Consider the following 54,689-nt stretch of genomic DNA (forward strand, 5'->3'; position numbering starts at 1 on the left):
CCCGTGATCGTCTTCGACGTGCTCTACCGGCTGCTCCGGCATGTTTACGGTGCGGACAAGGTCACCTATGTCCGCAACATCACCGACGTGGACGACAAGATCAACGCCCGCGCGCTGCGCGATTTCGGCGGGCAGATCGCCGATGGTTCGATGAGCCTCAACGAGGCCATCCGCGCCGTGACCGGGCCGACCGAGAGCCAGTTCCATGCGGATGCGGCATCGCTCGGCTGCCTCAAGCCGACCCACGAGCCGCGCGCGACCGACAATATTGCGCAGATGATCACGATCATCCAGCGGCTGCTCGATATGGGCCATGCCTATGTCGCAACCGGCTCTGAAGGGCACGAGGTGCTGTTTTCGACCGCCTCCATGGCCGATTACGGCATGCTGTCGAAGCGCAAGCTGGAAGACCAGCAGGCGGGCGCCCGCGTCGCTGTCGAAAGCCACAAGATGAACCCGGCCGATTTCGTGCTGTGGAAGCAGTCGGCCGATACCGAACCCGGCTGGCCGGCGCATTTCAGCTTCGAAGGCAAGGCACACCCAATCTATGGCCGTCCCGGCTGGCATATCGAATGCTCGGCCATGTCCGACCGCTATCTCTGGGAAGAAATCAAGGACCGGCTGTCGCCCAAGGCGAAAGCCAAGCCGCACCAGTTCGACATCCATGGCGGTGGCCTCGACCTGATCTTCCCGCACCACGAAAACGAGATCGCCCAGTCCTGCTGCGCCTTCGACAACGACCTGATGGCATCAGTCTGGATGCATAACGGCTTCCTGCAGGTCGAAGGCCGCAAGATGTCGAAGTCGGAGGGCAATTTCGTCACGATCAACGAGTTGTTGGCGACAGAGACATTCGGCGGGCGGAAATGGCCGGGCGAAGTGCTGCGGCTTGCCATGCTGATGACGCATTACCGCGAGCCGATTGATTTTTCGGTGAAACGGCTGGAGGAAGCGGAACGTCTTTTGGCCAAGTGGCCTGCAGGTGATGCCGGCGAAACGGCACCGGATGCATCCATTCTTGAAGCCCTCTCCGACGACCTGAACACGGTTGCGGCCATCCAGGCGGTTCATGCACTCGCCCAGGCAGCGAATGCGGATCCGTCAAAGCTGTCGTTGTTCGTCGCCTCGGCTGCCCTTCTCGGTGTGGCTCCGAAGAAGGCAGAAGTCAGCGACGACCTCTCCGCCGCCGTCCAGGCGCTGGTCGATCTCAGGCTCGAAATGCTGAAGGCGAAAAACTTCGCCGAGGCCGACCGCATCCGCGACGAGCTTGGCGAAAAGGGCATCCAGCTCAAGGACGGCAAGGACAAGGAGAGTGGAGAACGGGTGACGACCTGGGAGGTCAAGCGGTAGGATGGTTTCGGCTGCGGTGCGGTTTACCCCCCTCTGTCACTTCGTGACATCTCCCTCACAAGGGGGGAGAGTGGGGACGCATGCGCCGCGGCACACGACCAGAGCCACACAGCTGCGCGAACACAGATCTTGCTCGATCCTCCTGCGGCTTACCGCTGGTTCCGAGGTCGGCGGGGTCCCGCTCTCCCCCCCAGTGGGGGAGATGTCCGGCAGGACAGAGGGGGGTAACCGCACCCACCATCCGAGGAGGCCATCCCCATGACCTCCGCCCTTACCCTGTCCGGCGGCTGCCAGTGTGGCGCAGTACGCTTTCGGATGCACGGCCAACCAAAAGACGTTTCCGTCTGTCATTGCCGCATGTGCCAGAAGGCCTTCGGGGCCTATTATGCGCCGCTTGTTGCCGTCGGCGATGCTGAGGTCAGCTGGACCAGGGGGCAGCCAAAGCATTTCGCCTCGTCGAACTTCGTGAAACGCGGCTTTTGCGGCGATTGCGGCACGCCGCTGACCTATGAGGCACCCGACGGGCTATCGCTGGCGGCAGGTGCCTTCGATGATCCGTCGCAGCTGCCGCCGACGGTGCAGTTCGGGGTCGAGTGCAAGCTCGCCTTCGTCGACGCCATCCCTGCCCTGCCGGAATGCGCGACGCTGGATGATCTCGAGGATGCGCCCTTCCTCACCGACGTCGTGTCCTACCAGCATCCGGACCGGGACACGGATCAATGGCCGGAGGCGAAGTCGTGACGCAGCCGAACCCGAATATGAAGATGCCGAAATGGCTGCTTTACGGGCTGATCGCCAAGGGCGTTCTGGTCGCAGCAGTGATCATCGGCGTCACGGTCTACATGACGATGCAATGAGGACGTCGAGATGAGTGAAATCGAAAGCGGTGGCTGCCAGTGCGGTGCTGTCAGGTTCCAGGCGTCGAAGCTGGGGCGGCCGTCGATCTGCCATTGCCGCATGTGCCAGAAGCAGTTCGGCTCCTTCTTCGGCGCCTTCGTCACCGCAGACCAGGCGCATCTGACCTGGACGCGCGGGCAGCCGATGCTCTATCGCTCCTCGGCCAAGGTGAAGCGCGGCTTCTGCGCCAAATGCGGGACGCCACTCTCCTATCACCATCCTGATGGTGTGGAACTTGCCATCGGCGCCTTCGACCATCCGGAACGCTTCGAGCCGCAGGTTCAGGTGAACCATCACCAACGGCTGCCCTGGATCGATCATCTCTTCGAGAAGCCCGCCTTTACCAGCCCCGCGATGGAGGAGTTCTTCGCCTCGGTCGAGAGCTTCCAACACCCGGACCACGACACGGCCCAGTGGCCGCCGGAGGATGAACAATGACCCGTCAGGTGCATTCCGGCGGCTGCCAGTGCGGCGCGATCCGCTACAAGATCGCGGGCGAACTCGGCTATCCGCATATCTGCCACTGCCGCATGTGCCAGAAGGCGAGCGGCAATTTCTTCATGGCGCTGGCCGGGTCCCGCCAGGAGGATTTTCTCCTGATGCGCGGCGAGCCGAGCTGGTTCCAGTCATCCGACCCCTGCGGGCGCGGCTTCTGCAAAGACTGCGGCACGCCGCTCTTCTTCCGCACCAAGGGCTCGCCCTATATCAGCGTGACGATCGGCAGCCTGGACAAGCCGGAGTTCGCTGAGCCCATTTCGCAGGATGGCGTCGAAAGTCGCGTCTCATATTTCGACAAACTCTTCGGCCTGCCGGAAAAGGCGACCGACCGTTCGGACCTGCCGGCGGGCAATGCCGGGATCGCCGCCACCTCGCGGCAGCATCCCGATCACGATACGGTGGCCTGGCCACCGAAGAGGACATGACATGACGACGGAATTGCGCGGCTTCTATCCCGAAATCGAACCCTTCGAGACCGGCATGCTCGATGTCGGCGACGGGCACCAGATCTATTGGGAGCGTTTCGGTACCAAGGGCGCGAAACCCGCCGTCTTCCTGCATGGCGGCCCGGGCGGTGCGACCAGCCCGGCGCATCGCCGTCTCTTCGATCCCTCGCTCTACGACGTGATCCTGTTCGACCAGCGCGGCTGCGGCAAGTCCACGCCGCATGCCTCGATCGAGGCCAACACCACCTGGCATCTGGTGGCCGACATCGAGCGGCTGCGTGATATGATCGGCGCCGAACAGTGGCTCGTCTTCGGCGGCTCCTGGGGCTCGACGCTGGCGCTTGCCTATGCCGAAACCCATCCGGAGCGCGTCTCCGAACTGGTCCTGCGCGGCATCTACACGCTGACCAGGGCCGAGCTCGACTGGTACTACCAGTTCGGCGTCTCCGAAATGTTCCCGGACAAATGGGAGCGCTTCATTGCGCCCATCCCGGAAGACGAGCGCCACGAGATGATGGCCGCCTATCGTCGGCGGCTGACCGGCACCGATCGCGAGGAACAGCTGCGCTGTGCAGTGGCCTGGAGCTCCTGGGAAGGCGAGACGATCACGCTTCTGCCGAACCCCGACTATTCCGGCCATTTCTACGACGCGGATTTCGCGCTCGCCTTCGCCCGCATCGAAAACCATTTCTTCGTCCATGCCGGCTGGCTGGAAGAAGGTCAGCTCTTGCGCGATGCATACAAACTGAAGGATATCCCGGGCGTGATCATCCACGGCCGCTACGACATGCCCTGCCCGGCGAAATATGCGTGGGCACTGCACAAGGCGTGGCCGAAGGCGGATTTCCACCTGATCGAGGGGGCGGGCCACGCCTATCTTGAGCCTGGCATTCTCGACCAGCTGATCCGGGCGACGGATCGGTTTGCGGGGAAGAACTAGATCATGGTCGCGCTCGCAGTTTCCCCCCTCTGGATCCTGAGCCTGTCGAAGGGCGGCCATCTCCCCCTCAAGGGGGGAGATCGGATTGTGGAAGCGGCGCGGCTTCACCCTCCCCTTGAGGGGGAGGGTCGGAGCGAAGCTCCGGGGTGGGGTGACCGTGGGGAGCTCATTCCTGGTCTGACGCGTCGAACTCGCGGGGCGGGTCACCCCCACCCGCCGCTCCGCGGCGACCTCCCCCCTCAAGGGGGAGGTGGAGACGGCCACCACTCTCCCCCCTTGTGGGGGAGATGTCACGCAGTGACAGAGGGGGGTAATTCCCCAGCAGCGAAAGTTTTCGTAAGGATTGCAGCATGACACGCGAAAAGATCACCCTGTTCGATACGACGCTCCGCGATGGCCAGCAGACGCCGGGGATTGATTTTTCCGTCGAGGACAAGATCGCGATCGCGACCATGCTGGACGAGTTCGGCTTGGACTTCATCGAGGGCGGCTATCCGGGTGCAAACCCGACGGACACGACGTTCTTTTCCAGGAAGCGCACGCAAAAGGCCGGCTTCGTCGCATTCGGCATGACCAAGCGTGCCGGCATCTCCGCCTCCAATGATCCGGGTCTCAGCCAGCTCATCCAGTCGAAGGCGGATGCCGTCTGTCTGGTGGCGAAGAGCTGGGACTATCATGTGAAGGTTGCGCTCGGCTGCACCAACGAGGAAAACCTCGAGAGCATCCGCGACAGCGTCAAGGCCGTGGTCGAAGCGGGCAAGCTTTCCATGGTCGACTGTGAACACTTCTTCGATGGCTACAAGGCCAATCCGGACTATGCCATCGCCTGCGCCAAAGAGGCCTATCAGGCTGGCGCCCGCTGGGTGGTGCTTTGCGACACCAATGGCGGCACGCAGCCGCCGGAAATCCGCGACATCGTCTCAGCCGTGATTGCCTCCGGCATCCCCGGTGCCTCGCTCGGCATCCACGCGCATAACGACACCGGCCAGGCGGTCGCCAATTCGCTGGCTGCGGTCGAAGCCGGCGTGCGGCAGATCCAGGGCACGCTGAACGGCATCGGCGAACGCTGCGGCAATGCCGATCTCGTCACCATCATCCCGACGCTCTGTCTGAAGGAGACGTATTCCTCGCGCTTCGAGACCGCGATCGACCGGGAGAAGCTGGTTGGCCTTACCCGCCTGTCGCGCGCCTTCGACGAGCTGCTCAACCGCTCACCCAATCACCAGAGCCCTTATGTTGGCGGCTCGGCCTTTGCCACCAAGGCCGGCATCCATGCCTCGGCGCTGCTCAAGGACCCGAAGACCTACGAGCATGTCGAGCCGGAAAGCGTTGGCAATTTCCGCAAGGTCATGGTGTCGGACCAGGGCGGCAAGGCAAACTTCCTCAACGAGTTGAAGCGTCGCGGCATCACGGTTGCCAAGGACGATCCGAAGCTCGACACGCTGATCTCGGTCGTCAAGGAGCGCGAGGCCTCGGGTTATGCCTATGAGGGCGCGGATGCCAGCTTCGAGCTTCTGGCGCTGAAGACGCTCGGCACAGTGCCGGATTTCTTCGCCGTCGAGAGTTTCCGCGTGATGGTCGAGCGCCGCTTCGACAGCCATGGCCGGCTGAAGACCGTGTCGGAGGCCGTGGTCCGGGTCATCGTCGATGGCGAGACGGTCATGTCGGTTGCGGAAGGCGATGGTCCCGTCAATGCGCTCGACATCGCGCTGCGCAAGGATCTCGGCAAGTATCAGTCCGAAATCCTCGACCTGGAACTGGCAGACTACAAGGTGCGTATCCTCAACGGCGGCACAGAAGCCGTGACCCGCGTCTTGATCGAATCCACCGATGCGACCGGTGCCCGCTGGTGGACGGTCGGCGTTTCGGAAAACATCATCGACGCCTCCTTCCAGGCCCTGATGGACAGTATCGTCTACAAGCTGATGAAAAACCGGGAACTGGCGGGGCAGATCGCCGCGGAGTAGATCGATCGCACACCATTGATCGGCCGGCGTGAACGATCCTTCACGCAAATGAATTGGCGCCGGCAACCCTGCAGGCGTACTTCCGTTTCCAAGCATAACAAAAGTCAGGAAACACCATGGCCGACGTCTCCGCACCCGCCGAGAACAGGGACAGCCTGAACGGCTTTCTCTTTGCGCTCTCCGCCTATCTCTTGTGGGGCTTCCTGCCGCTCTACATGAAGGCGCTCGCGCATATCTCGCCGGCGGAAGTGATCGCACATCGCATCCTCTGGTCGATCCCGGTCGCGGGATTGCTGCTGATCATCCTGAAGCGCACCGATGACCTGAAGAAAGCAATCCGAAACCCGAAGATGCTCGGCATGGCGGCGGTGACGGCGACGCTGATCAGCGTCAACTGGGGCATCTATGTCTGGGCGATCGGTGCCGGCCATGCGCTCGACACGGCGCTTGGCTATTTCATCAATCCGCTGTTTTCGATCCTGCTCGGCGCCGTGATCCTCAAGGAAAAGCTGAAGAAGACGCAAATTGCGGCGCTGTCGTTGGTCGTTCTCGCCGTCGTCATCCTGACCGTCGAAGCGGGCCGCCTGCCGATCGTCGCGCTGGCACTCACCTTCTCCTGGGGTTTTTACGCCTTTTTTCGCAAGACGCTGCCGATCGGGCCGAACCAGGGTTTTCTGCTGGAAGTTCTTCTGCTCTCGCCGATTGCACTCGCCTATCTCGTCTATCTGAATCTGCAGGGTGGCGGCCACTTCATGATGGGCAATGCAACCGATACGTTGATGCTCGCCTCGGCAGGCCTCGTCACGGCCATCCCGCTGATCCTCTATGCCAACGGCGCCAAGCTGCTCCGGTTGTCTACGATCGGGATCATGCAATACATCGCGCCGTCGATGATCTTCATCACCGCCGTCTTCGTCTTCCACGAGCCCTTCAGCACAGCCAAGGCCGTCGCCTTTCCGCTGATCTGGGCGGCGCTGGTGATCTATACGCTGCCGATGCTTCGGCAGCGCTGATCTCTTCGTCTCAAAGCTTTGAAATGGTTGCCGGGTCGCCTTCGGGCGCTCCGGTCTCGGCCCAGCGGCTTTTGATGGCCGGCACGATATCCTCGATCCGATCGATGACCAGCGGGCGTACGAGGTGGGCCGTGTGGATGAAGCCGGAGGCCGACATGTGGTCGATCAGCTCCAGCATCGGCTTCCAGAAGTCATTCACATTGGCAAAGACCATCGGCTTGGCATGACGACCAAGTTGGCCCCAGGTCATGATCTCGACGATCTCTTCCAGGGTCCCGATACCGCCGGGCAAGGTCACGAAGGCGTCCGAGCGCTCGAACATCGCGTGTTTGCGCTCGTGCATGTCCTTGGTGATCATCAGCTCGTTCAACTGGCCGAGCGAATGGCGCGTCGCTTCCATGTCGACGAGGAATTCGGGTATGATGCCGGTGACATGTCCGCCGGCGGAAAGCACGCCCGCGGCCACCGCCCCCATGACACCCTTGGTGCCGCCGCCATACACGAGGCGCAGGTTGTTTTCTGCCAGGGCGCGACCGAAATTTCGGCCAGCTTCCATGAAGGCGGGATCGCGTCCTGGCTGGGAGCCGCAATAGACGCAGACGGATCGAATCGGGGATTTTTCTTCGCTCATACTGGGCAAAAAACAGGCTGCGCCTACGAAGGTCAACAAAATTGGCTGAAAACCTCTGCCGAGCAAGGCGTAATGGCGTCACTGCGCTTGTCGAAACAAACGGTTAAGGCTAGCAATTCCAAGGGATATTGGCGGCTGTTCCGCCGGGAGACTTGAGACATGAAGAACCGTGCCCTCTGGGTGGTCCTGCTCGTACTTGCCATCGTCAGCCTGCTGATGGTGTTCGTCATCATGCCGCGCCTCAACGCACCGACCAGCGATGCGCCGACCGTCAACGCTGCCGCGGATGCGGTGACGTCCGCCGCCGAAACGGCGGCAGCCGACATCGCGGCCACCGCGAGCCAGAAGATGGATCGCCTCAAGAGCGAAGCCGTCAAGGCGGTCGACGGCATTTCAGCGCTGTTTGCCGACGGCAGGACGCCCGGCATCGAGGCCTATACCGCCGCCAGGACGCTGGCCCAGGGCGCCATCCAGGCGCTCGCCGCCATTGAGCTGCCTGAAGGACTGGACACGACGCTTGCAGACGGCATCAAGGCCGTGCAGGCCGATGCCGCACGCGCACTGGCATTGATCCAGCAGCTGCCGGCCGATCCGGCCAAGGCGGCAACCATGGTTGCGGCGATCAAGGATGCCCTGCTCGGACAGCCCGTCGCGGCTGCCCCGGTTGCCGACATTACCACCCCGACTGTACCGCGGTTCGATGTCCTGCGTGTCGAGCCGGATGGATCCACCGTCATTGCCGGCAATGCCGTTCCCGGCGCCAAGGTCGAAATCCTGAACGGACCGGTGGTCATCTCTTCACAGACCGTGGACCAGACCGGCGACTTCGCCGCCGTGCTCGACCAGCCACTCGCACCGGGAGACCACTCCCTGCAAATCCGCGCCACGGGTCCGGACGGTAATGTCGTGACGTCGGAAGAGGTCGCAACGATTTCCGTGCCGGATGGTGGCAAGGGCGAGTTGCTCGCCATGGTGTCAAAACCCGGCGAAGCGAGCCGCATGATCACGCTGCCGGGATCTGACACTGCAGGCACAACCCAAGTCGCGGCGACCCCGGCTGCCACAGCAGCCTCTGCCGGCGACACTCCGCCGACCCCAGGCGCACTGCCAGAACTCCCAGCGGCCGCGAGCGAACTCACGAGCTCAGCACCGACCATCCCGGGAAGCACCGACACGGCTGCCGTTCCCGCCAACCCGCCGTCCGCAGACACCCCGGCCGCCCTCCCCGGCGCCACCGAAGTCCAGGTCACGGCCGTCGAGATCGAAGGGGACCGGATCTTCGTCGCCGGCAAGGCCCCGGCGGGTGCCACCGTACGCGGCTTCGCCAACAAGGCTGCGATTGGCGAGACCGTCAGCGACAGCAGCGGCAACTTCGTCATCGAAGGCGAAATGAAGCTCGAGATCGGTAACCACATCATCGAGGTGGAACTGCTCGATTCGACCGGCAAGATCGTCGTGCGTGCCTCTGTGCCGTTCGAGCGTCCTGCGGGCGAACAGGTCTCCGTGGTCGCGCAGTCGACACTGCCGGCAACGGCCGATACGGCCAGCCCGGAACAGGTGGAGTTCGAACGGTTGCGCATCGCGCTGACCAAGGCGATGACCATCCTTGAGGGCTTGTTTGCCAATGGTCAGAAGCCGGCACTGGAACAGGCTGCGGCCGCCCGCTCGGCAACCGAGATCGGACTGCAGTCGATCGCCGAATTCCGTCCGGGACCGAATGCCAGTGCGGATTTTGCTGGCGCCGTCAGCGCCCATTCCGCCAAGGCCAAGGAAGCCCTGTCTCTGCTGCAGTCCGTGCCAAAGGGCGATGTGGAGGCACTGGGCGCGACCCTGCCGAAGATACTCGCGCTGATCCGCGCGCTGCTGGAAGAGCCAACGCCGTCGCTGGCCGCTCAGGCATCTACGACCGCATCAGGTGCAGATGCTGCGGCACCGGCTTCTGCGCCTGCGGGCACGACAGCGGAACCGAAGACAATCCAGCAGGCTCCGCTCGCACAGAGCGACAGCAGCGTGATCATCCGCCGGGGCGACACGCTCTGGCAGATCTCTCGCCGCGTCTATGGCCAGGGCGTGCGCTACACCACGATCTATCTGGCCAACGAAAACCAGATCAACAATCCGGACCGGATCGAGCCGGGTCAGATCTTCACGGTGCCGAGGGAAGCGCTCCCGAATGCCGAGGAAATCCACCGCAAACGCCTGCGTGGCGAGCCGGTGAACTAAGCTTTCACAGATCCGTTGTTGTATTCGCGCCAGCGGAATCCTAATTGAATGACGGCGGCGGTCCCCATGGGATCGCCGCTTTTTGATCTGCAGGCAATCGAGAGGGTCGGGGATGGCAGAGGCGAAGAAAAAGACAGTATCAGCCGACGACGGCAACCCGATGCAGACCCTGGTCAATCTGTGGCCCTATATGTGGCCCGCGGACCGCTTCGATCTCAAGATGCGTGTGGTGTGGGCCACAGTGTTCCTGATCATTTCGAAGTTCGTGCTGATCCTCGTCCCCTACTTCTTCAAATGGGCGACCGACGCGCTGAACGGTCGTCTCGACATGGCGGGCATTCTGCCGACCTTCCTGCTCGGCGCCGTGGCGCTCGTCATCTTCTACAACATCACCCGCATTGCCCAGGTCGGCCTCAACCAGCTGCGCGACGCGCTTTTCGCCAGCGTCGGCCAGCATGCCGTGCGCCAGCTCGCCTACCGAACCTTCGTGCACATGCACCAGCTATCGCTGCGCTTCCACCTTGAGCGCAAAACCGGAGGGCTTTCGCGCATCATCGAGCGCGGCACGAAGGGGATCGAGACGATCGTGCGTTTCACGATCCTCAATTCCGTTCCGACACTGATCGAATTCATCCTGACGGCCGCGATCTTCTGGTGGACCTACGGCTTCTCCTATCTCGGCGTCACGGCATTCACGGTCTGGGCCTATATCTGGTTCACCATCCGGGCGTCCGACTGGCGCATCGGCATCCGCCGGGCAATGAACGAGAGCGACACCGACGCCAATACCAAGGCCATAGACTCGCTCCTGAACTTCGAGACGGTCAAGTATTTCGGCAACGAGGAGATGGAAGCGAAACGTTTCGATGTCTCGATGGCGAGCTACGAGAAATCGGCCACCCAGGTCTGGACCTCTCTCGGCTGGCTCAATTTCGGTCAGGGCCTGATCTTCGGCATCGGCACGGCGATTATCATGGTCATGTCGGCGCTTGCCGTGCAGCGCGGCGAGCAGACGATCGGCGACTTTGTCTTCGTCAATGCCCTCCTGATGCAGCTTTCCGTGCCGCTCAACTTCATCGGCTTCGTCTATCGCGAAATCCGTCAGGGCCTCACCGATATCGAACAGATGTTCGACCTGCTGGAAGTCCAGGCAGAAGTGGTCGACAAGCCGGATGCGACGGCGCTTTCGATCGACAAGGGTGCCATCGCCTTCAAGGACGTGCATTTCCACTACGACCCCGACCGGCCGATCCTGAAAGGCGTTTCCTTCGAGGTGCCCGCCGGCAAGACCGTCGCGGTGGTTGGGCCGTCCGGCGCCGGCAAGTCGACCATCTCGCGCCTGCTCTACCGGTTCTACGACGTGCAGCAGGGCTCGATCACCATCGACGGCCAGGATGTGCGCGACGTGACGCAGAAGTCTCTCCGCGCGGTGATCGGGATGGTCCCTCAGGACACGGTGCTGTTCAACGACACCATCGCCTACAACATCCGCTACGGCCGCCCGGGCGCTTCCGAGGCCGAGATCGAGCAGGCGGCGGAGGTCGCCCAGATCTCGCGTTTCATCAAGGAGCTGCCGGAGGGCTATGGGACCAAGGTCGGCGAGCGGGGGCTTAAGCTCTCTGGGGGCGAGAAGCAGCGCGTCGCGATCGCACGCACCGTGCTCAAGGCCCCGCCGATCCTCATCCTCGACGAGGCGACTTCGGCACTCGACACCACGACCGAACACGAAATCCAGTCGGCGCTCGACATCGTGTCGAAGAACCGTACGACATTGGTTATTGCCCACAGGCTTTCGACCGTGGTCAATGCCGACGAGATCATCGTGCTGAAGGGCGGCGAGATCGCGGAACGCGGCAGCCATTCGGCGCTTCTCGAACAAAATGGCCTCTATGCCTCGATGTGGAACCGCCAGCGGGAAGCCACCCAGGCGGAAGAGAAGCTGCGGCAGGTGCGCGAGAGCGACGAACTTGGTGTCGTGGTTCGGCGTCCTCCGGCAAGCTGAAGCAAGGGGCCTTGCCGGTTCCGATCAATCGGCCTTGCAGAGCCGGTTGCGCCCGTCGCGCTTTGCCCGATAGAGCGCAAGGTCTGCACGCCGGAGCGCATGGTCAATGGTCTCGTCCGCAGGGCTGAAATCGGCAAGGCCGATGCTGACCGTGCCGGCAGCGCCAACAGCCGTGACGACCCGGCAATAGCGGGCGATATCGCTGCGCATCCGCTCGAGGATTTCGCCGGCCATGGAGACGTGCTCTCCCTCGAAGAACGCAAAGAACTCCTCGCCTCCGGCGCGCGCAATGAGAACACCCTCATCCTCGTGCGTGCGCAGCGTATCCACGATCGAGCAGAGTGTAAGGTCACCCTCGCCATGGCCGAGTTCGTCGTTGATCGACTTGAAATTGTCGATGTCGATCACCGCCACCGCGAAGCGGCTCCGGTCCCTATCGGCGTCTTGGATGGCCGACGTTGCGACCTGAAAGAACTTGCGCCGGTTATAGGCATTGGTGAGCGGATCACGCTCGGCGGCGGCGGTCAGCCGCGCCTCGAGCTCCTTGCGTTCGGTGATGTCGATGAGCACACCGGCGATCCCGCGAAGCCCGCCATTTCGGGAATCAACGCGCGCCTTGTGGAGCATGATGTGGCGCATTCCCGTGTCCGGAATGCAGACATCCGTCTCGAGCCGCAGGACACCACCGTCGCGCATCACCGCCATGTCTGATTCACGATGAGCATCCGCAGCATCCTTTGCGAGGAAGTCGGCGAGTGTCCGGCCGATCAACTCATCCCTGTGGCTTCCGACGAAATTGCTGAAGGCTGTATTGCAGCCCAGGTAGCGTCCGTCGACGTCCTTGAGATAGATGGGGGTCGGCAGGTGGTCGAGACCGTCCTGCCAGCCATCAAGCTTGTCCTGCAGAACCTCCCGGCATTGCTCATGCGCCTGAACCCGCGTGAGGTGCCGCCTGGCGCGCAGCAGGCAGTGCAGCACCTGATGCCCGCCCGCCTCCAGCAACAAATCGTCGGCGCCGGCGTCGAAAAGTTCGGCCTGCAACTCTGGCCCAGCTTGTCCGGTCACGGCGACGAGGTAGAGCGCATCCCCGCAGGCGGCACGCAGCCGAAGGACGCCGTTGACAGCCGACCTCTGGCTTGCATCGAGAAAGCAGACTGAAACACTCTGAAGTTCGCCGGGATCGCGAACCATGACCGGCGCAAGTGAACCGATGATTGGCGGCGGAGACATTCCGCCGGAGGAATACCAGGCGATCGCAATCAACGGCGCCGTATCCGTGGCCGATTCAGTTTTTCTGGCGAGCTGCAAAATCAGTCCTCGTCCGGAACGGTCCATTGCGGTACCTGGCCCGGATCCCCCTTTGATTGACACCCCATTTCTAGGGTGCATTCATTTACAAAATCTCGCCGACTTCAGGACAAGTTGATCTTTTTTTGGGCCACCTGTGGATTGTCACAAGTGCTTTAAGCCGGCTTGATTTGACGGTCGGCATTGCCCATCTGCGGCTTTCAGAGTAGTCACGGGCGAGACAATAAAGAGACTGAGGACCCCATGGACCTGTTGGAAACCATCCGCAAGACGATCGTGCCGGTGCACAAGGAAGGCTATCCCTTCGTCGCGGCATTCTTTGTCGCCTCGCTGGTGCTGGGCTGGATCTGGGACCCGCTCTTCTGGGTCGGCTTGGTGCTCACCCTCTGGTGCGCCTATTTCTTCCGTGACCCCGAACGGGTGACGCCGCAGGACGACGATCTCGTCATCAGCCCGGCCGATGGCCGGGTGTCCTCCGTGCAGATGGTCGTGCCGCCAGAAGAGCTCAATCTCGGCAACGAACCGATGCTGCGCATTACCGTCTTCATGAACGTCTTCAACTGCCATGTGAACCGCGCGCCGGTGCGTGGCCGGGTGACGACGATCGCCTACAAGGAAGGCCAGTTCCTCAATGCTGAGCTCGATAAGGCCAGCACCGACAACGAGCGCAACGGCCTCGTCATCGAGAGCAAGCACGGTGCGATTGGTGTCGTTCAGATTGCCGGCCTTGTGGCGCGCCGCATCATCTGCTGGACCAATCCCAATGAACCGCTCGAAACAGGCGAACGCTTCGGACTGATCCGTTTCGGCTCGCGGCTCGACGTGTTCCTGCCGGCCGGTGCCGAACCGCGGGTCTCGCTCGGACAGACCGCGATTGCGGGTGAGACCGTGATCGCCGAATTCGGCTCGGCCAAGGGGCCGGTCATCAGCCGCCGCAGCTGAGGAAACCATCGATGGAAGATCAGAACGCGTCGATCGACAGCCGCAAGGCGGCTCAGGGTGACGCAGGGGCGCGTGGTCCCCGGCTCCGGGAAATCCCTCTCAGGCTGATCATCCCCAACCTGATCACGGTGCTGGCGATCTGCGCCGGCCTCACCGGCATCCGGCTTGCCTTCGAGAACCGCTATGAACTGGCGGTCGCGATGGTGCTGGCCGCCGCCTTCCTTGATGGCATAGACGGGCGGGTTGCCCGGATGATGAAGGCCACGTCGAAATTCGGCGCGCAGATGGACTCGCTTGCCGACATCATCAATTTCGGCGTCGCCCCTGCCCTCGTCCTTTATGTCTTCGTGCTCGACCAGGCCAGGTCGCTGGGCTGGATCGCGGCGCTGATCTACGCGATTGCCGCCGGGCTTCGACTTGCGCGCTTCAACGTGATGGACGAGCGCGAGACCAAGGCGCCCTGGCAGTCGGAGTTCTTTGTCGGCGTGCCGGCGCCTGCGGGTGCTGCTCTCGTGCTGCTACCGGTTTATCTCGGGTTCCTCGGCGTGGCTCCGGTTGGCGTCTTCGCCTATGCGAGCACCGCCTACACCATCATCATCGCCTATCTGCTGGTCAGCCGTCTGCCGGTCTGGTCGGGCAAGTCGGAGACGAGCCATATCCGCCGGGACCTGGTACTCCCGATGATTCTCGGCGTCGTGCTTTATGTCGCGCTGCTGATGAGCTTTACCTGGGAAGTGCTTGTGGTGACCGTGCTTCTCTATCTCTGCTCGCTACCCTTCGGTGCCCGAAACTGGCATCGCCGCTATGGCACGCTGACGATTGGCGAAGAATCAGCGGAAAAGGGACTTTCGGAGATAGACCGGGGCGTTTGACCGTTTTTTTGTTCAAAAATGTACAAATTGAGCCCCGCCAAGCCTGAAAACTTGTGCGGGGCTCTCCTTATCTACTCTTTTTCTTCAAATTTGATTTGTGTCACAGCCTCGGCCACGCTTTTGTCATGTTCTCCACAGAGAGAGCCGCGAACAAAAAATACCGGTCAGGAAACACTCCCGAGGAACATGACGATGACGACGCAGAACGACGCCGAGCAGCAGAAGCCGGCAAACGAGAATCTAGCCTTGAACTACCGTCCGCTCGGCCTGAAGGCTGTGCTTGCCGCTGCCCTGATGCTGAAGCGCAAGCCGGCACCAAAGGTCGCCTGAGCGAGGTCTCGCTCTAGAACAAGTTCATCTGCCCGTCGTCGGACCTGTCCGTGGCGGGCTTTTGCTTTTTGGGTGGCGGAATCACAGGTGTCTGGAGCTCGGCACCGACATTGGCGACCTTGTTGACGAGGTCCGAGACGGGGATCGCTTCGAAGTAATCCTCATCTGCCGGGCGCATGAGATCGACGATATCGCGCGGCTCGCCATGGCGGCAGTCGAGCCAGCGGGCGAAATCCTGCGGTTCGATCACCACAGGCATGCGGTCATGGATTTCCGAGATCGTGCGATTGGCACCCACGGTCAGAATACAACCTGTGTCGAGTTCCGATCCGTCCTTCGACATATACGTTTCCATCAAGCCGCCGAAGCAGACGATGCCGCCCCTCTTCGGGCGGATCCAATAGGCCTGCAGCTTCTCGCCGCTCTCCTTCGGCGGCCTGTGCCACTCGTAGAAGCCGGACGCGGGAACCAGCACACGCCGGTGCCGCATCGCGGCCCGGAAGGAGGCCTTGTCGATGGCCGTTTCAGAACGGGCATTGATCAGCAGGGTGAATTCCCTGGGGTCCTTGACCCAGGACGGGATCAGCCCCCAGCGGACCAGAACCGCCATGCGGTCCGGACGATTTGAACCCGGATCAAGCGGCGGCGCAGCGACTGCCACGAGGATGGGCTGCGTCGGCGCTATGTTGTAACGCGGCGGAAAGCCTTCGAGCTCCATCAGTCCGAGGATCTCGCGCACTTCTTCCGGGCTGGCTGTCAGGGCAAAACGTCCACACATCCCCTGTAGATGGCAGTCGCACCGACATGGGTCAAGGCAGGAGGCCGTGCTTGCGGCCTCGGCAAAAGCCCGCGATAATCCCTGCACGCTGCTTCGCGCGAAGCAGGCCTTCGTCGACCGGAGTTGGTTTTCCATGAGCATGCCCCGTCTCGCGTCTTCCGCCATCGTCGAAAGGGCAGGACGCTATCTTCTCGTGCGCCGCGCCAATCCGCCGGCCGTGGATCTCTTTGCCTTTCCGGGTGGCAGGGCAGAGCCTGGCGAGACGCCGGAGGAAACGGCGCTGCGCGAGCTTCTGGAGGAAACGGGACTGGTAGGCCGCAATCCGCGTCTGTTCGAGACGGTGGAACTGCTGCCCGAGGCGGGCGTCAGCGGCAGCCATTTCCTGCTCTCCGTCTTCCAGGTCGAAACCGACGCAGAGGGTCTTGCAGAGGCTCAAAGCGATGCGATGGAGGCCGGCTGGTATCTGCCGGAGGAGATCCTCGACCTTCCCGTCCCGGACAGCGTGCGCGCATGCGTGCTACGCCTTTCGCCGGATCTGCGCATCGGAGGCGAGGCATGAGCCGACAGGGAGCATTCCGCCGTTCGGCTGCATTTCTCCTGTTCGCCCTCTTTACGGCGACAGCGGCGGCTCAGGAGAGCAACGTCATCACCGTGCCGCCCCCCGCCGACACCGAGAAGCCGACGCCTTATGACGAGCGTCTTGCGCGGCTTTCCGAGATCATCGGGGCCGTGCACTACCTGCGCAATCTCTGCAAGGTCGACGGCGAGCCGGAATGGCGACAACAGCTGCAATCCCTGCTGGATGCCGAGACGAAGACCGAGCCGAAGCGGCGGGCCCGGCTGACGGCCTCCTACAACCGTGGCTATCGGTCGTTCGCCTCCGTCTACACCTCTTGCACACCGGCAGCAGTTCGTGCAGAGCAGAATTACCGTAACGAAGGCGCAACACTCGCCACAGAAATTACCGCACGTTTCGGAAATTAACGATTAATTCACCTCTTTTGGCATGCCCCCGTGTCGTTTTGGCAAAAGGCTGATAGGGTCGTTAAGGACTGAGTAAGTGCTTCGAGGAATGCCATGGAACCGCGCCGCAACGAAATCGACGACATGATCGTTCACGAAAAGATGCAGGCTGCGCTGGAATACCAGAACGAAGCCTGGGCCGATGGCATGGCGGATGGAATCGAGCCTGAAATCATCGCCGATGCAGCCTTTGCGCTGGCCATGCGCGAGACCATCCGTATTCACGGCGAACACGGGGCGGAAGCCATTCTTGACGCGCTCAAGGCACGCCTTCTGGCCGGCGAATTCTCGCCTGAGCGCCGGCTTCAGTAACAGAGCAATCGAGGAACAGAATGATGATCTCGTCGCGGGTCAGGCTTCTCCGCTTGACGAGCGCGTTGACGCTCATGTTTGCTTCCATCACGGCAGCGTTGCCCGCGTTTGCCCTTTCAGACATCAGGGACATCACGCCGCCGGCGGCTGAGCCCCCCGGTCCGGACGCCATCACGCCGGCTGCTCCCGAGGACGACGGCATCATCGAGGATTCGATCCCGGTGATTCCCGATCCGGATCCGCTGATCAGGCGCGACATGCCCGATCTGGTCGAGACCACGGAGCCCGATACACCACCGGCAGAGGTCATCTATAACATCGAACAGGCGCCCGAACCTGTGCGCCGCATGCGGCAACTGATCATCGACGCAGCCACGACCGGCGACATCTCGAAGCTCAAGCCGCTGATGAACCCCGGGCCCGACCAGACGACGGTGCCGCTGCAGGATCCCGAACAGGATCCGATCGATGCGCTGAAAGCGCTTTCCGGTGATAGCGACGGCATGGAGATCCTGGCCATCCTGCTCGACATTCTGTCGACGGGTTTCGTGCAGGTCGACAAGGGAACGCCTGACGAGGCCTATGTCTGGCCCTATTTCGCCGGCAAGTCGCTGGGGCTTCTGACACCCCAGGAAAAGGTCGAATTGCTGCGGATCGTCACGGCCGGCGACGTTGCGGAAATGCAGGAATACGGCAATTACAACTTCTTCCGCGTCGGGATCACGCCGGATGGCCGCTGGAAGTTTCTGTCCGTCGGCGACTGACCGCGATCCAAACTGTGGGCTGTGATGCGAACTGCTTGTCGTCTAGACTGGCAGCGCCTAACTCTCTCGGCAGTGCAACAGCCCGGTGACCATCATGCCTTCAGCCTTCCTGCCCGATCGCGCCTTCATCCTCGTCGGCGGTGCGGATGCAGAGCACTTCCTGCAGAACCTCATTACCACCGACCTTACCGGTCTTGCCGCGAACGAGTTGCGTCCCGGCGCCCTGTTGACGCCACAGGGAAAGATCCTCTTCGACTTCCTGATTTCGCGGGAAGGTGACGGCTTGCTGATCGACATCCGTGCGGATCAGACGGACGCCTTCGTCAAGCGGTTGACGATGTACAAGCTGCGCGCCGCCGTCACGATCGAGACACGGGCCGAGACAGGGGCGACTGTCACCTGGGGCGAAGATGGAACAGGTGTCGTCGACCAGCGGTTCGCGCTGGCCGGAACCGCCGTGTTCCGACAGGCCGGCAAGGTGGGCGAGCCGGGTGATCGCACCGGATATGACGCGCTGCGGGTGCTCCACGGCGTGCCGGATTCCGGGGATGACTATGCCCTTCAGGATGCCTTTCCCCATGATGTGCTGTTCGACAAATCGGGCGGCGTCTCCTTCCGCAAGGGATGTTATGTCGGCCAGGAGGTGGTGTCGCGCATGCAGCACCGCTCGACGGCGCGGCGACGGGTGGTCATTGTATCGGCCGAGGCCCCGCTGCCGGCCACGGGCACCGAGGTCACCATCGGCGGCAAGTCGATCGGCACGCTTGGCACCGTTGCCGGTGAGCGCGGGCTTGCCATCGTCCGCATCGACAAGGCCGGCGAAGCCATGGCCACCGGGCAGGTCATCCTCGCCGGTGATGTTACCGTGACCCCTGCACTTCCCGCCTGGAGCGGACTGTCCTTCCCGTCTGCGGCGGAGGATGCCTGACATGGGTTCTGCCGCTCCCCTTTCCAGCCGTGCCTGGCAGCGCATGCTCTCGGGTCGACGGCTCGACCTCCTCGATCCCTCGCCGCTCGACGTCGAGATCAGCGACATCGCCCACGGTCTTGCCCGCGTCGCCCGCTGGAACGGTCAGACTTCGGGCGATCATGCCTTTTCGGTCGCCCAGCACAGCCTGATCGTCGAGGACATCTTCCGCCGCTGCAATCCGAAGGCGACCTCCGACGAGCTGATGGTGGCTTTGCTGCATGACGGCCCGGAATATGTCATCGGCGACATGATCTCGCCGTTCAAGGCCGTGGTCGGTGGCGGCTACAAGGTGGTGGAGAAACGGCTGGAGGCCGCGATCCATCTTCGCTTCGGTCTGCCGGCCCATCCGAAGGCGGCGCTGAAGGACCTGATCAAGAAGGCCGACATGATCTCCGCCTATTTCGAGGCCACCGTACTGGCCGGCTTTGCCGAGGCCGAAGCGCGGAAGTTCTTCGGCCAGCCGAAGGGTTTTACCCGCGACACGATCCTGATCGAGCCGCTACCCGCCTATCAGGCGCAGGCCAAGTTCCTTAAGCGTTTCGAGGAAATCGAGGCCGACAGGCAATCGACCACATGGGGACCCGTATGAGCCTGATCATCGTGTCGCCGCTCGCACGCATCGCCGAAATGGCCGTGCGCCACAAGGCACGCGAGATGATCAGCCTGCTCGCCGCCAACCAGGATTTTCATCGGCCGGCGGTCATCCAGGCGGAGCGGCATCTGAAGCTTGCGATGAACGACATCACCTTTGCCGGCACGGGCGATCTGATCGCGCCGCAGGAAGCGCATGTGGCCGAGATCATAAAGTTCGCGAAGGCCTGGGACCAGGCCTCGCCACTCGTCGTGCATTGCTGGATGGGCGTGTCGCGTTCGCCGGCTGCCGCGATGATCGCGAGCCTTGCCGTGGCGCCCGACGACGATGACGACGCCCTGGCGCGGCGGCTGCGCGAGGCCTCGCCCTTTGCCACGCCCAATATGCGGCTGGTCGAGATCGGTGACGAGATGCTCCAGCGTGGCGGGCGTTTCGTGAAGGCGGTCAAGGCGCTCGGGCGCGGTGCGGATGCCGATGGCAACACGCCCTTCACGCTGCCACTGCCCCAGCGCGCACCGGTCACGCCATGACGAGCCCGGCGGAGATCGAGATCGGGCTCAACGCCGCGATCGTCGCGATCAATGCCCGCACGCCTCGCCTGCTGGTCGTCGGAGACGATGGTGATGCGCTCGATGCCCTGCCTTTCGGCCCCTTCGAGCCGAACCGGCACCGGACGATGGAAATGTCGCTCCGACACACGGTCGAGGCCCAGACGGCGCTGGAACTTGGCTACATCGAACAGCTCTACACCTTCGGCGATCGCGGCCGGCACAAGATGCCTGATGATCAGGGGCCGCATGTCGTATCCGTCGGCTATCTCGCGCTGACGCGGCTCGACAGCGACCGCGATGCGCGGCTGGAGCTGTCCGGTGCCAGCTGGCGCGACTGGTACGGCTACCTGCCCTGGGAAGACTGGCGGCAGGGCCGGCCGGCGCTGCTCGACGGGGCCATCCTGCCGGCACTCAACCTCTGGGCCGAGGAGGCGCGCGCAGATGGACACGCGTCGCAAGCTGCCTCACGGCGCTCCCGCCTGAAGCTTGCTTTCGGCCTCGACGACTTTCCCTTCGACGAGGAACGGGTGCTGGAGCGCTATGAGCTTCTTTATGAAGCCGGGCTTGTCGAGGAAGCGGTGAAGGACGGGCGGACCGATCACCGCCGCATGACGACGACGCTGGGGCGTCCGATGCGACACGACCACAGGCGGATCGCGGCCACTGCGCTTGCGCGGCTGCGCAGCAAGATCAAGTATCGCCCAGTGATCTTCGAGCTGATGCCGCCAGAATTCACGCTCACCGACCTGCAGGCAACGGTGGAGGCGATTGCCGGCCACCACGTGCACAAGCAGAACTTCCGCCGGCTGGTGGAGGGGGCGGAACTGGTCGAGCCGACCGGGTCAACCGAGGCCGCGACCGGCGGTCGGCCCGCCGCGCTGTTCCGGTTTCGCCGTCAGGTGCTCGAAGAAAGGCCGGCGCCCGGCCTCAAGGTTGGCGGCCGCAGCAATAGTTGATCACGTTCGGCAAAGGTTCGCGCATTCGACCGAGGTCTGTCGCCGTCACGCGAGATGATCAAGAAGGTGAAAAGATCCTTCGACGGGAACGGGATTTCCATCCCGTTCCCGCAGGTGACCTATCACGGCATGCCGCAAGCGGTCGCCCTGCCCGAACGCTTCGTCGACGCCCGGGCGAAGGAGGCCTGAGCCAGAGCTGCCGCCACAGCCGAGGCTCAGGGTCTGATTGTCATATTGCCCGCAGGAAGATCAGCGGTCGCCCTGCGGCGTTGCCGTCTTTTCGAGATGCCTGTCGATGATACGCTGCATCTCCGCCAGAACCTCGAGCACGCAAACGGTATCGTCCTCGGTCATGCCAATACCCGCTCCCGGAGCTTCCCCGGTATCGGGCGCCGGGAGTCGCGAACCAACTTCGCCATCCGCCTTATGGTCTGCCCGACAATTTCCACGTGTTTCTCGCAGTCCAACCGTAGTAGAAACCGCCGCCTCCGAAGCATCGTTTCGAAAGGTCGTGCGATCGTTAGCGCTATCAGGCCTCAGGATTGTCGTCGTCATACTTGCCCCACAAACAAACGTCGTTCCGCCTGCTTTCCCTGCCTGCAATACAATTTGCATGCATGATCGAGGGCTAGGGGATTCGCTTGCGCCGGTCAAAAACCAGGAATCATGGGTGATAACTAGCGAAGCAATCGCTGATATATCAGCAAGGCACTGTCCCATATGGCTTTTTTAGAACATTGAGGATTGCCGGAACTGCTGCACCGCAAAATTGCACGCAAACTTTGTCGTGGATTCAGAAGACAGCGATGTCCAGACCGATATCGAGGGTGGGAGCGGCCATGGTGACCTTGGACGTCGAGATGTAGTCCACACCCGTTTCGGCGATGGCGCGGATGGTCTGCAGGTTCACGTTGCCGGAAGCCTCCAGCACGACGCGCCGCGTATCCGAGGCATAAGTCTCGGCTTGCAATCCATGGTGCTCCCGGTTGATCGCGACGGCCTCCCGCAGCAGATCCGGTCCCATATTGTCGAGCAGGATGACGTCCGGTCGGGCGTGGAGCGCTTCGCGCATCTGGTCGAGACCGTCGACCTCCACTTCGATCTTGACGAGATGGCCGGCATAGGCCCGGGCCGCCTCGATGGCCAGAGCGACCCCGCCTGCTACGGCGATGTGGTTGTCCTTGATGAGGATCGCATCGTCGAGACCGAAGCGGTGATTGGAGCCGCCTCCCAGCCGCACCGCATATTTCTCCACCGCCCTCAGCCCTGGCAGTGTCTTGCGGGTGCAGGTGACGCGCGCCTTTGTGTGGGCGATCTCGGCGGCAAAACGGGCGGCATAGGTGGCCACACCGGAGAGATGCATCAGGAAGTTCAGAGCGACACGCTCTGCCGACAGCACCGAACGGGCATTGCCGGAGACGCGGGCGATCGCCTTGCCGGGCGCCACCGTGTCGCCATCTGCGACCAGCACCTCGAAACGGACGCTGGGATCGATCAGGCGAAAGGCCGCTTCCGCAAGCGGGAGGCCTGCGACCACACCCTGTTCCCGGCTGTTGAGGCCGGCAGTTGCGGTTTTCTCCGGGCTGATCGTGGCATAGGTGGTGATGTCGCCGGCGCGACCGAGGTCTTCCAAAAGGGCGTTGCGGACGAGATCCTCGATCATCAGGGGCGAGATTTGCGGGCGAAGGCGCGTGATCATCGAAATTTCCCTCGTCAGCCGGCCAGTTCGGCGGCAATGCGATCGGTTTGCTTGAGCGTCAGATAGGTGCGATGGCGCAGTGTTGCCTGCGACGCCGGATGGTCGGAGCGCATATGGGCGCCACGGCTCTCCGTGCGAAGATAGGCGCCGACGGCAATCAGCTTGGCAGTCGCCACAATGTTCGAAAAGCGCACGCGGGGACGCTTGCGCTCAAGGCCCACCAGTTCGCGGATGAGGAGTTTCAGCCCCGCCTCGTCTCTGACAACGCCGGCATGGCTGCTCATCAGGCCGCGCAGGGTCTTGAGTTCGGGACTGTCCTCCACGGTGACAAGATCATCGTTTTCGCCGGCGCTCTTCGCCCATTCATAAAGTGCGGATTCCGGCAGCATGCCCTTGATCGAGTCGGCGATGCGTCCGGCAAAGACGATCGCTTCGAGCAGCGAGTTCGAGGCCAGGCGGTTGGCGCCGTGGACACCGCTGGAGGTCACCTCGCCGGCAGCCCAGAGCCCATCAAGCGAGCTGCGGCCATCGGCATCCACGGCGACACCGCCCATGTGGTAATGCACGGCAGGCACAACCGGGATGGCCTGCGTTGCCGGGTCAATACCGGCTGCGATGCAGGATGCATGGACGGTCGGGAAACGTCTGGCGAAATCCTTGCCGATCGCTCGGGTGCAATCAAGGAAGGCACCGCGCCCGGCGGCCACCTCGGCAAAGACGCCACGCGCGACAATATCGCGGGGAGCCAACTCCGCATCGGCGTGCAGGTCGGCCATGAAGCGGTGGCCGGCACGGTTGACGAGCACGGCGCCCTCGCCGCGCAGGGCCTCGGTAGCAAGCGGTGCCGGATCCTGGCCGATGTCGATTGCGGTCGGGTGAAACTGGACGAATTCCGGATCGGCAATCACGGCCCCGGCCCGGGCGGCCATGCCGACGCCCGTGCCGCGCGCTTCAGCCGGGTTGGTGGTCACCTGGTAGAGGTGGCCGACACCGCCGGAGCAGAGCACCACGGCGCGGGCCGGAAAGGCGACGCGGGTCTTCGACTGGCCGGCATCGGGCCTTGCAATGACACCGGAGACGAAACGGCCCTCGGCGATCAGTTCCTCGACGACATAACCTTCCATGACCCGGATCGACGGCGTCCGGCGCACAGCCGAGATCAGCGCCTCCATGATCGCGCCACCCGCCCTATCACCCGCCACGCGCACGATGCGGCGCTCGGAATGGGCGGCCTCGCGCGACAGCAGCAGATGGCCTTCGAGATCGCGGTCGAAGGGCACGCCATAGGCGAGCAGATCATGCACGCGGTCCGGCCCTTCCGAGATCATCAGCCGCGCCATCTTCTCCTCGACGAGGCCGGCACCGGCGGCAACGGTATCAGCCAGATGCTTGTCGAAGCTGTCGCCGGGGCTCATGGCGGCGGCAATGCCGCCTTGCGCCCAGGCCGAGGACGCCCCCTGCCCGATCGGGGCGGCAGCGAGCACCGTGACGGGACGTGGCGCGAGCTTCAGGGCACAGAAAAGGCCGGCCAGACCGCCACCGACGATGACGATATCATCGATGCCCTGCCAGGATTGCGGACGCATGGATTCAAGATTGGTTGGCATTCAGCCCTCCCCGGCCGGCCAGATGTTAACCGCCTCGCCCGGCAAACTATCCGCGAATTCCACTTCGACTACACGCGTAATGCGTGCTATTGAAAACACCATCATCCACACCTCTGCTGCTCAGGAGAATGATGATGCCAAGCTCTGCAATTTTGGCCTCCGATACGGGGACGCTGCACGCGGCTTTGATCCTCGCCACGTTTACTGCCTCTATCGGTCTGCTGGGTTTTCTGGGTAAATCTCTTGTTGAATTCGCCAGGGCTATCATCGAGGAAAGGCGCCTCTATCGCACTGCTGTCATCCGCTTCTACAATGACGTCAAAATCTGGCAGCGTGATTTCCGGATCACATACACGGAGAGCATGTTCAATAGGCTGGCCGATATGGTGGTCGAGGGTCCAGATGACTTCAAGTTCGCGACCCCGAGCTCGGATGCCGAAGACTATGTGGAGATCATGAAGTTCATCCACCGCATGGATGTAGAACAGGCTCGCCTGATCCGGACCTTCATCATTTACAGCGAATTGCTGACGTCGGTTTCCCGTATCCTCGGCAGCGAGTTGGAGCGCTTCGACAAACGGCGGAAGCTGCACGCGCTGGCCAATTTTCGAGAAACGGCGGAATTCGTTTTGTTGCTGAGCGACGAAGTGATCGAGAGGATGGAGCGCAATCTGTATCTGCGCCCCGGGAACGCGCGGATAAATGCGCTTTTGGCAAAGCAAAGCGACTTCCACGAAAGCGCGGCGACGTTTGCGAAATCTCACATTGACCGTCTGTTGCCGCCGGGAGCAGCAACGAGCGATCAGAGAAGCGGCGGAAGCGGTCCAGACATGGTCGATCTCCGAGAGTTCATCAAGTTGGCCCATAAGATAACATCTGCCTATCGAAAATTCAAACCTTGAGGTTGATCATCCGCTCCACCGCAAGCCGTGCGCGGCCGGCAATGGCCGGATCAACCGTCACTTCCTCGGTCATGAAGAGCAGGCTGTCGAGGATCTTCGGCAGGGTGATGCGCTTCATGTGCGGACAGAGATTGCACGGCTTGACGAAATCGACCTCGGGCACTTCAACCTGGATGTTCGAGGCCATCGAGCATTCGGTCACGAGCAAAACGCGCGCGGGGCGCTTGGTCTTGACGTAATCGATCATGCCCTTGGTCGAGCCGGCAAAGTCGGAGACCGCGAGCACGCTCGGATGGCATTCCGGATGGGCGACGATCTCAATGCGCGGATCGGCCCGCTTGTATTCCAGGAGTTCATCCGCCGTGAAGCGCTCATGCACCTCGCAATGGCCCTTCCAGGTGAGGATCTTCTTGTGTGTCTGGTTGGCGACGTTCATCGCCAGATATTCGTCGGGGATGCAGAGCACGGTGTCGCTGTCGAAGCTGTTGACCACGTCGACAGCGTTTGCCGAGGTGCAGCAGATGTCCGTCTCGGCCTTCACGTCGGCGGAGGTGTTCACATAGGTCACGACGGGCACGCCGGGATAGCGCTCGCGCAGCAGGCGGACATCGGCGCCGGTGATCGATTCCGACAGCGAGCAGCCGGCGCGGCCATCGGGGATCAGCACCGTCTTTTCCGGGTTGAGCAGCTTCGAGGTCTCGGCCATGAAATGCACGCCGCACTGGACGATGATCTCGGCATCGACGCTGACGGCGTCGCGGGCGAGCTGCAGCGAATCGCCCTTGATGTCGGCGACGCAGTGAAAGATCTCCGGCGTCTGATAGTTATGCGCGAGGATGACGGCGCCGCGCTCCTTCTTCAGCCGGTTGATGGCATGGATGTAAGGCGCAAAGACCGGCCATTCGATCGCCGGGATGAAATCGCGAACACGCTCGTAGAGGTGCTCGGTCTCCTTGGCGACGGCGGGTGTATAGGTGAGATCCGGGCGTTCCCAGACGCCGAAACGCTCGGCTGCGGTGCGGATCGTGGGGCGGGTTTGCGGCAGGTGCTGCGCTTCCATGGCCATCTCCTCCATTAATTATGCTCAAGTCGAGCATAACAAGCGCCAAAGAAAACCGGCGGGTGCCGGTAGTCCGGATTTAAGAAGTTTCGCCCGCGATTGCAAGAGGTCGCTGCCGCACGCGCGGTGGTCCTCCTGCTGCCCCCTCGGCAACCACCCACCAGCCCGCTGGAACACCGCGTGACGCGCAACGCTTTTCCTTCCCGAGAAAACCGTTAGTTTGTGACCTCGTTTCGCAAGCTGCGAGGAAGCATGTTCGAATTGTTGCCGCTGATTCTGGTCGGCGTTCTCTTCATCACCGTCAGAGGATCCACCAAGCGGATCGATCGGCTGGAAAAGGAACTCGGCGAAGTCCGCGAGCGGTTGCGGTTGCTGCGGCTGGGCGGAGCAGACGGCGAACCGGGCGTTGCCGCGATTTCGACGCGGGCTTTTGCGCCTGCAGCAGCGACCAGCACCGCAGAGATCGAAGACAGCCTTGATGGCGAAGAGCCGCCGCTGGAACCGATGGTGCTGCGGGGCCAGCCGCAGCCTGCCTTGGTCGATGACGAACCGGAGCTCGAACCTCTGCCTGCGGCTGCACGCGCGCAGACTGCCGCATCCGCACCGGCACCAGCGGAAAGCCTTGAAAACCTGCTCGGCGCCCGCTGGGCGGTCTGGGCCGGGGGGCTGGCGCTGGCGCTCGGCGGCGTCTTCCTCGTGCGCTACTCGATCGAAAGCGGCCTGCTCGGCCCCGGTGTGCGCCTGACGCTTGCCGCACTCTTCGGTCTCGCTCTGGTGGCTGTCGGCGAACTCATCCGTCGCAAGGCGCTGCCGAAGGCCGAAGCGCTCTACGCCAATGCCATGGTGCCGGGCATTCTGACGGCTGCCGGCGCGGTCTCCCTGTTCGGCGCAATCTATGCAGCACACGGGATCTACGGCTTCATCGGTCCGACGCTCGCCTTCATCCTGCTGGCGGTCACGGCCTTCGGTGTGCTTGGTCTTTCGCTCTTGCATGGGCAGGCGCTGGCCGGGCTCGGGCTTGCCGGCTCGATGCTCACACCGCTCCTCATCTCGACCACGGCGCCAAACCTCTGGACGCTGTTCATCTACTTGACCGTTGCGCAGGTCGCGACGTCGCTGGCGTCGCGCCTCAAGGGCTGGTTGATCGTGCCCTCCATCGCCCAGGCTCTGCTCGGCATCTGGGCGCTGGTTGCGCTGATCGACACGACAGAAATCACACCGATTGCGCTCTCGCTGATCGCGATGATCGCCGCCTGGATGCTGATCTGGCCTGGCGCCACGGGTGATGACCCGGCGGAACCGGAAGCGCCGCTGTCGCTCGAAGCGCTGGGCCGGCGCATGTCGTCGGGTCCCCTCGGTCTCGACATCACGCTGTCGCTCGCGGTCCTTTTGCCAGCGCTCATGATGCTCGAACGGGATATCACGGATCTCTTCCCCCTGTTCGGCTTCGCCGCACTGATCGCAGCGCTTGCCGCCGCTGGCAGTGCGCGTCACGGCGCCTTCTGGCCGACGGCGATTGCTGCCGCTGGAGCCTTGCTCGCGGCCGTGGTCGAAACCGGGATGGTCGGGCAGGCTCAGGTCTTCCTGTTCGGCTGGGGCATTTATGACACTGAACTGCCGGCACTCGACGTCACCGTCATGCATGTGCTGCTCGGCCTCGCCGCCGTCTTCCTGTTCATCGGGCTATCTCAGATCCGCAGGCGGTTTGCCGAGGATCCGTTGTTCTCGACGGTCTGGGCGGTGATTGCAGCCGCTCTGCCTGTCCTGCTTGCCACGATCAGCTTCGTCTTCTACGGCATCTATGCCCGCGACTGGCTGCACGGTTTCTTCGCCCTGGGTCTCGGCGCGGTACTGCTCGGAGCTTGCGAGTTCCTCGACCGCAAGGGTGCTCTTCCCGGCTTCCGGCGTGGCATCGATGTGCTGCTGGCCGGCAGTTTCGCCGCCTTTGCGCTCGCGCTACACACGCTGACCGATGGCGTGGTGACCACGATCCTCATCGCTCTGCTCGGCTTTGCCTATCTCATGGCGACCCGAAAGCGGGGCTGGAGCGGGTTGCCCTGGATCATGGTCATGGCACTCGTTGGCGTGCTGTTCCGCATCGGCTGGGATCCGACGCTCGTCGGGCCAGAGGCGCTGTCGCGCACGCCCTTCCTCAACCAGCTGCTCCCGGGATACGGCATCCCGGCACTCCTGGCGCTGCTTGCGGCCTATGAGGTCAGGAACTGGCCGGGACAGCGGGTGCGGAACGCACTGCAGGGGCTGGCAAGTCTGCTCGGTCTGCTGGCCATCGCCATCCTGGTTCGCCATGCGATGAACGGAGGCGTACTCGACTCCAGCGTGCCGACGCTTGGCGAGCAGTCGATCTACACGCTTCTGGTCGTCGGCCTCTCGGGCATCCTGATGACACTCGATTTGAAATCGCCGAGCCCCGTCTTCCGCTATGGCTCGATGGTCGCAGGCGGGATCGCCATCGCCCAGACCGTCAGCCTGCATCTGGGCGCACTCAACCCCTATTTCACCGGCGAGAGCACCGGCAGCTGGCCGCTGATCAACCTGCTGCTGATCGGTTATCTGCTGCCCGGTCTCGCCTATGCGGGCCTTGCCTTTTATGCGCGTGACAAGCGGCCCCTGCCCTATGTCGTGCTACTGGCGCTTTCCGGTGCGTTGCTTGGCTTTGCCTGGGTGACGCTTTCTGTCCGGCGCTTCTGGCAGGGCGAGTTCATTCCCTATTGGAAAGGTTTCGAGCAGGCAGAGACCTACAGCTATTCGGTCGCCTGGCTTGCGATCGGGGTCGGGCTACTTATGCTCGGTTCGCGATTCGATGCCAGAAGCCTGCGCATTGCCTCTGCGGTCATCGTCATCGTGACGGTCGCAAAGGTCTTCCTGATCGACATGGCCAATCTCGAAGGCGTGCTGCGGGCGCTCTCCTTCATCGGCCTCGGCTTCGTGCTGATCGGCATCGGGCTCTTCTATCAGAAGATCCTGAGCGGGAAGTCCACCCGGCCTCAAGTCGTAGACGAGGACGAGGCGCCGACGGGGATCTGACCAAAGACGATGGAACGGGGCGGTTGAACAGAGGGCGCTCGCAAGGCTAGATGCGGCCTCACCTCAACGGGGAAACTGTCTTGACCGCCCTTCTCACCGCCGCTGACTTCGCACCCCACGAGGCGCTTGCCGCCGATCTTCTTGCTCACGCGACCGAAGGCGACGACGGCTCGCACGACCTTGCCCATATCCATCGTGTCTTCAAGAACGCCATGAAGATCCAGGCAGGCGAAGGCGGCGATGCGGAGATCCTGGCCGCCGCCGTGTTGCTGCATGATTGCGTCGCGGTCGAGAAGAACTCGCCGCTCCGCTCCCAGGCCTCGCGGCTGGCGGCAGAGAAGGCGAGCGGCATTCTGGCGGGGCTCGGCTGGCCGGAGGAGAAGATTGCGGCGGTCGCGCATGCGATCCTCACCCACAGCTTTTCCGCCAATATCCCGCCGGAAACGCTGGAAGCGAAGATGCTACAGGATGCAGACCGGCTGGATGCAATCGGCATGGTCGGCGTGGCGCGCTGCTTCTACATCGCCGGCCGCATGGGCTCCGGCCTCTATCATCCCGGCGACCCTGGCGCCGAGCATCGGCCGCTCGACGACCGATCTTACGCGATCGACCACTTTCCGGCCAAGCTCTTGAAGCTCTCCGAGGGGTTCCAAACGGCGACGGGCGCCAGGCTCGCCCAGGAGCGGCACGAGCGGCTGACGCTGTTTCTCACCCAATTCCGCGACGAAATCTGAACAAGGCACAGCACCATGCAGGTCACCGGGCTTTACATCTATCCGTTCAAGAGCGCCCGGGGGATTGCCGTGCCCCAGGCGCCCATCGATGCCATGGGTCTTTCCGGCGACCGGCGGATGATGCTGGTCGATCCCTCCGGGCATTTCATCACCCAGCGGGAACTGCCGGAACTGGCCCGCCTCATGGCGCTTCCGGCAGCGGCCTATCTGACGCTTCGCCTGGATGACGGGCGCGAGATGATGGTCGCGCCACCGCAGCCGGACAACCGCATGGATGTGGCGATCTGGCGTTCCATCGTCAGCGCCGCCGTCGCCCATGACAGCATCAACGAGAAGCTGTCCGAGTGGTTCGGACGGCCGGTGAAACTGGTCTTCATCGATGGCGACAGCCGCCGCGAGGCCAGTGCGGACTGGGCGGGCGAAGGCTCGCCGATGGGCTTTGCCGACGGCTACCAGATCCTGGTCACCACGACAGGCTCGCTGCGCGCCCTGAACGAAGACATGGCGCGGCATGGTGAAGGCTTTGTCGGCATGGAGCGCTTCCGCCCGAACATCGTGGTCGATTGCGACGAGCCCTTCGCCGAGGATGCCTGGACCGCTCTTGAGATCGGCGGCATCCGCTTCGACTTCGTCAAGCCCTGCCCGCGCTGCGTAATGACCACGCAGGACCAGCAGACGGGATCGCGCGAGGGCGCCAACCCGATGCCGGCCATGGGGCGCATCAGGATGTCCGCAGACCGCCGCGTGCCGGGGGTGCTGTTCGGCTGGAATGCGGTGCCACGCGGCGAAGGACTGGTTCGGGTCGGGGATGACGTGACGGTGCTCGGCAGCCGCGAGGCTTGGGCGTTCAAGCAGCGGTGAGATTGATCGAGACGATTGCCACCCGCCCTCGTCCTTCGAGGGTCGCTGCGCTCCCACCTCAGGATGAGGGCTGATCGTTTGCGGCGCTGGCGACAACGACAGCCTGAGATTTGCGGTTTACAACAGATCCGCAGCCCCCTCATCCTGAGGTGCCCTTGCGTCAGCAAGGGCCTCGAAGGATCCGGCACCAATCTGCAACCACCTTGCAATAAACTCGCACATAGAGACATCGGACAACGGAAAGCCCCATAGATTGCGGAGTTGTGCAGAAGGCAAAGTCGCGCGACCATCAATCCTGTCTTTTGGAGGTCACGCAGATGGAGGTCACCGTCTACATCCTTCGTTGCAGCGATGGCTCCTATTACACAGGACTGACAAAGCAGAACATTGAGGCGCGGCTATGGGAACATAACGCCGGCACCTATGATGGCTACACCTCCAGACGCCGACCCGTCGAACTGGTGTTCACGGAAAGCTACGACCGCATCCTCGACGCCATCGCCCGCGAGCGACAGATCAAGGGCTGGAACCGGCAGAAGAAGGAAGCGCTGATCGCCTATGCCTATGAGGCGCTGTCGGATTTGTCGCATCGAGGCCCGGTCAAACGGCTTGGTGGTGAGACCACCCGCCCTCGTCCTTCGAGGGTCGCTCCGCTCCCACCTCAGGATGAGGGCTGATCGTTTGCGGCGCAGCCTTCAGATGATCTCAGCATAGTCGGTCCAACAGTGAGACCGGCACCAGGTAACTTTATGGCACCGGCCAGCACTGCAGCCCTCATCCTGAGGTGCCCTTGCGAATGCAAGGGCCTCGAAGGATCCGGCCACTGCCGATGACCGAGCCTCCGAGCCTCCCCCCTCCGCACCACACCCTCATCCTGAGGTGCCCCTGCGCAGCAGGGGCCTCGAAGGATCGAGCCGCCCCCTCGCCCACCTGACATCCATCAAATCCCCTGATGGCCAGTTCATCAAAAGGCGTTTCTGCTCATCAATCGACTGCACTAATGTGTTGTTGACAGAGGAGAAGCCCTGATGACCACCACCAGCCGTCCCGCCATGCCCTGGCTGATCATCCTCGCGGGATCGCTGATCGCCGTCATGACTTTCGGGCCGCGTTCGGCCATGGGCTTCTTCCAGCTGCCGATGCTGGCGGATCGGGGCTGGGATAGACAGACCTTTGGTCTTGCCATGGCCTTCCAGAACCTGTTCTGGGGGTTGAGCCAGCCCTTCTTCGGGGCGCTGGCGGACAAGTACGGTACGGGCCGCGTGCTCGCAGCCTCCGGCGTGCTCTATGCCGCCGGCCTCGTAATGATGGCCAATGCCTCGGCGCCGATCTGGCTGCATATGGGTGGTGGCGTGCTGATCGGGCTTGCGATCGGTGCCGGCTCCTTCAGCGTCATCCTCTCGGCCTTTGCCCGCAATGTGACGCCGGAGCAGCGGTCGATGGCCTTTGGTATCGGCACGGCTGCGGGTTCGGCGGGCATGTTCCTGTTTGCGCCGCTCAGCCAGGGCTTCATCTCGGCCTTTGGCTGGTCGGACAGTCTCGTCATCATCGCGGTCATGATGCTGGTCGTGCCGCTGCTTGCCTTCCCCTTGCGCGGCAATGCGCAGTCGGGCACGCAATCCGGCAACCAGTATCAGCAGACCATTGCCGAAGCGCTGAAGGAAGCCTTCGCGCACAAGAGCTATCTATTGCTTACAACCGGCTTCTTCGTCTGCGGCTTCCAGGTGGCCTTCATCACCGCGCATTTCCCGGCCTATCTCGGCGATATCGGCATCGAGGCGAGCTATGCCGTCATTGCCATGGCGCTGATCGGCTTCTTCAACATCATCGGCTCGCTGGCCGCCGGCTGGATCGGGCAACGCTATTCGAAGCCCTATTTCCTCGCCTTCATCTATATCGGCCGGTCGATCACGGTGACGCTCTTCCTGCTTCTGCCGCAGACCCCAACCTCGGTCGTCCTCTTCGCCGCCGTCATGGGTCTCCTGTGGCTGTCGACAGTGCCGCCGACCAATGGATTGGTGGCGATCATGTTCGGCACGCGCCATCTCGGTCTGCTGGGCGGCCTCGTTTTCCTGTCGCACCAGCTCGGCTCCTTCCTAGGCGTTTGGATGGGCGGCTATCTCTACGATCACTTCGGAACCTATGACCAGGTCTGGTGGTTGGGTGTGGCGCTCGGCATCTTCGCGGCAGTGGTGCATTGGCCAATCAGCGAAAAATCGGTCGAACGACCAGAAATCGCAGTGGCGTAATTTTGCCCAAAGTAAGATCATATTTCGGCATTCGCCCTATGCCGGATCAAAATTCCCGTGTTTTCGGCTGACGGCGACTGTCACAGAAAATTATTTTATTTTTCCCGGACTGCCCGTTGACGGATTCCGAGCCAGCACCTACCTTGTGCGTGCTGGTTCGGATACTGACGACGAACCATGAACGGCCTCCGCCTTGGAGGCCGCAGCCAAAGAAGGAGGTCAGCGAAATGCACATCGTATTTCTTGATGCCATCCGATCCTGGCAGACGACCCCGCGCTTCGTGATGGTGAAACGCCATTCCGAATGCACCTGTCGAATGTGACGCTGCGCAAGCACTGATTTCATTTCATCGACATCTTAGACAACGCCGTGCCGCGCGCATGGGCGGGGAATATCGTTATGAAGAAGCAAGTTATCGAATATGCCGGGATCCCGGTTGGCATCACCATCCCCGATGGCGACAGGGTGAAGTTCATCGCCGTCAAATATCCGGTCATCGACCTCGACGGCGGTGTCTATCGCAGCATCGGCGAACTGCAGATGGCCATCCATCAGCACATGGCGAAATCCGCGCCGGAAGATCAGGCCGTGTTCTTCGGTGCCGCCAATGCGCCATTTACGTCGAGCGAGCGCAAGGTCTTCAACGCCGCCTGACAAAATCCCTCGCGTGCCGCGCCGGGCTCAAGCCCCCGCGGCACGTAGACATGCCGATCCAGGAAATAGGCCGTGAGCCGGAAGGCCGCCGCCAGGGTCTCCGGATCGGCAGCGCGGTTGGTGCCGGGCGTCAGAAAATCCGGCAGTGCCAGCATCTTGTCGCCCCAGGGAGCGCCTGCCTCGCGGCTCACGGCCCTGCCCGACTTCGGGGAGACATAAGCCAGGTCATGGCGGGAACCGGTGGCCGCACATTCCTCCAGATCCAGCCCGAAGCCGAGATCGTTCAGCAATGCCAGCTCGAAGCGGACGAAGAGCTCGCCGGCCATGGCCGGTTCCTCCAGATGGTCGAGAATAACGTCGAGTGCCTCGAAGAGATGCGGGTGCGGATCGCGTTCGGGCAGCAGGCGCAGCAGTGATGCGAGCGCCTGGACACCGTAGACGGCGGTGGCACTTTCCATCAGCCGCCCTGCCCGCAGGACCAGCGGCTCGATCCGGTATTCCCCGAGATGTTCGTCAAGGCGGGCGCGCCAGGTGACTTCGAGACGGTTGCCGGGCTGCAGCACGGGCTGCATGGTGCGGGAGCGACCCGAGCGGACCATGCCCAGATGCCGGCCACGGCTGCGCGTCATCATCTCGGCAATGACGCTCGTTTCGCCATGCCGCCGCACCCCGAGAAGGATCGCCTCATCTGTCCATTGCATGATCCGGTTTTACCGCAGAGCCCCCGGGAGAGCGAGGGATTTCGGCACGCGGCTCAGATTTCGGTGAGGTAGCGCTGCACCCAGCCACGCCAGTGGGCAATTGCTTCGGCCTTGCCGGGATAGCGTTTTTCTTCATGCAGTTGCACGAGTGACTTCATCGCCTGGAAGAGTACGACCGACATGGCCTGCGCCTGGTCATCGGCCAAGGCCGGACGCCAGAGGCACAGGATCTCGGCAATCCGGCGGCGCAGGCTTTCGCGCAGGATACCGGGGCGCACGCCCGGCTGCTCCCAGCGGGCGTCGAGCAGGCTGAGCGCCAGACTGCGCTCTGCCGCATGGGCAACGAGCACATCGAGCAGTCTGTCTGCGAGCTGGATACCGTCGATCTCGGCGACCTGTGCCCTGATTCGATCGAGCGCTGCCTCGACATGCTCGGCGTAGCGGGCGACGAGTGCGTCGGCCAGCACATCCTTGTTGGGGAAAAACTGGTAGAGTGAGCCGATCGGTGCACCGGCGCGCGCGGCGATCTCGGTCATGGTGGCGGCCTTGTAGCCCTGCTCGGCAAAGACGGTCGCGCCGGCATCGAGCAGTTTCGCGACCCGCGCGATGCCGCGCTTGCGCTTGGGCTCCTTGGCGGTCGGCGCCTGGACGGTCTGCGGTGCCGGCGGCAGCGTTGCCGAACTTGACTTTTGCGAGGCCATTCTCATAAAACTCGTTTGTGAGGTATACCTCATTTATTTGATGAAATCGTGCTTTCGTCCAGCCCTTTCCCAGCGATGGGTGTCAGACGAAGGACGGAGATGATCATGCCGCAGGACAAAGAGCCCGAGACGCTGCCGCAACCCGACCCCGAAGGGCTCGCCGAGCCGGCCGTTTCGAGGGCCGCGGCCGTCGATCCTCCGCCGCCGCCGGGGCTTCTGACATCGCTTCCTGTGTCGCTCCGCTGGCTGATTCTTCTTGCTCTTTCCTTCGCAATCGCGGGCGGGCTGTTTCTTGCGCATATCCCCGGCGCCTTGCTGCTCGGCCCCATGGTGGCTGCAATCCTCGTTGCGACGAACGGCGCGCGGCTCTCCGTCCATCGCTACCCCTATATCTTCGCCCACTCGCTTGTAGGCTGCATCATCGCCCGCTCGATCGATCTCGGCACGCTTTCGACGGTCGCCAAGGACTGGCCGGTTTTCCTCTCGATCGTGCTTGCGATCATCGCCGCCAGCAGCCTGCTCGGCTATCTCATGGCCAAGGCCGAGATCCTGCCCGGCACGACGGCGATCTGGGGAACCTCGGCGGGTGCGGCTTCCGCCATGGTGCTGATGGCAGAAGCGCATGGCGGCGATCCCAGGCTCGTCGCCTTCATGCAGTATCTGAGGGTGGCCTTCGTTGCGACCGGCGCCTCGCTGATGGCGGCCTTTGTGTTCAATGTCGAGGGTGGGGCTGCACAAGCGGTCGTCTGGTTTCCGGAAACGGACTGGCTCGATCTTGGCCTCACGCTTGCAGCGGCACTCGCCGCCGCATCCGTCGGTGCCTGGCTTCGGATACCGGCCGGCACCATGCTTCTGCCGCTTGTTGCCACGACGGTCCTGCATGTGATGGGCTATATCACCTTGCTTCTGCCGGAATGGCTGCTGGCGCTTGGTTATGGGGTGATCGGCTGGCGGATCGGCCTGTCCTTCACACGGCGGATCCTGCGGCATGCGGCGGGCGCCCTGCCCCAGATCGTCGGCTCGATCCTGGTGCTGATGGCGTTCAGCGGCGGGCTCGCCTTCCTGCTCTGGTCGCTGCATGGCATCGACCCCTTAACCGCCTATCTTGCGACCAGCCCCGGAGGGCTCGATTCGATCGCGATCATTGCCGCGACGACGCCTGTCGACATGTCCTTCATCATGGCGCTGCAGACCATGCGGCTGATCCTGATCATCCTGATCGGACCGACGATTGCGGATTTCGTCGCAAGGCGGGTGGCGAAGGGCTGAGCGCCCTTCGCCCAATCATATTCAGTCGCGCGGGAATTCGAGGCCCATCTCGCGGAAGCGCTCGGGGTCGTTGCCCCAGTTCTCGCGGACCTTGACGAAGAGGAAGAGGTGTACCGGCTGTTCGAGGATCTCGGACATCTCCTTGCGGGAGGCCGTCGAGATCGACTTGATTGCATCGCCGTTCTTGCCCAGCACGATCTTCTTCTGGCTGTCGCGCTCGACATAGATGACCTGCTCGATGCGAACAGAACCGTCCTTGCGCTCTTCCCACTTCTCCGTCTCGACATGCGAGGAATAGGGAAGCTCCTGGTGCAGACGCAGGAACAGTTTTTCGCGGGTGATTTCGGCCGCGAGCTGGCGCATCGGCAGATCGGAGATCTGGTCTTCCGGATAATACCAGGGACCTTCCGGGAAGGTTTCGGCCAGATAGTCCATGATGTCGTCGCAGCCCGAGCCGGTTGTTGCCGATATCATGAACGTGCGGTCGAACTTGACGGATTCGTTGGCTGTCTCGGCAAGCTTGAACAGGTCTTCGTGGCGCACCCGGTCGATCTTGTTGAGGACCAGGATCTTCGGCTGCGGCACATCCTTCAGGGCTTCCAGGATCGCCTCGGCATCACCGCGCAGGCCGCGCTCACTGTCGATCAGGAGCAGGATGATGTCGGCATCCTTGGCGCCGCCCCAGGCGGATGTCACCATGGCGCGGTCGAGCTTGCGGCGCGGCTTGAAGATGCCGGGCGTGTCCATGAAGACGATCTGGGCGTTGTTGTGGATGGCGATGCCGCGCATCACGGCGCGGGTCGTCTGCACCTTATGGCTGACGATCGACACCTTGGCACCGACGAAACGGTTGACCAGCGTCGACTTGCCGGCATTGGTCGGGCCGATCAGGGCGACGAAGCCGGATCGGGTCGGGGTGTTGACGATGGCTTCGCCGCCGTCCTCTGTCTCTGTTTCGGTCATGGTGTCCAATCAGTTGGCGTCGGAGGGCTTTGCCCAGACGCCTTCGCGTTCGAGTATCTTGGTCGCGGCCACCTGTTCGGCGGCACGCTTGGAACGATCGATGCCGATCTCGGGCTTCAGGCCCGGGATCTCGACGATCACCGTGAAGCGGGGATCATGATCCGGTCCGGAGCGATCGGCAACCTTGTAAATGGGTGGCGCGCCATACCTGGCATGCGTCCATTCCTGCAATTCGGTCTTGGCGTCACGACGTGCGCCGTCGGCGCGGGCAGCCCGGCCCTGCCAGTATTTCAGGATGAAGCCGCGGGCGGCCTCCAATCCTGCCTCGAGATAGATCGCCGCAATCAGGCTCTCGACCACGTCGGCGCGCACATTCAGCATGTTCTTCGCGGTGATCTTCTTGACGTCCGAGCCGGTGCGGATGAAGCGGTGCAGTTCCATCTCATCGGCGACCGAGGCGCAGGCCTCGGCGCTGACCAGCTGGTTGAAGCGCACCGAAAGCTCGCCCTCTGTCGCATCGCGAAAGGTGGTGAAGAGCATTTCGGCGACACACAGACCGAGAACCCGGTCGCCCAGGAATTCCAGCCGTTCGTAATCGCCTTTCTTACCCCGCGAGACCTGGGCGCTGGCATGGGTCAGCGCGCGTGTCAGGCGGTCGCGGTCGGCGAACGTGTGGCCGATCGCAGCTTCAAGCTGCGCCCAGTCCTTGTCGCCGGCCACCTTCTTGCTTGTCATTCGACCACCTTGAACAGGCGATCCCAGCGCATGTTGGCCGGCCACTTCCAGACTTCGCGGAACGAGGTGTCGTTGCCGAGCGAGAAGAAGATCAGCGAGGCCTTGCCGATCAGGTTCTCGGCCGGCACGAAGCCGACGTCGAAGCGGCTGTCGAGCGAGTTGTCGCGGTTATCGCCCATCGCGAAATAATGGCCTTCCGGCACGATGAATTCGCGGGTGTCATCACCGCGGGTGCCCTGGGCCTGGTCGAGCGTGTCATAGCTCACGCCGTTTTCCAGGGTCTCGCGGAAGACCGGCACATCCGTGCCCGGATCCATGCGGTAGTCGGAGGTGAAGACACCGTCCTGGATCTTCGGCACAGGCTGGCCGTTGACCTGCAGCACGCCGCCGATCATCTGGATCCGGTCACCCGGCAGGCCGACGATACGCTTGATGTAATCAATGCTGGGGTTCGGCGGGAAGCGGAAGACGGCGATATCACCGCGTTCCGGCGCGCTCTCGAAGATGCGACCTTCGAAGAGATCCGGCGAGAAGGGCAGCGAATACTTGGAATAGCCGTAGGAGAACTTGTTGACGAAGATGTAGTCGCCGACAAGCAGCGTCGGCATCATCGAACCGGATGGGATCGTGAAGGGCTGAAAGAACACGGTCCGGATCACCATGGCCAGGAGCAGAGCCTGGATGATGACCTTGACGTTTTCCCAAAGGGCACTTTGCTTCTTTTCTTCGCTCACGCGGATCGGTTCCTTCTTCCGAAAATCCTGCTCTGTCTAGTCGGTTCGCGCCCGCGCGGCAACCGCAGAGGCGCGCAGACCCGCGCGACCCGTTTACTCAGTTGTGAACTCACCGGCTTTCCGGCAAGGCCTCGACGATGACGAATGCCTGGGCGTAGGGAAATTCATCGGTGATCGTCAGGTGGATGACTGGTCGGTGCCCGACAGGCACCAGACGGTCGAGGCACTTGGCGGCCCCGCCGGTCAGTTCGAGGCCGGGCTTGCCGTTCGGCAGGTTGACAACACCCATCTCCTTCCAGAAAACGCCTTCGGCAATGCCGGTGCCGAGCGCCTTGGCCATGGCCTCCTTGGCGGCGAAGCGCTTGGCATAGGAGGCAGCACTGTCCTTGCGACCGTTCGAGCGCGCCTGCTCCTCCTCGGTGAAACAGCGGGCTGTGAATTTCTCGCCGAATCTCTCGATCGAGCTCTCGATCCTTCTGATATCAACGAGGTCGCTGCCAATACCGATGATCATGGTTATACGCTCGATCCTTCGATGGCCTCGGCGAGGCGGACCCGCGCCCGCTCTGCGAGACGTATGCGCCGCCGTTGCTGGAATTTCGACACCGACACGTAGATCACGCAATACAGAACGACGCCACTCAGGGCCGCGAGCGGCACTGCGCCGATGAGCATGGGCTTCAAGATGGGCTCCCACATGCTGTCGAGGCGCGCCAGGGAGAATTTCTGCTCAAGATCGACGCTTTGCGTGACCGGGTCGCCCTTGCCAATCATCCTGTGGCCGACTTCCCAGGTGGTCGCCCAGATCAATGGAAAGGTCAGGGGATTGCCAAATGCCGTGCCTATGGCAGCCGCCACCATGTTGCCGGCAATCAGATAGGCAATCGCGAAGGCGAGCAGAAAATGCAGGCCGATGAACGGGGTCCATGACGAGACCACCCCGGCCACGACACCGGCTGCAATGGCATGCGGCGTGGCCGAGAGACGCAGCACGCGCTTGCTCAGATACTGGAAGGAACGAACGAAGCCTCGCCGCGGCCAGAAGAGCTCGCGCAGTTTCGTCAATCTGGAAATCGGTTGCCGGCGTCGAAAGAGCATCACGAACATCTAGTTGATCCGCCGGGCTTTCGGCAAGAAAAAGCGATTCACGCGGTATCCAAAAAGCAAAGACGCCGGCGATCGACCGGCGTCACAGCATGCAACTGGCGTCTGGCCGTCGGGCAATCAACCGCGGCGGAACATGCCACGGTCGATTTCGCGCTGACGGTATTCCAGGTCGACGAGATCGCGGGCGCCGTTCAGGTAGTGCATTTCACGCTCTGCAACACTCGGAACGCGGAGAGCGCGGGCGATTTTGCGGATCGGAGTAAACATCGTTTTGTCCTCGGTTCTTTCTCTTCATCTGTTGTCAGGAAGATAATGCTGCGACGCACAAGAGACCAGAGACAAGAACTGACGTCAGCCATGCGCCGAACGCATGGCGATGCGGTGGAGGTTTACGATTTAGGCAAGATTGTGATGAAAAGTGAGGCAGAACGCGCAGCAGGCAGGCGGCCGGGCGGAGGTGATCCGCACCGGCCATGCTGTCAGGCACAGCGGGGCATCATCAGTCGTAGACACGCTTCACCGTCGAGATGCAGTCGAGTTCCTTGAGCTCGCCGAGCAGCTGGCTCAGCTGGCGCAGGTCCCAGACCTCCAGATCGATCCCCATCTCGGTAAAGTCTGTGGCGATCCGGATCATGTTGAGCACGCGGATGTTGATGTCGAGGCGGGCGACGCACTGAGCGACAGTCGCCAGCGTGCCGGGCTCGTTCAGCGCATTGATCAGGATGCGGGCAACGAAGCGCGACTTGTTCGCCTCGTCGAGATCCCAGCGCACGTCGATCCAGCGCTCCGGTTCGTTTTCGAAGCGTTGCAGGGCCGATGCCTGGATCGGATAGATGGTAATGCCCTTGCCGTCTTCCATGATGCCGACGATTCGATCCCCGGGTACAGCACCGGCAGGCGCAAAATGCACCTCGGCATTGCCGGAGAGACCGCGGATCGGCAGCGGCTCCGGGCCATCTCCAGCCGTCGGAGCGTCGCCCTTCGGATGGGCCTGGCCGGGTATCTTGAAGACCATGCCGTTGGCGCTGTTCATCGCAAACCAGCCGTCGTCCGAGGACGGCTTCACGGTGACGCGCTCATCCTGATAATCCGGATAGACGGCCCTGAGCACGTCGAGCGAGGAGGTTTCACCGCGGCCGACGGAGGCGATCGCGTCTTCCACGTCGCGCTGGCCGAGGCGGTGCAGCGCGGGTCTCAGCGTGTCCTTGGAAAAGATTTTGCCGGCGCGCTCGAAGGTGCGCTCGAGGATGCGCTGACCAAGGCCTGCATATTGCTTGCGGATCGCCATGCGGGTGGCGCGGCGGATGGCGGCGCGCGCCTTGCCGGTGACGACGATCTCTTCCCAGGCGGCGGGCGGCACCTGCACGCCGGAGCGGATGATCTCGACTTCATCACCATTCGACAGGCGGGTGACGAGCGGCATGATCGAGCCGTTGATCTTGGCGCCGACGCAGGTATCGCCGACATTGGTGTGGACGGCATAGGCAAAGTCGATCGGGGTCGCGCCGCGCGGAAGGGCAATCAGCTTGCCCTTGGGCGTGAAGCAGAAGACCTGATCCTGGAAAAGCTCAAGCTTGGTGTGCTCCAGGAACTCTTCCGGATTGTCGCCTTCGGCCAGCGCCTCGATGGTGTGGCGCAGCCATGAATAGGCATTGCTCTCGCGCTTCAGCGGTTCGTTCGGATCGCCGTTTTCGCCATCCTTGTAGAGGCTGTGGGCGGCGATGCCGAATTCGGCAATATCGTGCATGCGGCGGGTGCGGATCTGCAGCTCGATGCGCTGGCGGGACGGGCCGACGATCGTGGTGTGGATCGAGCGGTAGTCGTTCTGCTTCGGCGTCGAGATATAATCCTTGAAGCGACCGGGCACGACACGCCAGCGTGTGTGGACGATGCCGAGCGCGCGGTAGCAGCCGGGAATATCGTCGACCAGCAGGCGGAAACCATAGACATCCGAGAGCTGCTCGAAGGACAGCGACTTCGACTGCATCTTGCGGAAGACGGAGTAAGGCTTCTTCTGGCGCCCCTTGACGGAGGTATTGAGCAGGCCGTTGGCGACCAGCAGTTCGCGCAACTCGTCCTCGATCTTGGTGATCAGGCCTTCATTGCGGGTCGACAGTTCCGAGAGGCGATTGGTGACCGTCTCATAGGCTTCCGGGTTCATGTAGCGGAAAGACAGATCCTCCAGCTCGTCGCGCATGTCCTGCATACCCATGCGGCCGGCGAGCGGCGCATAGATTTCCATCGTCTCTTCGGAAATGCGGGCGCGCTTGTCGTCGCGCATGTGCTCGAGCGTGCGCATGTTGTGCAGGCGGTCGGCGAGCTTGACGAGCAGTACGCGCACGTCGTCGGAAATGGCCAGCAGCAGCTTGCGCAGGTTTTCCGCCTGCTTGGCCTTCTTGGTGACGAGGTCGAGCTTCTTGATCTTGGTCAGACCCTCGACGAGGCGGCCGATATCCTCGCCGAACAATTCGTCGATCTCGGCGCGGGTGGCCGAGGTGTCCTCGATCGTATCGTGCAGCAGCGCGACCGCAATCGTCGATTCGTCGAGATGCATGTCGGTGAGGATGGCGGCAACTTCGAGCGGGTGGGAGATATAGGGGTCGCCGCTGGCGCGTGTCTGCTTGCCGTGCTTCTGCATGGCATAGACATAGGCCTTGTTGAGCAGAGCTTCGTTGGCGTCGGGCTTGTATTTCTGCACCCGCTCCACGAGCTCGTATTGCCGCATCATTCCACGCGTCTCCCACAAACGAAAAAGAGCGCCAGTCGAGACGACTGGCGCACACTTAACCTACAGTCAGATCAAGACTTAAGTCTGATCTATTGACGATTAGTAATCGTCGCTCTTTTCCGGCGGAACCAGGCCTTCGATACCGGCCAGAAGCTCCTCTTCCGACATCTGGTCGAAAGTGAGGGTTTCCGGCAGTTCGTCCTCTTCGTCGCCCTTGCCGGCGGTGCCGGTGTTGGCGAGCATCGAGCTCGGCTCCTGCTCGGGCTCGTCGACTTCGACATGCTTCTGCAGCGAATGGATCAGATCTTCCTTCAGGTCGTCGGGCGAGAGCGTCTCGTCGGCGATTTCGCGCAGGGCGACGACCGGGTTCTTGTCCTTGTCGCGATCGATGGTGATCGGCGCGCCCTGGGAGATCTGGCGGGCACGGTGGCTCGCGAGCAGAACGAGTTCGAAGCGGTTCTCGACTTTGTCGATGCAATCTTCAACGGTGACACGGGCCATTGCCTGTCCTTTGCGATCTTGAATGCGTGTGATTGACGGGTGCGATACAGGCAATGGACAGCAAATTCAAGTTTTTCGTGCTGCACCACCGCGAAGCCCAAAAATGAAAGCCGGAAAAGACCCTCAATACACCACAATTCAACCACAGGCTGCTTGGATTGTCGAAAGCGATGCCCTAGATAGATTTTTATATGATCATTTCATAATGTAATGCAATGGTCTTATCTGGAGAGGCAAGGTATTGTTTTGATTGCCGATTGCCGTGACTGCTCATATTTGACGTAAGGATATAGAAATGTTCGACCCGCGCGAAAAAATTGCCCTTTTCATCGACGGCGCCAATCTCTATGCCGCTTCCAAGAGCCTCGGCTTCGATATCGACTACCGCAAGCTTCTGAAGGCCTTCCAGAAGCGCGGCTACCTGCTGCGCGCCTATTATTACACCGCCCTCATCGAGGATCAGGAATATTCCTCGATCCGCCCGCTGATCGACTGGCTTGACTATAACGGCTACAAGGTCGTGACCAAGCCGGCGAAGGAATTCACCGACTCCATGGGCCGCCGCAAGGTGAAGGGCAACATGGATATCGAGCTTGCCATCGACGCGATGGAACAGTCGGAAACGGTCGACCATCTCGTGCTCTTCTCCGGCGACGGCGATTTCACCACGCTGGTGGAAGCGCTGCAGCGCAAGGGCCGCAAGGTCTCGGTGGTGTCCACCATGTCCACCCAGCCGCCAATGATCGCCGACGACCTGCGCCGCCAGTCGGACCATTTCATCGACCTGATGACGCTGAAGGCCGAAATCGGCCGCGACCCTAGCGAACGCGGCACGCCGCGCGCACCGGAGCCGGCAACGGCGAGCGAAGACGAACACTGAGGGAATTGGGGCCCTCCCGCGACAATGATTGCGGTTGAAAGCCCCCCCCCTCTGCCCTCCTGAGCTTGCCGAAGGGCGGGCATCTCCCCCACAAGGGGGGAGAGTGGAGGCCGTGCGCGTCGCGCTCCCCACCTCCCCCTTGAGGGGGGAGGTCGCCGCAAAGCGGCGGGTGGGGGTGAACCCTACCTCGAGTTAGACGTTTCGCGATCTTTCTCACCTTCAGGCCGCCACCCCACCCCGGAGCTTCGCTCCGACCCTCCCCCTCAAGGGGAGGGTGTGGGCCCGCGTCGCAGCCGCGAGCCACTCTCCCCCTTGTGGGGGAGATGTCACGGAAGTGACAGAGGGGGTGTTCTTGCTCCGCCCATCTCGGAAGGACCCAGCAGGGTACCTTTCCCTACATCGCCTCGAAAGCGATATCCTGCGCGCCCTGCCAGAGCACCATTTTCCCCATGGCCTCCAGCTGTTCACCACCCTTCACCACAGTCAGAAAGTGATTGCCCGCCAGCACGCCCATCTTGCTGGCAAACTGCGAGGAGCCATAGGCGAACAAGAGTTCGGTCTCGCTGAAGCCGCCGGGATAAAGCAGGATGTCGCCGCGCGAGGGATGGGCCGTGTGGTTTTCAAAACCGGCGCCGAACTGGAAATCGCCGAGGGGCACCCAGACCGCCTCGCCCGACCAGCGCGAATGGATCGCCTGGTTGCGGAACGGCAGGAAGGTCTCAAAAATGCGGCAGGTCTCGGGCGCCTTTTCGCGCTCGAGCCTCGCCTCGAAGACGAAGGGGCCGACGGTGACCTTCAGATGCGAGAGCGCCATGATCAACCCGTCTTCATCAGACGCTGCTTCTGGCGGTTCCAGTCGCGTTCCTTCTCGGTCTCGCGCTTGTCATGCAGCTTCTTGCCCTTGGCGAGCGCCAGCTCCAGCTTCGCCCTGCCCTTCTCGTTGAAATAGATCTTGAGCGGCACCAGCGTCATGCCCTCGCGATTGATCGAGGCGCGCAGGCGGTTGATCTCGCGCTTGGACAAAAGCAACTTACGACGGCGGCGCGGCTCGTGATTGAAGCGGTTCGCCTGCAGATATTCCGGCAGATGCGAATTGATCAGCCAGATCTCCTCGCCCTCATCAGAGGCATAGGATTCGGCAATATTGGCCTTGCCCTCGCGCAGCGACTTGACCTCCGTGCCGGTCAAAACCAGACCGGCCTCGTAGGTGTCGACAATCTCATAATTGAAGCGCGCCTTGCGGTTTTCCGCAACGATCTTGTTGACGGTGCGCTGTGAGCCTTTGGGGGCCATGGCCTGATCTTCCGTTTCGCCCGGGATTTTGTGGTGGTCTTCGCCATACGCGGGCGGGGCGTGGCGAGTATGGGAGGTATGTAATGGAGGATGGGGGGGAAATAAAGGTGGGGGTGGGGTGGTAGGGTGGGCGCGTGTTGCCTACTCAGGCTTCCAAGTTTTCTCATCATGTCCTGGTGTCAATGCATCTGACACCAGTAGGCTACACATGAACTCCAAGCATTCATTGTGAAACACTGTGGGCAACTCCATTCATACGATTGAGGGCATACGTTGAATGCACGCCCAAGTGGACATGCCAGTTCTCGACAAGTATCTTGCTACGACTCGAAAAACGTATGGATTGTTGCACCTTCATGACCACACCTGCCGAAGAAGATGACACGATCAACGTAGCGGTTAACGATACCGGCTCAAACTTTCTTTCGCCGCTTATAAGCGACCCAAAGGCACTAGCTTCAGAGTACCGGCGGCGTAGAAACGTGAGCGACTTCAAGAGTGTTCATCCGGCTGATGTCCCAGTAGAAGAAGCGAAAGGATGGGTGGTTCAACGCGCCGGAAAAAAGATTACTCGGCTCAAGCGATCAAAGCGCCACGAAGAACTATTAGAGGACCGTATATGGTGCCTTCTTTATTCGATGGGCTATCGCACGCTAAACGGATCGCAGTTCCGTATCGCATTTACTCGCCCTGACTCATCGACGGGCAAAAAGCAGATTGACGTCTACGGCGAGGATCAGGAAACGGTCTTAGTCATCGAATGCAAGTCAAAAAGAGAGCGTGGCCGCAGGTCGTTGCAAAAAGACATCCAGGAAACGATATCGCTCCAAAATTATTTCAGGGATTCAATAAACAAGCGTTTCCCCACCGCCTCGAAACCCAAAATCATATGGCTATACGCCACACAAAATGTTCTTTGGTCTCAATCCGATATTGAACGGGCCGATGCACATGGCATCCAAATTGTCACCGAAAATGAGATACAGTATTTCGAAACTTTCTTGAAGCACATGGGACCCGCCGGAAAATACCAGATTCTTGGCGAGTTTCTGCGAGGTCAGAAGGTTCCCGGGCTTTCTAATGTAAAGATTCCCGCTATTCGGGGCAAAATTGGCGGAGAAATTTTCTATAGTTTTGTCACCACACCGCGCAATCTCTTAAAAATCGCATTTATCAATCACCAGGCGCTAAATCACCCTGATGGGCGACCCGCCTACCAAAGGATGATTTCCTCGTCGCGAATCAAAGAAATTGGGACATTTATTGAGCAGGGGGGATTCTTCCCCACAAACATTCTAGTAAATTTTTCGGACTCCCCGCGATTTGATCTCATTTCAAACTCTGAGAATACAGATGAAAATATCAAATTCGGCTGGTTGACATTACCTGCAAAATACAGATCTGCTTGGATAATCGATGGTCAACATCGACTATATGGATTTTCATATCTAGATAACGATTATCTAGATCAAAGTTTGTTCGTTCTAGCTTTCGAGAAAATGGCTATTCAGAAGGAAGCCGATCTGTTTATAACTATTAATCATCGTCAAAAAAGCGTTCCGAAGAGCCTGCTGGTTAGTCTACTCGCAGACATTCGAATGGGTGACAGTGACCCTTCAACCGCACTCACAGCGCTCGGCTCCGCAGTAGTTAGGGCACTTAACACAGACAAAACCAGCCCTTTGGCCCGTCGCTTCTCCACACACGGGGTGCCACCAGAGCCAAGTCAGAATCTGACAATATCGGAAGCCGTGAACGGCCTTCGGCGATCTGGGCTGATTGGCAAGGTAGTTGGCAAAACTATTGCCCCCGGCCCGCTATCGGGTGCCACGGATGAGCAAACAGTAAAACGTGCGACCACGATCCTGAGTAGCTACTTTGAGCAAGTGAGATTGGCGAATCCTAAACGATGGGAAGCGGGTCGCGAAGCGTTCATCGCCGTCAATCCGGGCATCAGGGCACACCTCAGCATAATTGCAGAGGTTATAAGCTACCTTTCACACAAAAAATCACTAGACTTTGCACTCCTGAAGCCAGAGGAGTTCTCGCAACAAATCACGACCTTCAGCCAACCAATGTTCGACTTCATAACCAAGGCCTCAGACGACGCAATTCGCGATCGCTTTTCGCGAAAGTTTGGCGAAGGCGGCGTAAAAGAGTACGCCTACCACCTTATGCAGGTCCTTCAAGCGGCACACAGTGACTTCGGGACCGAAGAATTTCAGCGTTGGGTGGCTCAAAGCAATTCAGAAAAGATCGATGAGGTAAATCACTTCCTCATGAAGCTCGCCGAGCGCCTGACCAACTACGTCATCGACACCCTAAAGAAGATACACGGCACACATCGACTCGCCAGCGATGAGCAAGCTTTTTGGGAGATTGGTGTCGAGAGTGAGCGTATCCGGAAAAACGCTTTTGATGCCCAGCAACGGGATAAAGCAAGACGTAAGCCGAAGGAGGCCTATTTAAACATCGTCGATCTCGCCGAGATCGTAAAGCAGCAAAATAACTGGCCTCATTTTGAACACGTTTTCAAAAACCCGCGCCCGGAAGAACGCACAGGCCAGAAATACTACATCGGCTGGATCAATACGTTTAACGAACTTCGAAACATAGCCGCGCACAAGAACCAACTTAAAACTTATACTGATGAAGATCTAGAGTTTGTAGAATGGCTTCGAACCGAAGTTCACCCGAAAGTACCGACATGACCCGTCAACCATTGAAGCCTTTTTTGAAGTGGGCAGGTGGAAAGCGCTGGCTGTTCGAAACCGGACAGTTTTCACTGCCGAAACTCCACAGAAGGTACATTGAACCCTTCCTCGGCGGCGGAGCCGTATTTTTCGAGAATCAGCCTCGGAACGCAATGCTTAGCGACGCCAACTGGCGACTTATTGAACTTTACACGGTCATCCGTGACGAGCTTGAGGAGTTCGAGCTGCTGGTCAGACAACATGCTTCCGCTCATTCAAAGCAATACTATTATGAAATGCGCTCGGAAGACTTTAAGAACCCAATACGGCGTGCGGCACAGTTTTTTTACCTGAATAGAACATGCTGGAATGGCTTGTACCGGGAAAATTTGCTTGGAAAATTCAATGTTCCGATAGGAACCAAACAAAATGTAATATTTGAGACGGATGACTTCTTTGCCTGGTCTCAGGCTTTACAAGGCACGACACTACTACACCGAGACTTTGAGGAAGCTATCGATGAAGCGGAGGAGGAGGATTTTATATTTGTTGACCCCCCGTACACGGTTCGGCATAACATGAATGGTTTTGTCAAGTATAATCAAAATATATTTGCATGGGATGATCAAATTCGATTGCGCGACGCACTTGTAAGAGCGTCAAGCAGGGGAGCAATTTTCGCCATGACCAATGCAGATCATGACAGCATCAGAGAATTGTACTCGGGCATTGGCAAACAGCGACAGCTGAGTAGGAACAGTGTTATAGCTGGCAGGGCAGCTCACCGTGGACAGTCAACTGAGCTGCTTGTCGTCGGCGGACTTTGACTCAAAGCCAGCGCTTCGCATTTATGCAACAGCTTGACTTCTGTTGGACGTGTATATGCTCGATAACGGCGGTGCGGGCGCCAACACTCCGCTTCCACTAACTTGAAAGCCGGCGTCTCCGCCGGCCCTCTTGTCATCCCCTCAATTCACCAGTCCCGCATGCTTCAGCGCCGCGTCGATCGCGGCTTCCGTCGACGCTTCCAGCGTCGCCATCAGCGGCAGGCGGACGGTGCGGTTCATGCCGCGGGTGCGGTTCAGCGCATATTTCGCGCCGCAGAGGCCGGGCTCCATGAAGATCGCCTTGTGCAGCGGCATCAGGCGGTCCTGGTAGGCCAGCGCCTTGGCATAGTCGCCGGCCAGGGTTGCGGCCTGGAATTCGGCACAGAGGCGCGGGGCGACATTGGCGGTGACGGAAATGCAGCCGGTGCCGCCATGGGCGTTGAAGCCGAGGGCCGTTGCATCTTCGCCCGAAAGCTGGACGAAATCCGGCCCGCAGGTGATGCGCTGTTCGGAGACGCGCTCGATCTTGCCGGTCGCATCCTTCACGCCGACGATGTTCTTGTGGGCCTTGGCGAGCGCGCCCATCGTCTCCGGCGACATGTCGATCACCGAGCGGCCGGGAATGTTGTAGATGATGATCGGCAGCGAGACGGCTTCGGCGATCGCCTTGTAATGGGCGATCAGGCCCTTCTGGGTCGGCTTGTTGTAATAGGGGGTGACGACGAGCAGCGCATCGGCGCCGACGGCTTGCGCATGCTGGGCCAGCTCGATGGCTTCCACCGTGTTGTTGGAGCCAGCACCGGCAATCACGGGCACGCGCTTGGCGGCAACCTGGACGCAGAGCTCGACGACGCGCTTGTGTTCGTCATGGGACAGCGTCGGCGATTCGCCCGTGGTGCCGACGGGCACGAGGCCGGTGGACCCTTCGGAAATCTGCCACTCGACATGGGCGGCAAAGGCTTGCTCGTCGACGGCGCCCTCATTCGTGAACGGCGTGACGAGTGCGGGAATGGATCCCTGATACATGCAATGAACTCCTCGGGGGCCGATATCCACGCTTCGGCCTCATTCGCAAATTAATCGAGGGCACATTACTGCGCACCATCAGGTGCGACAAGCGCATCCGCAGGAGATTTGTGACAGATTCCCGAGGCTTCGTTCGAGAGAATGTGATCGGTTGTTTTAAGCTTTTGGTAACCGCAACGGCGGCCTACTCTCGCGTATGATGGATGGTTCTGGTGTGTGGATGAAGACGCCTCTTTCTTATGGTTCCGCCCTCGGTCTTGGTCTTGCCGTGCTGCTTGCCGCAACGAGCACGCGCGCGAATACCGCTGTGCCGGTTCCGGCGATGAAGCCGCTCGGCTTTGCCGCGAGCAAGGCCGACCAACCCTCGTTCGAGACGACAGGTGCCATTCCGCGCGGTGAACGGCTGGCAAGTGCCAACCCGCAGCTGAAATCCGGCCTCGATGCGCTCTCCGACAAGGATGGAGCCCAGGCGATCACGATCCGCAACCGCATGCCTGAAAGCCTCGACCGGCAGATGCTGACCTGGTCGATCGCGATGTCGGGCCTGCGCGACGTGCCGGCGTCTGAAATCGCCGCCGCGCAGCGGCAGCTGCAGGGCTGGCCGGGGCTCAAATCCTTCCGCGCCAATTCGGAAAAGGCGCTTTTCCGTGAAAATCCGCCGGCCGCCACCGTGCTTTCCGCCTTCGGCAATAGCGCGCCGGAGACGACCGAAGGCACGATGCTTCTGGCTCGCGCGCATCTGGCCTCCGGCGACCGGGGCAAGGCTGCAAGCCTGATCCGCAACCTCTGGCGCACGGAAGGCCTGGACGAGGCGACGGAAGATCGGGTGATGGGTGAGCTTTCCGGCCTGCTGCGGCCCGCCGATCACCGCGCTCGCATGGATTATCTGATGTATCGCGAGCGTGCGGGCCAGGCGAAGCGCTTTGCCTCGCTCGGTGAAGCGCAGTCACTCTACAAGGCCTGGGCGGGGCTGATTTCGAAGGCGAACAATGTCAACGGGCTGATTCAGGCGGTCGACGGCAAGTGGCGCAACGACCCGGCGCTGCTGTTCATCCGCATCGAGAATCTCCGCCGCCAGCAGAAATTCGAGGAGGCGGCCACCCTTCTCGACCGGATCCCGCGCGAGCGCGAGACACTGGTCAATACCGGCGCCTGGTGGGACGAGCAGCGCATCATCGCGCGCGGGCTTGCCGATCTCGGCCAGTTTCGCGCAGCCTACAAGATCGTGTCCCGCCATGTGGCGACGGAATCGACCGACGTCGTCGACGCGGAATTCCATGCCGGCTGGTATGCGCTGCGGGCGCTCAACGATCCCAAGACCGCAAGCCGGCATTTCGCCCGCATCCTCGACGCCTCCAGCCGGCCGCTTTCGGCGAGCCGCGCGCTCTATTGGCTGGGTCGCGCCGCGGAAGCTTCTGGTGACCGCAAGGCGGGAGACTATTTTTCCCGCGCCGCCCAGCATTCGAGCACCTTCTACGGCCAGCTCGCCGCCGCCCGCATCAATCGTCCGGGCATCCAGATCCCCTATCCGCGCCCGAGCGAGGCCGACCGGGCGCGCTTTGCCGGACGCCAGGCCGTCCAGGCGATCGCCCGTTACGAAGCAGCCGGCCATGGCTGGCGGGCGCAGAGCCTCTACCGGGCGCTTGCCGATCAGCTGGAGACACCCGGCGAACTGGCCCTCCTGAGCGCCCGGGCGGAGAAATCCGACGGCGGGCATCAGCTGTCCCTGCAGATCGGCAAGACGGCATATTCACGGGGCATCGACGTGCCGGCCCTCGCCTTCCCCGTTGGCGTGATCCCCTCAAGCGCCAATATATCAGGCTCCGGCAAGGCTCTGGCTTACGCGATCGCCCGGCAGGAAAGCGCCTTCAACCCGGCCGCCATCTCGCCTGCGGATGCGCGCGGGCTGCTGCAGCTCCTGCCGTCAACCGCCAAGGGTGTGGCTGCCCGACACGGGATTTCCTATTCACCGGAAAAACTCACGCGCGATCCGGGCTTCAACGCCACGCTCGGCGCCCATTATCTCGGCGAGCAGATCGACCGCTTCGACGGCTCCTATGTGCTGACCTTCATTGCCTACAATGCCGGGGCCAGCAAGGTGCCGGACTGGATCGAGCGTTACGGCGATCCGCGTGGCAAGTCTGTTGACGAGGTGGTCGACTGGATCGAGCGCATCCCCTTCCCCGAAACGCGCAATTACGTGATGCGGGTGATGGAGAACTATCAGGTCTACAAGAGCCGGCTCGGCCAGAAGACCGATATCGTGCACGATCTGCGCTTCGGTCGGTAGTTCATCCCCCCATCTCCATTGCCTGATGACCGGCGGCTGCGGCTCGGCTAGGCTCTGCTTGCGTCACAGCATGGAGAGAACCGCATGGCCGAGAGCATCGACCGCTTCATCACCGTTCCCGATGGATTGAACCTGCATGTGCGCAGCCATGGCGACGCAAATGGCGGCATGCCTGTCATCTGCCTGCCGGGCCTGACGCGCAATCTGCTCGATTTTGAAGACATTGCCCGCATGCTGGCGGCGCCACCTTATCACCGACGGGTCATCGCCATCTCCTCGCGGGGACGCGGCCTCTCCGACCGGGATGCCCAGCCGGAGCGCTACACGATCCCCGTGGAAGCCGGAGACGTGATCAGCGTGCTCGATCACTTGCAGATCGGTCGTGCCGCCTTCATCGGCACCTCGCGTGGCGGGCTCATCCTGCATGTGCTGGCGATGACGCATCTCGACCGGATCGAGCGGCTGGTGCTCAACGATATCGGGCCCGTGCTCGAGACGGTGGGGCTGCGGCAGATCCAGAGCTATCTGGGGAACCGGCCGGCGCCGGCGGACTTCGATGATGCGGCCGGGATCCTGAAGGCGACGCATGGCGCGGAGTTTCCGGCGCTTTCAGAGGCCGACTGGGCCGCCATGGCGCGGGCGCTTTACCGCGAAGTGGATGGCAGGCTGGCGTCCGACTTCGACCCGGCCATCGCCGAACAGTTTCGCGCGGCAGATCTAAGCCGGCCCCTGCCCGATCTCTGGGCGCAATATACGCTTTTTGCCGAACAACCGGTCATGGTCGTGCGCGGCGAGCATTCGCAGCTCCTGTCGCGGGAAACGGTCGATGACATGGGGCGCCGACATCCGCGGCTGGTGGACGTCGAGGCCGAGGGCCAGGGACATGCGCCGCTGCTGCATCTGCGGGGCATCGCAGAGAGGCTCGCGCGGTTTCTGACGGAATGAAATGACCCAGGCGCAGCCAGGCGCGACGACCTTTTCAACCTGAAAACGGAGAAAGCCCGGCACAAGGCCGGGCTTCCCCTATCCGATCTGGAGATCGAATTAGAACGAGCGAACGAGACGGACGAAGCCGGTCCACTCAGATGCAGCGTTGTCCTGGTCGAAGTAGTCAACGGTAGCCGACAGGTCGAGACCGGTGGCGATGTTGTACTCGGCCAGAAGACCTGCGCCCCAAGCGTCATCGCCGGAGTCGAAGCCAACTTCACCCCAGTAGTTGATGGACGGGGTGATCTTCAGCTTTTCAGTTGCCTTGAAGCCGTAAGCTGCACCGACGGTCCACTCTGCCAGGCTGGCGTAAGCGGATTCGCCAGAAGCATAGGCGCCATACAGTTCGAACGTGCCCGGGCCGAGGTCAGCAGCAACCTTGGCGGAGAGAGCGCCTTCTTCGGCGTCGAAGTCGTATACGCCCCAGAACGACAGGGTAGCTGCGCCGAGCGAAGCCGAAGCATAAGCTTCTGCACCGAGGTCGTCGAAGCCTACGTCGGTCAGCTCGTCAACGCCGAGGCCAACGGTGAAGGCGTCGGTCGAGTAGGTGTAGGAAACCATGTCGAACTTCGTGCCGTCAGCGAAGGCGTCGTTTTCGCCCGAGATACCAACGTCATCCCAGAAGGTAACCGAGTAACCAGCCTTGAAGCCACCAACGGTGATGTAGGCCTGTTCGATCTGAGCAACCTGGTTGGCAGTGATGGTGTCGCCAGCGCCGTCAGTCCAGGACGTGGAGTCGCTGGTGGCCTGCAGGCGGATGTAGGAACCGATCGTGCCGATTTCCGAGTCGTTCTTGGCCTGGAACTCAACGCGAGCGCGGGTCGTGAACGAGCCACCGAAGTCTTCGCCTTCAGTCTTCGACCAGTCGTAGGCAAAACGAACGCTACCCGAGATCTTCAGGCAGGTTTCGGTGCCGGGGATGTAGAAGTAGCCGGTGCCGAAGGCGTCGCAAACGCGAACGTATTCCATGGGCTCGGGCTCGGCGGCGACGATTGCGTCAGCGGCCTGAGCGCCGGAAACTACAGCGAGAGCTGCAGCGGAGCCGAGAAGAAGGCTCTTGATGTTCATTATTGACCT

53 protein-coding genes and 1 pseudogene (1 of these 54 only partly in view) are annotated in these 54,689 nt (G+C 61.6%); 34 read left to right on the forward strand and 20 right to left on the reverse strand.

Annotated elements, in window-relative coordinates; genetic code table 11:
- The 7 genes from cysS to rarD form a co-directional block, all read left to right on the forward strand.
- Positions 1–1,350, forward strand: partial view of a cysteine--tRNA ligase gene (gene cysS, locus J2045_RS14120; RefSeq protein WP_307373793.1) — the 3' portion only. Its footprint begins 135 nt before the window's first position; only the last 1,350 of its 1,485 coding nucleotides appear in the window; its start codon lies off the left edge, out of view; the stop codon is at positions 1,348–1,350.
- Between the two features lie 258 nt (positions 1,351–1,608).
- Positions 1,609–2,091, forward strand: a complete 483-nt coding sequence (locus tag J2045_RS14125) for a GFA family protein (RefSeq protein ID WP_307373795.1) — start codon at positions 1,609–1,611, stop codon at positions 2,089–2,091.
- Between the two features lie 126 nt (positions 2,092–2,217).
- Entirely contained in the window at positions 2,218–2,685 is a 468-nt protein-coding gene (locus J2045_RS14130) for a GFA family protein (protein WP_307373797.1), read from the forward strand.
- Positions 2,682–3,170: a GFA family protein gene (locus J2045_RS14135; RefSeq protein WP_307373800.1), complete on the forward strand. Its 489-nt coding sequence runs from the start codon at positions 2,682–2,684 to the stop codon at positions 3,168–3,170. Before J2045_RS14130 ends, J2045_RS14135 begins: the two co-directional genes overlap by 4 nt.
- Position 3,171: 1 nt before the next feature.
- Positions 3,172–4,131, forward strand: coding sequence for a prolyl aminopeptidase (pip, locus tag J2045_RS14140; RefSeq protein WP_307373802.1), 960 nt, complete (start codon positions 3,172–3,174; stop codon positions 4,129–4,131).
- Between the two features lie 350 nt (positions 4,132–4,481).
- Complete coding sequence (gene cimA / locus J2045_RS14145; protein ID WP_307373804.1) at positions 4,482–6,098, forward strand: citramalate synthase; 1,617 nt, start codon at positions 4,482–4,484, stop codon at positions 6,096–6,098.
- 116 nt (positions 6,099–6,214) lie between these two features.
- Positions 6,215–7,111, forward strand: coding sequence for an EamA family transporter RarD (gene rarD / locus J2045_RS14150; protein WP_307373806.1), 897 nt, complete (start codon positions 6,215–6,217; stop codon positions 7,109–7,111).
- A 10-nt stretch (positions 7,112–7,121) separates the two neighbouring features.
- Here rarD and J2045_RS14155 read toward each other — a convergent pair whose 3' ends face one another.
- The gene (locus tag J2045_RS14155; protein WP_307373809.1) at positions 7,122–7,742 is read right to left on the reverse strand and encodes an LOG family protein; all 621 of its coding nucleotides are present in this window, start codon (positions 7,740–7,742) and stop codon (positions 7,122–7,124) included.
- Between the two features lie 159 nt (positions 7,743–7,901).
- On the opposite strand from J2045_RS14155, the gene J2045_RS14160 reads away from it, so the two are divergent.
- Together J2045_RS14160 and J2045_RS14165 are read left to right on the forward strand one after the other, a co-directional pair.
- Positions 7,902–9,965 (forward strand): LysM peptidoglycan-binding domain-containing protein, encoded by a 2,064-nt coding sequence (locus J2045_RS14160; protein ID WP_307373811.1) that lies wholly within the window; start codon positions 7,902–7,904, stop codon positions 9,963–9,965.
- 112 nt (positions 9,966–10,077) lie between these two features.
- Positions 10,078–11,967, forward strand: a complete 1,890-nt coding sequence (locus J2045_RS14165; RefSeq protein WP_307373813.1) for an ABCB family ABC transporter ATP-binding protein/permease — start codon at positions 10,078–10,080, stop codon at positions 11,965–11,967.
- Between the two features lie 24 nt (positions 11,968–11,991).
- Here J2045_RS14165 and J2045_RS14170 read toward each other — a convergent pair whose 3' ends face one another.
- Entirely contained in the window at positions 11,992–13,230 is a 1,239-nt protein-coding gene (locus J2045_RS14170) for a GGDEF domain-containing protein (protein ID WP_307373815.1), read from the reverse strand.
- 234 nt (positions 13,231–13,464) lie between these two features.
- On the opposite strand from J2045_RS14170, the gene J2045_RS14175 reads away from it, so the two are divergent.
- The 3 genes from J2045_RS14175 to J2045_RS14185 all read left to right on the forward strand — a co-directional run bounded on the left by J2045_RS14175 (position 13,465) and on the right by J2045_RS14185 (position 15,419).
- Positions 13,465–14,217, forward strand: a complete 753-nt coding sequence (locus tag J2045_RS14175; RefSeq protein WP_307373912.1) for a phosphatidylserine decarboxylase — start codon at positions 13,465–13,467, stop codon at positions 14,215–14,217.
- A gap of 11 nt (positions 14,218–14,228) precedes the next feature.
- The gene (locus J2045_RS14180; RefSeq protein WP_307373817.1) at positions 14,229–15,089 is read left to right on the forward strand and encodes a CDP-alcohol phosphatidyltransferase family protein; all 861 of its coding nucleotides are present in this window, start codon (positions 14,229–14,231) and stop codon (positions 15,087–15,089) included.
- Positions 15,090–15,281: 192 nt separating this feature from the next.
- Positions 15,282–15,419, forward strand: coding sequence for a hypothetical protein (locus J2045_RS14185; protein WP_166601271.1), 138 nt, complete (start codon positions 15,282–15,284; stop codon positions 15,417–15,419).
- Positions 15,420–15,432: 13 nt separating this feature from the next.
- Here the strand turns inward: J2045_RS14185 and J2045_RS14190 are convergent, their stop codons facing one another.
- Complete coding sequence (locus tag J2045_RS14190; RefSeq protein WP_307373819.1) at positions 15,433–16,197, reverse strand: SOS response-associated peptidase; 765 nt, start codon at positions 16,195–16,197, stop codon at positions 15,433–15,435.
- Between the two features lie 133 nt (positions 16,198–16,330).
- Here J2045_RS14190 and J2045_RS14195 point away from each other — a divergent pair, with 133 nt between their 5' ends.
- From J2045_RS14195 to J2045_RS14235, 9 genes are all read left to right on the forward strand, one after another.
- Positions 16,331–16,756, forward strand: coding sequence for an NUDIX hydrolase (locus tag J2045_RS14195; protein WP_166601273.1), 426 nt, complete (start codon positions 16,331–16,333; stop codon positions 16,754–16,756).
- Entirely contained in the window at positions 16,753–17,181 is a 429-nt protein-coding gene (locus J2045_RS14200) for a TIGR02301 family protein (protein ID WP_307373822.1), read from the forward strand. Before J2045_RS14195 ends, J2045_RS14200 begins: the two co-directional genes overlap by 4 nt.
- Positions 17,182–17,274: 93 nt before the next feature.
- Positions 17,275–17,532 (forward strand): hypothetical protein, encoded by a 258-nt coding sequence (locus J2045_RS14205; RefSeq protein WP_166601275.1) that lies wholly within the window; start codon positions 17,275–17,277, stop codon positions 17,530–17,532.
- A 20-nt stretch (positions 17,533–17,552) separates the two neighbouring features.
- Positions 17,553–18,296 (forward strand): hypothetical protein, encoded by a 744-nt coding sequence (locus J2045_RS14210; RefSeq protein ID WP_307373827.1) that lies wholly within the window; start codon positions 17,553–17,555, stop codon positions 18,294–18,296.
- 94 nt (positions 18,297–18,390) lie between these two features.
- Positions 18,391–19,224 carry a CAF17-like 4Fe-4S cluster assembly/insertion protein YgfZ gene (ygfZ, locus tag J2045_RS14215; protein WP_307373829.1) on the forward strand — a complete coding sequence of 278 codons (834 nt, stop codon included), beginning with the start codon at positions 18,391–18,393 and terminating at the stop codon, positions 19,222–19,224.
- Between the two features lies 1 nt (position 19,225).
- Positions 19,226–19,855, forward strand: a complete 630-nt coding sequence (locus tag J2045_RS14220; RefSeq protein ID WP_307373831.1) for an HD domain-containing protein — start codon at positions 19,226–19,228, stop codon at positions 19,853–19,855.
- A complete protein-coding gene (locus J2045_RS14225) occupies positions 19,852–20,388 on the forward strand; it encodes a tyrosine phosphatase family protein (protein ID WP_307373833.1) in 537 nt (178 codons plus the stop codon). The genes J2045_RS14220 and J2045_RS14225 overlap by 4 nt, the downstream gene beginning before the upstream one ends.
- Positions 20,385–21,365, forward strand: coding sequence for an NUDIX hydrolase (locus tag J2045_RS14230; RefSeq protein WP_307373836.1), 981 nt, complete (start codon positions 20,385–20,387; stop codon positions 21,363–21,365). The genes J2045_RS14225 and J2045_RS14230 overlap by 4 nt, the downstream gene beginning before the upstream one ends.
- 66 nt (positions 21,366–21,431) lie before the next feature.
- Positions 21,432–21,554: a hypothetical protein gene (locus J2045_RS14235; protein WP_307373838.1), complete on the forward strand. Its 123-nt coding sequence runs from the start codon at positions 21,432–21,434 to the stop codon at positions 21,552–21,554.
- Between the two features lie 604 nt (positions 21,555–22,158).
- On the opposite strand, the gene nadC is transcribed toward J2045_RS14235, so the two are convergent.
- Together nadC and J2045_RS14245 are read right to left on the reverse strand one after the other, a co-directional pair.
- A complete protein-coding gene (gene nadC / locus J2045_RS14240; RefSeq protein ID WP_307373915.1) occupies positions 22,159–23,061 on the reverse strand; it encodes a carboxylating nicotinate-nucleotide diphosphorylase in 903 nt (300 codons plus the stop codon).
- Between the two features lie 17 nt (positions 23,062–23,078).
- Positions 23,079–24,671, reverse strand: a complete 1,593-nt coding sequence (locus J2045_RS14245) for an L-aspartate oxidase (protein WP_307373840.1) — start codon at positions 24,669–24,671, stop codon at positions 23,079–23,081.
- Positions 24,672–24,805: 134 nt separating this feature from the next.
- Here J2045_RS14245 and J2045_RS14250 point away from each other — a divergent pair, with 134 nt between their 5' ends.
- On the forward strand, positions 24,806–25,573 hold the full coding sequence (locus tag J2045_RS14250; protein WP_307373842.1) for a hypothetical protein: 768 nt from the start codon (positions 24,806–24,808) through the stop codon (positions 25,571–25,573).
- On the opposite strand, the gene nadA is transcribed toward J2045_RS14250, so the two are convergent.
- The gene (gene nadA / locus J2045_RS14255) at positions 25,563–26,633 is read right to left on the reverse strand and encodes a quinolinate synthase NadA (RefSeq protein ID WP_307373844.1); all 1,071 of its coding nucleotides are present in this window, start codon (positions 26,631–26,633) and stop codon (positions 25,563–25,565) included. The two genes, J2045_RS14250 and nadA, sit on opposite strands and share 11 nt — an antisense overlap.
- 252 nt (positions 26,634–26,885) lie before the next feature.
- Between nadA and J2045_RS14260 the strand changes: the two genes are divergently transcribed.
- The 6 genes and pseudogenes from J2045_RS14260 to J2045_RS14285 all read left to right on the forward strand — a co-directional run.
- Entirely contained in the window at positions 26,886–29,678 is a 2,793-nt protein-coding gene (locus J2045_RS14260; protein WP_307373846.1) for a DUF2339 domain-containing protein, read from the forward strand.
- 50 nt (positions 29,679–29,728) lie between these two features.
- Positions 29,729–30,412, forward strand: coding sequence for an HD domain-containing protein (locus J2045_RS14265; RefSeq protein ID WP_307373848.1), 684 nt, complete (start codon positions 29,729–29,731; stop codon positions 30,410–30,412).
- Between the two features lie 15 nt (positions 30,413–30,427).
- Positions 30,428–31,273, forward strand: coding sequence for an MOSC domain-containing protein (locus J2045_RS14270; protein ID WP_307373850.1), 846 nt, complete (start codon positions 30,428–30,430; stop codon positions 31,271–31,273).
- Between the two features lie 317 nt (positions 31,274–31,590).
- A complete protein-coding gene (locus J2045_RS14275) occupies positions 31,591–31,950 on the forward strand; it encodes a GIY-YIG nuclease family protein (protein WP_307373852.1) in 360 nt (119 codons plus the stop codon).
- A gap of 351 nt (positions 31,951–32,301) precedes the next feature.
- The gene (locus J2045_RS14280) at positions 32,302–33,522 is read left to right on the forward strand and encodes an MFS transporter (protein WP_307373854.1); all 1,221 of its coding nucleotides are present in this window, start codon (positions 32,302–32,304) and stop codon (positions 33,520–33,522) included.
- A gap of 400 nt (positions 33,523–33,922) precedes the next feature.
- A pseudogene (locus tag J2045_RS14285) lies at positions 33,923–34,102 on the forward strand (hypothetical protein); the annotation flags it as partial.
- A 2-nt stretch (positions 34,103–34,104) separates the two neighbouring features.
- On the opposite strand, the gene recO reads toward J2045_RS14285, so the two are convergent.
- On the reverse strand, positions 34,105–34,878 hold the full coding sequence (gene recO, locus J2045_RS14290; protein WP_307373856.1) for a DNA repair protein RecO: 774 nt from the start codon (positions 34,876–34,878) through the stop codon (positions 34,105–34,107).
- 53 nt (positions 34,879–34,931) lie between these two features.
- On the reverse strand, positions 34,932–35,579 hold the full coding sequence (locus tag J2045_RS14295) for a TetR/AcrR family transcriptional regulator (RefSeq protein ID WP_370873126.1): 648 nt from the start codon (positions 35,577–35,579) through the stop codon (positions 34,932–34,934).
- 105 nt (positions 35,580–35,684) lie between these two features.
- Here J2045_RS14295 and J2045_RS14300 point away from each other — a divergent pair, with 105 nt between their 5' ends.
- Entirely contained in the window at positions 35,685–36,848 is a 1,164-nt protein-coding gene (locus J2045_RS14300; protein WP_307373861.1) for an AbrB family transcriptional regulator, read from the forward strand.
- A 21-nt stretch (positions 36,849–36,869) separates the two neighbouring features.
- On the opposite strand, the gene era is transcribed toward J2045_RS14300, so the two are convergent.
- The 8 genes from era to rpoZ all read right to left on the reverse strand — a co-directional run bounded on the left by era (position 36,870) and on the right by rpoZ (position 43,616).
- Positions 36,870–37,811: a GTPase Era gene (era, locus tag J2045_RS14305; protein WP_307373863.1), complete on the reverse strand. Its 942-nt coding sequence runs from the start codon at positions 37,809–37,811 to the stop codon at positions 36,870–36,872.
- A 9-nt stretch (positions 37,812–37,820) separates the two neighbouring features.
- Positions 37,821–38,546 (reverse strand): ribonuclease III, encoded by a 726-nt coding sequence (rnc, locus tag J2045_RS14310; protein ID WP_307373865.1) that lies wholly within the window; start codon positions 38,544–38,546, stop codon positions 37,821–37,823.
- A complete protein-coding gene (gene lepB / locus J2045_RS14315) occupies positions 38,543–39,280 on the reverse strand; it encodes a signal peptidase I (RefSeq protein ID WP_307373868.1) in 738 nt (245 codons plus the stop codon). Before lepB ends, rnc begins: the two co-directional genes overlap by 4 nt.
- 109 nt (positions 39,281–39,389) lie before the next feature.
- The gene (gene acpS / locus J2045_RS14320) at positions 39,390–39,794 is read right to left on the reverse strand and encodes a holo-ACP synthase (protein WP_307373870.1); all 405 of its coding nucleotides are present in this window, start codon (positions 39,792–39,794) and stop codon (positions 39,390–39,392) included.
- A 2-nt stretch (positions 39,795–39,796) separates the two neighbouring features.
- On the reverse strand, positions 39,797–40,378 hold the full coding sequence (locus J2045_RS14325; protein ID WP_307373917.1) for a DUF2062 domain-containing protein: 582 nt from the start codon (positions 40,376–40,378) through the stop codon (positions 39,797–39,799).
- Between the two features lie 126 nt (positions 40,379–40,504).
- On the reverse strand, positions 40,505–40,654 hold the full coding sequence (locus J2045_RS14330; protein ID WP_307373872.1) for a DUF3563 family protein: 150 nt from the start codon (positions 40,652–40,654) through the stop codon (positions 40,505–40,507).
- A 232-nt stretch (positions 40,655–40,886) separates the two neighbouring features.
- The gene (locus J2045_RS14335) at positions 40,887–43,115 is read right to left on the reverse strand and encodes a RelA/SpoT family protein (protein WP_307373874.1); all 2,229 of its coding nucleotides are present in this window, start codon (positions 43,113–43,115) and stop codon (positions 40,887–40,889) included.
- A gap of 99 nt (positions 43,116–43,214) precedes the next feature.
- Positions 43,215–43,616, reverse strand: coding sequence for a DNA-directed RNA polymerase subunit omega (gene rpoZ / locus J2045_RS14340; protein WP_112242348.1), 402 nt, complete (start codon positions 43,614–43,616; stop codon positions 43,215–43,217).
- 295 nt (positions 43,617–43,911) lie between these two features.
- Here rpoZ and J2045_RS14345 point away from each other — a divergent pair, with 295 nt between their 5' ends.
- Complete coding sequence (locus J2045_RS14345; RefSeq protein WP_166601297.1) at positions 43,912–44,496, forward strand: LabA-like NYN domain-containing protein; 585 nt, start codon at positions 43,912–43,914, stop codon at positions 44,494–44,496.
- A 394-nt stretch (positions 44,497–44,890) separates the two neighbouring features.
- On the opposite strand, the gene J2045_RS14350 is transcribed toward J2045_RS14345, so the two are convergent.
- Both J2045_RS14350 and smpB read right to left on the reverse strand, forming a co-directional pair.
- On the reverse strand, positions 44,891–45,310 hold the full coding sequence (locus J2045_RS14350) for a DUF3830 family protein (protein ID WP_307373879.1): 420 nt from the start codon (positions 45,308–45,310) through the stop codon (positions 44,891–44,893).
- Positions 45,311–45,312: 2 nt separating this feature from the next.
- Entirely contained in the window at positions 45,313–45,789 is a 477-nt protein-coding gene (gene smpB / locus J2045_RS14355; RefSeq protein WP_307373882.1) for an SsrA-binding protein SmpB, read from the reverse strand.
- A gap of 356 nt (positions 45,790–46,145) precedes the next feature.
- On the opposite strand from smpB, the gene J2045_RS14360 reads away from it, so the two are divergent.
- Complete coding sequence (locus J2045_RS14360; protein WP_307373884.1) at positions 46,146–48,500, forward strand: DGQHR domain-containing protein; 2,355 nt, start codon at positions 46,146–46,148, stop codon at positions 48,498–48,500.
- Positions 48,497–49,309: a DNA adenine methylase gene (locus J2045_RS14365; RefSeq protein ID WP_307373887.1), complete on the forward strand. Its 813-nt coding sequence runs from the start codon at positions 48,497–48,499 to the stop codon at positions 49,307–49,309. Before J2045_RS14360 ends, J2045_RS14365 begins: the two co-directional genes overlap by 4 nt.
- 141 nt (positions 49,310–49,450) lie before the next feature.
- Here the strand turns inward: J2045_RS14365 and dapA are convergent, their stop codons facing one another.
- On the reverse strand, positions 49,451–50,335 hold the full coding sequence (gene dapA / locus J2045_RS14370; protein ID WP_307373890.1) for a 4-hydroxy-tetrahydrodipicolinate synthase: 885 nt from the start codon (positions 50,333–50,335) through the stop codon (positions 49,451–49,453).
- Positions 50,336–50,555: 220 nt separating this feature from the next.
- Between dapA and J2045_RS14375 the strand changes: the two genes are divergently transcribed.
- Positions 50,556–52,625, forward strand: coding sequence for a lytic transglycosylase domain-containing protein (locus J2045_RS14375; protein ID WP_307373892.1), 2,070 nt, complete (start codon positions 50,556–50,558; stop codon positions 52,623–52,625).
- 84 nt (positions 52,626–52,709) lie between these two features.
- On the forward strand, positions 52,710–53,570 hold the full coding sequence (locus tag J2045_RS14380) for an alpha/beta fold hydrolase (protein ID WP_307373894.1): 861 nt from the start codon (positions 52,710–52,712) through the stop codon (positions 53,568–53,570).
- Positions 53,571–53,669: 99 nt separating this feature from the next.
- Here the strand turns inward: J2045_RS14380 and J2045_RS14385 are convergent.
- Positions 53,670–54,689, reverse strand: a 1,020-nt coding sequence (locus J2045_RS14385; protein ID WP_307373896.1) for a porin, incomplete at its 5' end; no start/stop codon positions are given.

It is taken from the genome of Peteryoungia aggregata LMG 23059, assembly GCF_030814435.1.
Lineage (GTDB): Bacteria > Pseudomonadota > Alphaproteobacteria > Rhizobiales > Rhizobiaceae > Allorhizobium > Allorhizobium aggregatum.

Bases quoted from the DNA above. Each gene is read 5' to 3' on its own strand.
- J2045_RS14125 (WP_307373795.1), top strand. From the start codon at position 1,609: ATGACCTCCGCCCTTACCCTGTCCGGCGGCTGCCAGTGTGGCGCAGTA.
- J2045_RS14130 (WP_307373797.1), top strand. From the start codon at position 2,218: ATGAGTGAAATCGAAAGCGGTGGCTGCCAGTGCGGTGCTGTCAGGTTC.
- J2045_RS14135 (WP_307373800.1), top strand. From the start codon at position 2,682: ATGACCCGTCAGGTGCATTCCGGCGGCTGCCAGTGCGGCGCGATCCGC.
- pip (WP_307373802.1), top strand. From the start codon at position 3,172: ATGACGACGGAATTGCGCGGCTTCTATCCCGAAATCGAACCCTTCGAG.
- cimA (WP_307373804.1), top strand. From the start codon at position 4,482: ATGACACGCGAAAAGATCACCCTGTTCGATACGACGCTCCGCGATGGC.
- rarD (WP_307373806.1), top strand. From the start codon at position 6,215: ATGGCCGACGTCTCCGCACCCGCCGAGAACAGGGACAGCCTGAACGGC.
- J2045_RS14155 (WP_307373809.1), bottom strand. From the start codon at position 7,742: ATGAGCGAAGAAAAATCCCCGATTCGATCCGTCTGCGTCTATTGCGGC.
- J2045_RS14160 (WP_307373811.1), top strand. From the start codon at position 7,902: ATGAAGAACCGTGCCCTCTGGGTGGTCCTGCTCGTACTTGCCATCGTC.
- J2045_RS14165 (WP_307373813.1), top strand. From the start codon at position 10,078: ATGGCAGAGGCGAAGAAAAAGACAGTATCAGCCGACGACGGCAACCCG.
- J2045_RS14180 (WP_307373817.1), top strand. From the start codon at position 14,229: ATGGAAGATCAGAACGCGTCGATCGACAGCCGCAAGGCGGCTCAGGGT.
- J2045_RS14185 (WP_166601271.1), top strand. From the start codon at position 15,282: ATGACGACGCAGAACGACGCCGAGCAGCAGAAGCCGGCAAACGAGAAT.
- J2045_RS14190 (WP_307373819.1), bottom strand. From the start codon at position 16,197: ATGTGTGGACGTTTTGCCCTGACAGCCAGCCCGGAAGAAGTGCGCGAG.
- J2045_RS14195 (WP_166601273.1), top strand. From the start codon at position 16,331: ATGAGCATGCCCCGTCTCGCGTCTTCCGCCATCGTCGAAAGGGCAGGA.
- J2045_RS14200 (WP_307373822.1), top strand. From the start codon at position 16,753: ATGAGCCGACAGGGAGCATTCCGCCGTTCGGCTGCATTTCTCCTGTTC.
- J2045_RS14205 (WP_166601275.1), top strand. From the start codon at position 17,275: ATGGAACCGCGCCGCAACGAAATCGACGACATGATCGTTCACGAAAAG.
- J2045_RS14210 (WP_307373827.1), top strand. From the start codon at position 17,553: ATGATGATCTCGTCGCGGGTCAGGCTTCTCCGCTTGACGAGCGCGTTG.
- ygfZ (WP_307373829.1), top strand. From the start codon at position 18,391: ATGCCTTCAGCCTTCCTGCCCGATCGCGCCTTCATCCTCGTCGGCGGT.
- J2045_RS14220 (WP_307373831.1), top strand. From the start codon at position 19,226: ATGGGTTCTGCCGCTCCCCTTTCCAGCCGTGCCTGGCAGCGCATGCTC.
- J2045_RS14225 (WP_307373833.1), top strand. From the start codon at position 19,852: ATGAGCCTGATCATCGTGTCGCCGCTCGCACGCATCGCCGAAATGGCC.
- J2045_RS14230 (WP_307373836.1), top strand. From the start codon at position 20,385: ATGACGAGCCCGGCGGAGATCGAGATCGGGCTCAACGCCGCGATCGTC.
- J2045_RS14245 (WP_307373840.1), bottom strand. From the start codon at position 24,671: ATGCCAACCAATCTTGAATCCATGCGTCCGCAATCCTGGCAGGGCATC.
- J2045_RS14250 (WP_307373842.1), top strand. From the start codon at position 24,806: ATGCCAAGCTCTGCAATTTTGGCCTCCGATACGGGGACGCTGCACGCG.
- nadA (WP_307373844.1), bottom strand. From the start codon at position 26,633: ATGGAAGCGCAGCACCTGCCGCAAACCCGCCCCACGATCCGCACCGCA.
- J2045_RS14260 (WP_307373846.1), top strand. From the start codon at position 26,886: ATGTTCGAATTGTTGCCGCTGATTCTGGTCGGCGTTCTCTTCATCACC.
- J2045_RS14265 (WP_307373848.1), top strand. From the start codon at position 29,729: ATGCGGCCTCACCTCAACGGGGAAACTGTCTTGACCGCCCTTCTCACC.
- J2045_RS14270 (WP_307373850.1), top strand. From the start codon at position 30,428: ATGCAGGTCACCGGGCTTTACATCTATCCGTTCAAGAGCGCCCGGGGG.
- J2045_RS14275 (WP_307373852.1), top strand. From the start codon at position 31,591: ATGGAGGTCACCGTCTACATCCTTCGTTGCAGCGATGGCTCCTATTAC.
- J2045_RS14280 (WP_307373854.1), top strand. From the start codon at position 32,302: ATGACCACCACCAGCCGTCCCGCCATGCCCTGGCTGATCATCCTCGCG.
- recO (WP_307373856.1), bottom strand. From the start codon at position 34,878: ATGCAATGGACAGATGAGGCGATCCTTCTCGGGGTGCGGCGGCATGGC.
- J2045_RS14295 (WP_370873126.1), bottom strand. From the start codon at position 35,579: ATGGCCTCGCAAAAGTCAAGTTCGGCAACGCTGCCGCCGGCACCGCAG.
- J2045_RS14300 (WP_307373861.1), top strand. From the start codon at position 35,685: ATGCCGCAGGACAAAGAGCCCGAGACGCTGCCGCAACCCGACCCCGAA.
- era (WP_307373863.1), bottom strand. From the start codon at position 37,811: ATGACCGAAACAGAGACAGAGGACGGCGGCGAAGCCATCGTCAACACC.
- rnc (WP_307373865.1), bottom strand. From the start codon at position 38,546: ATGACAAGCAAGAAGGTGGCCGGCGACAAGGACTGGGCGCAGCTTGAA.
- acpS (WP_307373870.1), bottom strand. From the start codon at position 39,794: ATGATCATCGGTATTGGCAGCGACCTCGTTGATATCAGAAGGATCGAG.
- J2045_RS14325 (WP_307373917.1), bottom strand. From the start codon at position 40,378: ATGCTCTTTCGACGCCGGCAACCGATTTCCAGATTGACGAAACTGCGC.
- J2045_RS14330 (WP_307373872.1), bottom strand. From the start codon at position 40,654: ATGTTTACTCCGATCCGCAAAATCGCCCGCGCTCTCCGCGTTCCGAGT.
- J2045_RS14335 (WP_307373874.1), bottom strand. From the start codon at position 43,115: ATGATGCGGCAATACGAGCTCGTGGAGCGGGTGCAGAAATACAAGCCC.
- rpoZ (WP_112242348.1), bottom strand. From the start codon at position 43,616: ATGGCCCGTGTCACCGTTGAAGATTGCATCGACAAAGTCGAGAACCGC.
- J2045_RS14345 (WP_166601297.1), top strand. From the start codon at position 43,912: ATGTTCGACCCGCGCGAAAAAATTGCCCTTTTCATCGACGGCGCCAAT.
- J2045_RS14350 (WP_307373879.1), bottom strand. From the start codon at position 45,310: ATGGCGCTCTCGCATCTGAAGGTCACCGTCGGCCCCTTCGTCTTCGAG.
- smpB (WP_307373882.1), bottom strand. From the start codon at position 45,789: ATGGCCCCCAAAGGCTCACAGCGCACCGTCAACAAGATCGTTGCGGAA.
- J2045_RS14360 (WP_307373884.1), top strand. From the start codon at position 46,146: ATGACCACACCTGCCGAAGAAGATGACACGATCAACGTAGCGGTTAAC.
- J2045_RS14365 (WP_307373887.1), top strand. From the start codon at position 48,497: ATGACCCGTCAACCATTGAAGCCTTTTTTGAAGTGGGCAGGTGGAAAG.
- dapA (WP_307373890.1), bottom strand. From the start codon at position 50,335: ATGTATCAGGGATCCATTCCCGCACTCGTCACGCCGTTCACGAATGAG.
- J2045_RS14375 (WP_307373892.1), top strand. From the start codon at position 50,556: ATGAAGACGCCTCTTTCTTATGGTTCCGCCCTCGGTCTTGGTCTTGCC.
- J2045_RS14380 (WP_307373894.1), top strand. From the start codon at position 52,710: ATGGCCGAGAGCATCGACCGCTTCATCACCGTTCCCGATGGATTGAAC.